The organism is Chitinophagaceae bacterium (genome assembly GCA_016713085.1).
Lineage (GTDB): Bacteria > Bacteroidota > Bacteroidia > Chitinophagales > Chitinophagaceae > Lacibacter.
Map to the genome: position 1 here is coordinate 230,686 of JADJPV010000001.1, position 57,671 is coordinate 288,356.

Annotated in this window: 44 protein-coding genes, 1 tRNA gene and 9 pseudogenes (1 of these 54 running past the window's edge); 32 read left to right on the forward strand and 22 right to left on the reverse strand. The window is 39.5% G+C overall.

The genetic code is table 11. The features are described from left to right. Positions 1-39: 39 nt before the first annotated feature. The 8 genes and pseudogenes from IPK31_01070 to IPK31_01105 all read right to left on the reverse strand — a co-directional run bounded on the left by IPK31_01070 (position 40) and on the right by IPK31_01105 (position 7,005). A tRNA-Met gene (locus IPK31_01070) sits at positions 40-113 on the reverse strand. Positions 114-229: 116 nt separating this feature from the next. After that, on the reverse strand, positions 230-1,351 hold the full coding sequence (locus IPK31_01075; protein MBK8086677.1) for a fasciclin domain-containing protein: 1,122 nt from the start codon (positions 1,349-1,351) through the stop codon (positions 230-232). A gap of 156 nt (positions 1,352-1,507) precedes the next feature. Further along, positions 1,508-3,573 (reverse strand): annotated as a pseudogene (locus IPK31_01080) (tungsten formylmethanofuran dehydrogenase). Between the two features lie 89 nt (positions 3,574-3,662). After that, positions 3,663-4,273 (reverse strand): annotated as a pseudogene (locus IPK31_01085) (fumarylacetoacetate hydrolase family protein). A gap of 119 nt (positions 4,274-4,392) precedes the next feature. Further along, positions 4,393-4,968, reverse strand: a complete 576-nt coding sequence (locus tag IPK31_01090; protein ID MBK8086678.1) for an aminoacyl-tRNA hydrolase — start codon at positions 4,966-4,968, stop codon at positions 4,393-4,395. Between the two features lie 88 nt (positions 4,969-5,056). Further along, on the reverse strand, positions 5,057-5,680 hold the full coding sequence (locus IPK31_01095; protein MBK8086679.1) for a 50S ribosomal protein L25: 624 nt from the start codon (positions 5,678-5,680) through the stop codon (positions 5,057-5,059). 24 nt (positions 5,681-5,704) lie between these two features. Then, the gene (locus tag IPK31_01100) at positions 5,705-6,667 is read right to left on the reverse strand and encodes a ribose-phosphate pyrophosphokinase (protein ID MBK8086680.1); all 963 of its coding nucleotides are present in this window, start codon (positions 6,665-6,667) and stop codon (positions 5,705-5,707) included. A gap of 125 nt (positions 6,668-6,792) precedes the next feature. Then, entirely contained in the window at positions 6,793-7,005 is a 213-nt protein-coding gene (locus IPK31_01105) for a hypothetical protein (GenBank protein MBK8086681.1), read from the reverse strand. Positions 7,006-7,059: 54 nt separating this feature from the next. Here IPK31_01105 and radC point away from each other — a divergent pair, with 54 nt between their 5' ends. Both radC and IPK31_01115 read left to right on the forward strand, forming a co-directional pair. Then, positions 7,060-7,749, forward strand: coding sequence for a DNA repair protein RadC (gene radC, locus IPK31_01110; GenBank protein ID MBK8086682.1), 690 nt, complete (start codon positions 7,060-7,062; stop codon positions 7,747-7,749). Between the two features lie 33 nt (positions 7,750-7,782). Beyond that, on the forward strand, positions 7,783-8,193 hold the full coding sequence (locus IPK31_01115; protein MBK8086683.1) for a Dabb family protein: 411 nt from the start codon (positions 7,783-7,785) through the stop codon (positions 8,191-8,193). Positions 8,194-8,261: 68 nt separating this feature from the next. On the opposite strand, the gene IPK31_01120 is transcribed toward IPK31_01115, so the two are convergent. Beyond that, a complete protein-coding gene (locus tag IPK31_01120) occupies positions 8,262-8,687 on the reverse strand; it encodes a single-stranded DNA-binding protein (GenBank protein MBK8086684.1) in 426 nt (141 codons plus the stop codon). A 158-nt stretch (positions 8,688-8,845) separates the two neighbouring features. Here IPK31_01120 and mnmA point away from each other — a divergent pair, with 158 nt between their 5' ends. From mnmA to IPK31_01140, 4 genes are read left to right on the forward strand one after another with little or no spacing between them, the layout of a single operon-like run. Further along, positions 8,846-9,961 carry a tRNA 2-thiouridine(34) synthase MnmA gene (mnmA, locus tag IPK31_01125; protein ID MBK8086685.1) on the forward strand — a complete coding sequence of 372 codons (1,116 nt, stop codon included), beginning with the start codon at positions 8,846-8,848 and terminating at the stop codon, positions 9,959-9,961. A gap of 20 nt (positions 9,962-9,981) precedes the next feature. Continuing rightward, positions 9,982-10,569 (forward strand): hypothetical protein, encoded by a 588-nt coding sequence (locus IPK31_01130; GenBank protein ID MBK8086686.1) that lies wholly within the window; start codon positions 9,982-9,984, stop codon positions 10,567-10,569. Positions 10,570-10,597: 28 nt separating this feature from the next. Further along, on the forward strand, positions 10,598-12,442 hold the full coding sequence (locus IPK31_01135; GenBank protein MBK8086687.1) for a S8 family serine peptidase: 1,845 nt from the start codon (positions 10,598-10,600) through the stop codon (positions 12,440-12,442). Next, positions 12,439-12,576: a hypothetical protein gene (locus IPK31_01140; GenBank protein MBK8086688.1), complete on the forward strand. Its 138-nt coding sequence runs from the start codon at positions 12,439-12,441 to the stop codon at positions 12,574-12,576. The genes IPK31_01135 and IPK31_01140 overlap by 4 nt, the downstream gene beginning before the upstream one ends. Before the next feature lie 128 nt (positions 12,577-12,704). On the opposite strand, the gene IPK31_01145 is transcribed toward IPK31_01140, so the two are convergent. The 3 genes and pseudogenes from IPK31_01145 to IPK31_01155 form a co-directional block, all read right to left on the reverse strand. Further along, positions 12,705-13,889, reverse strand: coding sequence for an Fmu (Sun) domain-containing protein (locus tag IPK31_01145; protein ID MBK8086689.1), 1,185 nt, complete (start codon positions 13,887-13,889; stop codon positions 12,705-12,707). A 98-nt stretch (positions 13,890-13,987) separates the two neighbouring features. Continuing rightward, positions 13,988-15,214: a 2-oxoglutarate dehydrogenase complex dihydrolipoyllysine-residue succinyltransferase gene (gene odhB, locus IPK31_01150; protein ID MBK8086690.1), complete on the reverse strand. Its 1,227-nt coding sequence runs from the start codon at positions 15,212-15,214 to the stop codon at positions 13,988-13,990. Positions 15,215-15,266: 52 nt separating this feature from the next. Continuing rightward, a pseudogene (locus IPK31_01155) lies at positions 15,267-18,036 on the reverse strand (2-oxoglutarate dehydrogenase E1 component). 437 nt (positions 18,037-18,473) lie between these two features. Here IPK31_01155 and IPK31_01160 point away from each other — a divergent pair. The 10 genes and pseudogenes from IPK31_01160 to IPK31_01205 all read left to right on the forward strand — a co-directional run bounded on the left by IPK31_01160 (position 18,474) and on the right by IPK31_01205 (position 26,271). Next, on the forward strand, positions 18,474-18,728 hold the full coding sequence (locus tag IPK31_01160) for a 30S ribosomal protein S20 (GenBank protein MBK8086691.1): 255 nt from the start codon (positions 18,474-18,476) through the stop codon (positions 18,726-18,728). 117 nt (positions 18,729-18,845) lie between these two features. Next, a pseudogene (locus tag IPK31_01165) lies at positions 18,846-20,575 on the forward strand (M14 family metallopeptidase). 24 nt (positions 20,576-20,599) lie between these two features. Beyond that, positions 20,600-20,818, forward strand: a complete 219-nt coding sequence (locus IPK31_01170; GenBank protein ID MBK8086692.1) for a hypothetical protein — start codon at positions 20,600-20,602, stop codon at positions 20,816-20,818. A gap of 4 nt (positions 20,819-20,822) precedes the next feature. After that, a complete protein-coding gene (locus IPK31_01175; GenBank protein MBK8086693.1) occupies positions 20,823-21,551 on the forward strand; it encodes an energy transducer TonB in 729 nt (242 codons plus the stop codon). A 257-nt stretch (positions 21,552-21,808) separates the two neighbouring features. Continuing rightward, positions 21,809-22,185, forward strand: a pseudogene (locus IPK31_01180) (VOC family protein). A gap of 56 nt (positions 22,186-22,241) precedes the next feature. After that, positions 22,242-22,592 (forward strand): DUF2200 domain-containing protein, encoded by a 351-nt coding sequence (locus IPK31_01185; GenBank protein ID MBK8086694.1) that lies wholly within the window; start codon positions 22,242-22,244, stop codon positions 22,590-22,592. A gap of 115 nt (positions 22,593-22,707) precedes the next feature. Beyond that, positions 22,708-23,184, forward strand: coding sequence for a hypothetical protein (locus tag IPK31_01190; protein ID MBK8086695.1), 477 nt, complete (start codon positions 22,708-22,710; stop codon positions 23,182-23,184). A gap of 4 nt (positions 23,185-23,188) precedes the next feature. Next, on the forward strand, positions 23,189-23,695 hold the full coding sequence (locus tag IPK31_01195; protein MBK8086696.1) for a hypothetical protein: 507 nt from the start codon (positions 23,189-23,191) through the stop codon (positions 23,693-23,695). Between the two features lie 206 nt (positions 23,696-23,901). Continuing rightward, positions 23,902-25,439 (forward strand): annotated as a pseudogene (locus IPK31_01200) (RNA-directed DNA polymerase). A 103-nt stretch (positions 25,440-25,542) separates the two neighbouring features. Further along, positions 25,543-26,271 carry a ThuA domain-containing protein gene (locus IPK31_01205; protein MBK8086697.1) on the forward strand — a complete coding sequence of 243 codons (729 nt, stop codon included), beginning with the start codon at positions 25,543-25,545 and terminating at the stop codon, positions 26,269-26,271. 13 nt (positions 26,272-26,284) lie between these two features. On the opposite strand, the gene IPK31_01210 is transcribed toward IPK31_01205, so the two are convergent. Together IPK31_01210 and IPK31_01215 are read right to left on the reverse strand one after the other, a co-directional pair. Next, the gene (locus IPK31_01210) at positions 26,285-27,739 is read right to left on the reverse strand and encodes a hypothetical protein (GenBank protein ID MBK8086698.1); all 1,455 of its coding nucleotides are present in this window, start codon (positions 27,737-27,739) and stop codon (positions 26,285-26,287) included. Next, the gene (locus tag IPK31_01215; GenBank protein ID MBK8086699.1) at positions 27,730-28,749 is read right to left on the reverse strand and encodes an aspartyl protease family protein; all 1,020 of its coding nucleotides are present in this window, start codon (positions 28,747-28,749) and stop codon (positions 27,730-27,732) included. Before IPK31_01215 ends, IPK31_01210 begins: the two co-directional genes overlap by 10 nt. Positions 28,750-28,949: 200 nt before the next feature. Here IPK31_01215 and IPK31_01220 point away from each other — a divergent pair, with 200 nt between their 5' ends. After that, a complete protein-coding gene (locus IPK31_01220) occupies positions 28,950-29,270 on the forward strand; it encodes an MmcQ/YjbR family DNA-binding protein (GenBank protein ID MBK8086700.1) in 321 nt (106 codons plus the stop codon). An 85-nt stretch (positions 29,271-29,355) separates the two neighbouring features. On the opposite strand, the gene IPK31_01225 is transcribed toward IPK31_01220, so the two are convergent. Further along, positions 29,356-33,957: an alpha-2-macroglobulin family protein gene (locus IPK31_01225; protein MBK8086701.1), complete on the reverse strand. Its 4,602-nt coding sequence runs from the start codon at positions 33,955-33,957 to the stop codon at positions 29,356-29,358. A 71-nt stretch (positions 33,958-34,028) separates the two neighbouring features. Next, the gene (locus IPK31_01230; protein MBK8086702.1) at positions 34,029-34,742 is read right to left on the reverse strand and encodes a hypothetical protein; all 714 of its coding nucleotides are present in this window, start codon (positions 34,740-34,742) and stop codon (positions 34,029-34,031) included. 314 nt (positions 34,743-35,056) lie between these two features. Here IPK31_01230 and IPK31_01235 point away from each other — a divergent pair, with 314 nt between their 5' ends. Both IPK31_01235 and pbpC read left to right on the forward strand, forming a co-directional pair. After that, positions 35,057-35,644, forward strand: coding sequence for a transposase (locus IPK31_01235; protein ID MBK8086703.1), 588 nt, complete (start codon positions 35,057-35,059; stop codon positions 35,642-35,644). Positions 35,645-35,701: 57 nt separating this feature from the next. Next, a pseudogene (pbpC, locus tag IPK31_01240) lies at positions 35,702-38,022 on the forward strand (penicillin-binding protein 1C). A 375-nt stretch (positions 38,023-38,397) separates the two neighbouring features. On the opposite strand, the gene IPK31_01245 reads toward pbpC, so the two are convergent. Further along, positions 38,398-39,132 carry a DUF2807 domain-containing protein gene (locus IPK31_01245; GenBank protein MBK8086704.1) on the reverse strand — a complete coding sequence of 245 codons (735 nt, stop codon included), beginning with the start codon at positions 39,130-39,132 and terminating at the stop codon, positions 38,398-38,400. A 275-nt stretch (positions 39,133-39,407) separates the two neighbouring features. Here IPK31_01245 and guaA point away from each other — a divergent pair, with 275 nt between their 5' ends. The 5 genes and pseudogenes from guaA (at position 39,408) to IPK31_01270 (ending at position 45,670) form a co-directional block, all read left to right on the forward strand. Beyond that, entirely contained in the window at positions 39,408-40,943 is a 1,536-nt protein-coding gene (gene guaA / locus IPK31_01250) for a glutamine-hydrolyzing GMP synthase (protein MBK8086705.1), read from the forward strand. Between the two features lie 115 nt (positions 40,944-41,058). Next, a complete protein-coding gene (locus IPK31_01255) occupies positions 41,059-42,225 on the forward strand; it encodes a hypothetical protein (GenBank protein ID MBK8086706.1) in 1,167 nt (388 codons plus the stop codon). A gap of 40 nt (positions 42,226-42,265) precedes the next feature. Further along, positions 42,266-42,417 (forward strand): annotated as a pseudogene (locus tag IPK31_01260) (DUF2256 domain-containing protein). A 35-nt stretch (positions 42,418-42,452) separates the two neighbouring features. Further along, a complete protein-coding gene (locus tag IPK31_01265; GenBank protein MBK8086707.1) occupies positions 42,453-45,053 on the forward strand; it encodes a ligase-associated DNA damage response DEXH box helicase in 2,601 nt (866 codons plus the stop codon). Positions 45,054-45,169: 116 nt separating this feature from the next. Next, on the forward strand, positions 45,170-45,670 hold the full coding sequence (locus IPK31_01270; GenBank protein ID MBK8086708.1) for a heme-binding domain-containing protein: 501 nt from the start codon (positions 45,170-45,172) through the stop codon (positions 45,668-45,670). Between the two features lie 45 nt (positions 45,671-45,715). Here IPK31_01270 and IPK31_01275 read toward each other — a convergent pair whose 3' ends face one another. Continuing rightward, on the reverse strand, positions 45,716-46,213 hold the full coding sequence (locus IPK31_01275) for a hypothetical protein (protein ID MBK8086709.1): 498 nt from the start codon (positions 46,211-46,213) through the stop codon (positions 45,716-45,718). An 85-nt stretch (positions 46,214-46,298) separates the two neighbouring features. Here IPK31_01275 and pdeM point away from each other — a divergent pair, with 85 nt between their 5' ends. Together pdeM and IPK31_01285 are read left to right on the forward strand one after the other, a co-directional pair. Next, positions 46,299-46,961 (forward strand): ligase-associated DNA damage response endonuclease PdeM, encoded by a 663-nt coding sequence (gene pdeM / locus IPK31_01280; protein ID MBK8086710.1) that lies wholly within the window; start codon positions 46,299-46,301, stop codon positions 46,959-46,961. A gap of 78 nt (positions 46,962-47,039) precedes the next feature. Then, positions 47,040-47,885 (forward strand): histone deacetylase, encoded by an 846-nt coding sequence (locus tag IPK31_01285; GenBank protein MBK8086711.1) that lies wholly within the window; start codon positions 47,040-47,042, stop codon positions 47,883-47,885. Here the strand turns inward: IPK31_01285 and IPK31_01290 are convergent, their stop codons facing one another. Further along, positions 47,886-50,357 carry a carbohydrate binding family 9 domain-containing protein gene (locus IPK31_01290; protein ID MBK8086712.1) on the reverse strand — a complete coding sequence of 824 codons (2,472 nt, stop codon included), beginning with the start codon at positions 50,355-50,357 and terminating at the stop codon, positions 47,886-47,888. A 94-nt stretch (positions 50,358-50,451) separates the two neighbouring features. Continuing rightward, the gene (locus IPK31_01295; protein MBK8086713.1) at positions 50,452-51,201 is read right to left on the reverse strand and encodes a LexA family transcriptional regulator; all 750 of its coding nucleotides are present in this window, start codon (positions 51,199-51,201) and stop codon (positions 50,452-50,454) included. Between the two features lie 300 nt (positions 51,202-51,501). Here IPK31_01295 and IPK31_01300 point away from each other — a divergent pair, with 300 nt between their 5' ends. After that, positions 51,502-51,870, forward strand: a complete 369-nt coding sequence (locus IPK31_01300; protein MBK8086714.1) for a hypothetical protein — start codon at positions 51,502-51,504, stop codon at positions 51,868-51,870. A gap of 32 nt (positions 51,871-51,902) precedes the next feature. After that, complete coding sequence (locus IPK31_01305; GenBank protein MBK8086715.1) at positions 51,903-53,165, forward strand: serine hydrolase; 1,263 nt, start codon at positions 51,903-51,905, stop codon at positions 53,163-53,165. Between the two features lie 76 nt (positions 53,166-53,241). Here IPK31_01305 and IPK31_01310 read toward each other — a convergent pair whose 3' ends face one another. Further along, entirely contained in the window at positions 53,242-53,691 is a 450-nt protein-coding gene (locus tag IPK31_01310; protein ID MBK8086716.1) for a CBS domain-containing protein, read from the reverse strand. Between the two features lie 138 nt (positions 53,692-53,829). Here IPK31_01310 and surE point away from each other — a divergent pair. Then, positions 53,830-54,647: pseudogene (gene surE / locus IPK31_01315) on the forward strand (5'/3'-nucleotidase SurE). Beyond that, complete coding sequence (locus tag IPK31_01320; protein ID MBK8086717.1) at positions 54,647-54,940, forward strand: hypothetical protein; 294 nt, start codon at positions 54,647-54,649, stop codon at positions 54,938-54,940. The pseudogene surE and the gene IPK31_01320 overlap by 1 nt, the downstream one beginning before the upstream one ends. Before the next feature lie 102 nt (positions 54,941-55,042). Here the strand turns inward: IPK31_01320 and IPK31_01325 are convergent, their stop codons facing one another. Next, on the reverse strand, positions 55,043-55,432 hold the full coding sequence (locus IPK31_01325) for a hypothetical protein (protein MBK8086718.1): 390 nt from the start codon (positions 55,430-55,432) through the stop codon (positions 55,043-55,045). Between the two features lie 480 nt (positions 55,433-55,912). On the opposite strand from IPK31_01325, the gene lpxB reads away from it, so the two are divergent. Then, positions 55,913-57,022 (forward strand): lipid-A-disaccharide synthase, encoded by a 1,110-nt coding sequence (gene lpxB, locus IPK31_01330; protein ID MBK8086719.1) that lies wholly within the window; start codon positions 55,913-55,915, stop codon positions 57,020-57,022. A 235-nt stretch (positions 57,023-57,257) separates the two neighbouring features. After that, positions 57,258-57,671 carry the 5' portion of a hypothetical protein gene (locus IPK31_01335; GenBank protein ID MBK8086720.1) on the forward strand. 1,059 nt of this gene lie beyond the right edge of the window, so only the first 414 of its 1,473 coding nucleotides appear in the window; it begins with the start codon at positions 57,258-57,260; the stop codon falls past the right edge of the window.

The window sequence follows — 57,671 nt, forward strand, 5'->3', positions numbered from 1 at the left end:
AAGAGACTTCATCGAAAATATCGAAAAAGTCTCTTCCTGTACCGGAGAGCAGACTTGAACTGCCGACCTTCGGGTTATGAATCCGATGCTCTAACCAGCTGAGCTACCCCGGCTTTTTAGGGGGGCAAAGATAAGGATTCAAACCGTTTCATGAGCTCTTTATACACAAAAAAACATCCCTCTGCATGGAGGGATGTTTTTGAGATTATTATTTGTAAAAAATGAGTTCTTACTGTTTCAATACCTGGTCAATTACATGCATTACACCGTTGCAGGTAAAAATATTGGCGGGGGATATTTTTGCGAAAAATAAATTCCGGTTTCCCTTTACCCATCCTTTGTTTAAACCCATAATACCGGTAATGTTGTTCTTCGGCGCAGGGGCCATGGTTGCAATTGCTTTGTAATGACCCAGATCCCAGGCAAAATAGCGGCTTTCACTGATATGATACTGAAGGATGTTTGCCAGTGCTGCAAGTTGCGCCGAATCAGTAATAGCTTCAATACCGGCTGCATTGTTAAAAGGTGCGGGCAATTTTGAAAAAGCTGTATTAGTGGGCGCAAAAAGTGTAAAATTTCCGGGTCCAGTGAATGCTCCAAAAAGCCCTGTTTGTATAAGTGCTGCATTCAGTGATGAGTATTCCGGGTAAGTCATTAATACCTGCGCTATGGTTTCAGCAGGCGGAAGCAGCACATCGTCTACTACATGAATAACTGCATTAGAAGCTTTCAGATTTGAACAAAGCACCAGTGATTTGCCATTCAGCAACAGCAAACCAAAACTGTTTGATGTATAAACCAGGTTATCATTCTGGCCTTCTTCAGGTTTGAGCGTAATCGCAGAACTTCTGCCTAACACAAACTGCTGACGCAATTTCTCTGCACCCAGTAAATGATAGAGAATCATATTCCGTAATGCATAGATCGAATCAGGATCAGTTATCCCGGCAATATTTACGGCATTATTAAATGGAGCAGGCAATTTTGAAAAAGCAAAATCAGTTGGTGCAAAAACCGTTGCATCTAAAGTTGAAGCCGATAAGGTTGATGTAAGGTCAGCTTTTGCAACTGCGGCAAGAAATGTTTTAAAAATGGATGGATGCTGTAACACCTGTAATACATTTTTATTTGTACGTGCGGCTACAGATTCTTCCATTATACTGCCGTATTCTTTTTCAAAATTTGCGACAGCTGCCAGTTTTTCAGTTACAAGCTGCTGCGCCTCAGCTAACATAGTTTCTTCTGTTGGTTGCTGCAGTTGAGAATCTTTGCTTTGTTCTTTTTTACAGGAAGTGATTAAGAAGATGCTTACAAAAAGTGTAAGCATTCCTTTTGTGAAATACTTTTTCATAGAATACATTTTAGTGAATAGTGCAAGTGGAATTTCACTGTAAACTATAGAAAATAACAGGCCAAAGTATCAGGAAAAAGATAATCAGGTGGAAAAACATTACTGGCTGTTAAATCCACTTAATAAGTAATCGTACTAATAGCAGTAAGTTCCCTCTTATGAGTTGAGCAATAACCCTATTTTGCTTTTAAGTTTTGCAGCATTCGGCAGCATGACAGCTTCTAACGCCATATTCATTGGTACAGCCGGTAAATTAAGTGCGCCCAATACTTCAACAGGAGCATCGAGCCATTGAAAGCAATTGTAAGTAATTCGGTATGCTAATGCTTCAGCAAAGGAATTGTTCTGTTGCTCTTCAGTTAATACCAGGCAGCGTCCATGTTTTTTCACGGTATTAAAATAAATTCTTCGTCTAAAGGAAATAATGTGCGCAGGTCTATAATTTCTACGGCTCCATCAAAAGATGATGCTGCAGCTTTCGCCCAGTATACACCCATGCCATAAGTAACAATACAACAACTCTCCCCATCGTCAACAACATCTTCATCAGCTTTTAAAGCAATGGTTGCTTTACCTAATGGCAATAGATAATCTCTTGATGGCTCAATTGTTTTTGCATCTTCTGTTCCCGGCACTTTGCTCCAGTATAAACCTTTATGCTCAAGCATTACAACAGGATTGGGATCAAGAAAAGCTGCTTTAATCAAACCCTTCATGTCAGCAGCATTGGAAGGATAAACAATTTTAATTCCTTTTATACTCAGTAAGATTGATTCAATACTTCCACTATGATAAGGACCGCCGCCACCATAAGCACCAACCGGAACACGGATTAAAGTCTGCACAGGAAATTTTCCACAGCTTAAATAAGATGATTTGGAAATTTCTGTTACCAGTTGGTTCAGTCCCGGATAAATATAATCTGCAAACTGAATTTCAACAATTGGTTTTGCCCCCACAGCACTCATTCCAACTGTTGAACCAATGATATATGCTTCCTGTATGGCTGTATTGAATACACGGTGATCACCAAACTGATCACCCAATGTTGCAGCTTCACGAAAAACACCTCCTAACCGTTTACCAACATCCTGCCCGTATAACAATGCTTCCGGGTAATCTTCCATGATTTCACGGATGGCAAACAATGCAGCATCAACCATAACTATTTTTTCCTTTCCTGCAGGTGAACGTTCACCGGTTTCTTCTGTAACAGGAGTTGGTACAAAAACATATTGCTCAACTGTTGAAGGATCAGGCTCTGCTGCAACAGTGGCTTTATTAAATTCTTCTGTGATAAAATATTTTGCAGCAGCATTGATTTCATCCAGTTCCACTTCATTGATTCCTGCGTCTATGCACTGCCGGCACAGTTTTGGAAACGGATCATCAGCCAAAGATTTCTTCAACTCGCTTTCACTTCTGTAAAAATCTTTGCGTACACCGCTGGTATGATGATTTAATAATGGAACATAAGCCTGGATGAGATAAGGTGTTTGGTGTTCTCTTACATAATCCACCACATGCTGCATGGTTTCAAATGATTCTGTAAAATCACTTCCATCACAACGGATTCTTTGCATGCCGGGAAAGCCTCCTGCATATTCATAAGCATCCATTACTCTTGTTTCTTCTGCAGTTGCACTGATACCCCAGCCATTATCCTGTATTAAATAAATAACGGGCAACTTCTTTAACACAGCAAATTGAAAAGCCTCGCTCACTTCGCCTTCTGTAATACTTGCATCACCCAGTGAACAGATAACAACAGGATTTTTTCCATCTGCTGTTTGTTGAAATAATTCCGACTTGATTTGTTTTAAATACTGAAGTCCCTGCGCAATACCTGTTGTTGGTATCACCTGCATACCTGTAGCACTGCTCTGATGAATAATGTTTGGATAATTATCCCCTCTATAATTGGGATGCGAATAATATTCTCTTCCACCGGTAAAAGGATCATCTGCTTTTGCAAGTAATTGCAGCATTAATTCGTAAGGTTGAAAGCCAAGACCAAGCAATAAACTTTCATCCCTGTAATAAGGACTCACCCAGTCAGCAGTGTTTAACTGAAATGCAGTAGCCAGCTGAATTGCTTCATGACCACGGGAAGTGGAATGCACATATTTGCAAATGGAACGGTTGCTTTCATAAATATCTGCCATGTGTTGAGCATAACACATGAGCCGGTAAGCTCTTTGTAAGATTTCCTGATTCAGCATTTGCAAGCAATTAGGATGCAAAATAATAGGAACTGAAATAAAAAAGCCATTCTTATTTAAGAATGGCTCAATTGTATTACTAAATAAACTTATTTCACCTCTACTTCCAGCAGGCTGTAATCTTCAATAAATGCTTCTAACTGATCGCCTACTACACATTCACCTACACCAGCAGGTGTACCGGTAAAAATCAGGTCGCCGATATTCAGTGAAAAGAATTGTGACACATATGCTACAATCTGATCAAAGCTGAACATCATCTGGCTTGAATTTCCCTGCTGTACCAGTTCCTTGTTTTTATACATACAGAAATTAATGTCATGCAGGTTCATGCCCGGTTTAATATCTGTAAACTTCCCGACAGCAGCAGAGTTATCCCATGCTTTTGAAATTTCCCAGGGCAATCCTTTTCTTTCAGCTTTTGCTGAATGTCCCTCGCAGTAAAATCAATTCCTACTGTTATGCCGTTATAATATTTGCTGGCATGTTTTTCCTGGATGTACTTCCCGTTCTTGGAAACACGTAACACCAGTTCCACTTCGTAGTGAAGTTCATTCGTAAATTCAGGATAATAAAAGGGCATGTGCGGTTGCAGAAATGCACTTTTCGGTTTTAGAAAAATAACCGGTTCATCAGGTATGTCGTTGCCGAGTTCCTTGGCATGGTCAACATAGTTACGTCCTACGCAAAAGATTTTCATTTGGTTGATGTGATTTGGTTCAGAAATCAGGTTTGTTATTGGTCTTTAAAAGGACAGTGGATTTATACTGAAACGTATCAAGAGGCAGGATAGCGAAGTTAATGTGAGAAAGTTGAAATTTAAAGTGTTATTTCAATTTTGTTTGCATGGTTCATAGTCCGGTCAATTCCCGATAAAACGAAGCTTTCAATCACTTCTACACAGGCTTCAATTTTCTTTTTTACTAAGGGGGTTTCCTCAGCAGTCCACCGGCCAAGTACGTATTCCACCTGCATGCCTTTCGGATAAGTATTGCCAATTCCAAAACGTAAACGGGGGTATTCACTGGTTTGCAGGATTTCCTGGATGCTTTTTAATCCATTATGCCCGGCATCACTACCGCTGGAACGTAACCGAAGTTTTGACAAAGGAATCGCCAGTTCATCCACAACAACCAGTATATGCTCTACAGTTATTTTTTCTTTGACCATCCAGTATTTCACTGCCTTGCCGCTGAGGTTCATAAAAGTTGATGGAAGAATGCAGATCAGCGTCTTTCCTTTCAGTTTAAACTCCGATACTGCTGCCAAACGATCCATTCTGAAAGAAGCTTTATGCTTTTCGGCTAAGGTTCCTACTACATCAAAGCCGATATTATGCCTTGTGTGAGCATATTCATTTCCCATATTTCCCAGTCCAACGATTAAAAACTTCATATCTGATTCGCCTTAAAAATGAAAGTTAGTAAAAACTAAAATCCCCCTGCCGAAACAGGGGGATAATATATAAAGTAGTTGCAAATAATTACTTCTTGGCTGCTTCTGCCTTTGGAGCTGGAGCTCCTGCTGCGGCTTTTGGTGCAGTTGATTCTTCCTGTTTCAACTGACGGGTTAATACAACCGAAGCAATAGGAATACGTGGTGAGTTCATCACTTCCATATGTTCTTCCTTTACATCTTCCACACGAATGTTCCCATTCAGTTCAAGTGGGGAAAGATCTACTTCAATTGATTCCTTCAGGTATTTAGGAAGGGCTTTAATTTTCAGTGATTTGATTTTGGTAATCAGTTTACCGCCATCTTTTACACCTTTAGCAGTTCCTGTAAATCTTAATGGAATAGTAGCAATGACTTTTTTATCATCTACCAGTTCCAGCAAATCCACATGTGCCAGGGCATCAGATACTTTGTCGAATTGCAAATCCTTTAAAATTGTTCTGTAGCTTTTTCCATCTACGATCACTTCTGCAATCTGGAAATCAGGTGTGTAAACCAAAGTTTTAAATGCTTTGGCGGGAGCGTAGAAGTTAACTTCTGCTGAGCCTCCGTAAATTACACCAGGCACCATTTCCTGAGAGCGAAGTTGACGGGCGGCTTTCTTCCCGTTTTCGGTCCTCAAGTGACCCTCAATTGTAATTGTTGTTTTCATTCTTATTTAAATTTAAAAATTTACTTACTTGTTTTTGCTATCCCTTCTTTGCGCATGGATAAACAAACTGGTGATACTCTTGTTTTCAAAAGCATTTCTTAATGCTACTCCAAACAACTCTGCCACACTCAGTACTTTAATTTTTCCGCTTTGCTGTTTGATTGGAATCGTATCACAAACAACCAGTTCTTCCAGCACACTGTTTTCTATGTTCTCGTATGCTTTGCCACTCAGCACTGGGTGAGTTATCAGTGCTCTTACACTTCTTGCACCTTTTTCTTTTAAAAGAGCTGCCGACTTTACCAAGGTTCCGCCGGTGTCGCATATATCATCAATCAACACAATATCCCTGCCTGTTACATCCCCTATTACCACCATACTGGCAATTTCATTTGCCCGCTTACGGTGCTTATCACAAATCACCATTTCAACCTCGAAATAACTGGCAATTTCCCTGATCCTGTTGGCACTTCCTACGTCGGGGGCCGCAAAGGTAAGGTTTTCAAGCTTTAAACTCTCTATGTAAGGGATAAAAATGGACGAAGATTCAAGGTGATCAACCGGTATATCAAAGTACCCCTGAATCTGGGCAGCATGTAAATCCATGGTAATGACCCTGCTCGCCCCAGCTGCTTCGAGCATATTGGCAATCAATTTCGACCCAATTGCCACCCTCGGCTTATCCTTTCTGTCCTGACGGGCATATCCAAAATAAGGAATGACCGGGATAACCTTATAAGCCGATGCTCTTTTTGCTGCATCAATCATCAGCAGCAGTTCCAGGATATTTTCGGCCGGAGAAAAGGTACTCTGCACCAGGAAAACAATATCGCCCCTGATACTTTCCTGGAACATGGGCTGAATTTCGCCATCACTGAAACGCTGTGTAATACATTTTCCTAAAGGGATGCCAAATTTTTTGGCAATTTTTTCAGCAAGGTAAATGGAAGCCGTACCTGAAAAAATCTTGGCAGATGGATTGACCATTATAACTGTTTAAAAAGAGGTGAAAATTTGCGGCGAAGATAAGCGTTCTGTGTTTCCGCTATTGAGCAAACAATTCACTGCTTTTCAACAATTGAAAAGAGAAAAAAATAAACAGGAGATTTTTTTTACTGCTGAATATTCGCCAGAGTTACAATGCTCTGTGTTTTGGACTGCTCCTTCTTTGCATCTGAAACCGATTCTGACTTATCCTTAGGTTTCACAATGTGAACACTAAGCGACATCAGGAAAATAATAGAGAAAAGAAGGTTGCCAAGAATAAGTAATGATAGTGCTGATGAACGGAGGAAGCCTCCCATTGTTTGATAGTTTTGGTTCATTGGGTTGTGGTTTTGGGATATTGGTAAAGTGAAAATAAGGCATTATTTTGAAACATGCAAGAAAATAGAAAAAGTATAAAGGACTGGGCTGAAGACGACAGACCAAGAGAAAAGCTCCTGAGTAAAGGAACGGAAGCCCTCAGCAATTCTGAGTTGATTGCAATTTTAATTGGATCAGGTACCAAAACAAAATCGGCAGTTGATGTAGCCAAAGAGGTTTTGAACCGTGCCAAAGACAACCTGAATGAACTGGGAAAACTCAGTATAAAAGAACTGATGAAAACCGATGGAATTGGTGAGGCACGAGCTATAACCATAGCAGCTGCTTTAGAATTAGGCAGGCGAAGACAGGCAACGGAATCACAAAAACAGGTGGTCAAAAACAGTGCAGATATTGCCCATTACCTACAGGCCCAGTTAAAAGATAAACAGCATGAAGTATTTGCAGTAGCTTTTTTGAACAGGGCGAATAAAATAAATCATATTGAAATTGTAAGTGAAGGCGGCATTACAGGAACTGTGGCTGACCCACGAATCATTCTGAAAAAAGCACTGGAGCATAATGCTGTAAACATTGTGTTGTGCCATAATCATCCCTCGGGAAGTTTACAACCAAGCAGGGCTGATGAAGTTTTAACCAAAAAAATAAAAGAAGCAGCCATGCTTTTGGATATGACCGTTGTTGATCATATTATTGTAAGTGAAGATGGTTATTACAGTTTTGCTGATGAGGGAATATTGTAAAGCATTATTTTGAAAACAGGTAAACTATATTATATGCAATCAAACCGCAGAAGTTTTCTTTCCAAACTAAGCATAGCGCTTTTTTCTATAACAGGATTATCCTCTTTTAAAAACAATCAAACCAACAGGCAATTGAAAAATATTTTTATCCATCATGTTTATTTCTGGCTGAAAAATCCAGAGAGCATTGAAGACAGCAATAAATTAGCAGAAGGCCTTTTAAAACTTTCGGAAGTGAAAACCATTCAGAGGTTTCATATAGGTAAACCTGCTGATACAAACAGGGATGTAATTGAAAGAGGTTATGCCTTATCCTGGTTTGTTGAATTTAAAAACCCTGCAGAGCAGGCAAGTTACCAGACCGACCCTATCCATTTAAAATTTATTGCAGACTACTCACACTTATGGAGCAAAGTGATTGTGTATGATTCTGTAGACAAATAATAACATCATCTTCCTGAAACAAAAAAGCCCCCCGGTAAACCGGGAGGCTCTGAATCAATTGATCATTATTAAAACGGAAGATCATCTGCAACATCACTCGCAACAGGTGGCTCATTCATTGATTGAGGCGCTGATGAAGATGTCCCTGAGCTATATCCGCCTCCGCCACCTTCAGAAGGCCGGCTTCCTAATAACTGTACTGTTTGTACTCTTAATGAAAGTGAAGCCCCGCTTTTACCATCCTGTGTCTGGTAAGTTCGAACTTCAGGAGCACCTTCTACATAAACCTGTGTTCCTTTTTTAAGATAAGGAGCAAGACCGGTTCTGTCGCTCCAGTAAGCACAATCAACCCAAATTGTTTTTTCACGTTGTGCGCCGCTGCTGTCTTTAAACTTTTCAGTATGTGCAACTGTAAAATTCATCACATTCTTTCCATTCACTGTGTTCATCACACAATCCTTTCCGAGGTTTCCAATGACTTGTAACTTGATCATAATTTCGTGTTTAGTGCTGAATAAAATATTTAAGCTGCCAAAATACAGGTTTTTGGTTGAATATTTCTAATCCTTTATCAAGGTATTTTTAACCCGCCGATTTGTCTTAAATTTGCAGCTTGCCTTTTTGTAAAAGGCCAGTAACAAATCAATGAATCATGAGCCGTAAAGGAAAAGTTTTAGTAGCAATGAGTGGCGGTATCGACAGTACCGTTACGGCTCTCATGTTACATCATGAGGGATATGAAGTGGTGGGCATTACCATGAAAACATGGGACTATGCCAGCAGTGGAACAGGCGCCCAGGGAAAGAAAGAAACAGGCTGTTGCAACCTTGATAGTTTTAATGATGCCCGTGCAGCGGCTGTACAGCATGGGTTTCCCCATTATATTCTTGACATAAGGGATGAGTTTGGCGATTTTGTAGTAGAGAATTTTGTAGAAGAATATCTGAATGGCCGCACACCCAACCCCTGTGTACTTTGCAATACGCATATTAAATGGCGTGCCCTGTTAAAAAGAGCCGATGCCATGAACTGTGATTTTATTGCCACCGGGCATTATGCAAAAGTTCATCAGCATGAAAATGGCCGGTACTTCATCAGTAAAGGTGTAGATGAAACAAAAGATCAGAGTTATGTTTTGTGGGGGTTACAGCAGGATTTGCTGAAGCGTACATTACTGCCATTAGGCGGCTACCGCAAAACAGAAATCAGGCAGATGGCATTTGATTATGGCTATCCTGAACTGGCGAAAAAAGCAGAGAGTTATGAAATCTGTTTTGTACCCGATAATGATTACCGTGGTTTCTTAAAACGCAAAGTGGAAGGACTGGAAGAAAGAGTGAATGGCGGAAACTTTGTTGATAAATCAGGAAAGATTCTTGGCCAGCATAAAGGCTATCCTTTCTATACCATTGGACAAAGAAAGGGGCTCGACATTACTTTCGGCAAACCGGTTTTTGTAACAGAAATTGTTCCCGAAACCAATACCGTTGTTCTCGGCGACGAAGAAGACCTCAACAAAATGGAAATGAAAGTGGGCAAGATCAACCTGCTGAAGTATGACCTGCTTACACCTGGTATGGAAGCCGTTACCAAGATCAGGTATAAAGACAAAGGCACATTATCCAACCTGTTTCCGAACCAGGATGGAACCGTGAGCATCCGGTTTTATGAAGATGCCAAAGGTATTGCCCCCGGCCAGAGTGCTGTGTTTTATGAAGGTGATGATGTGATTGGCGGTGGAATTATCATGCGTCAGCCCATTATCTGATACAATGAATAAAACATATTGTGGAAGCTCAAACAACTGATAATCTTGGCCGTGCAGCCTGGCGGGTAAGAACTTATATCAATGATTCATCAGCTTCTGGCCCTTGGGTTACGAGCGGCGTTTACATTGTTACCCCGCTTGATAAACGGGTTGAAGTAAATGAAAACAACCTGCGGGTTATTAAAATTCAGCTGCCTGCAAAAGAAGGCTTCAGTTGGAAAGGGAATACCTACTTACCCAACCGGCCTTACAATCCAGATTACCCCATCAGCATTGATGGCAATATGAGTTTATGGGATTTTACTTACGAAACAATTGACGGAACTGAACGTATTGGAACAGTTGATATGGACAGTGTAACAACCATCAAACATATTGATGAATCAGAAAACTATCCCATTATAAAAGATACTTCCTTTGCTTCCCGTGAATTTTCACTGGAAAAATATGCACGAAATCTTGGCCTTGTTTACAGGGAATTTGAGTTATGGGAAAATCAGCCCCGCCCTAAAACGGTTAAAACGGGATTTCCTCCCAGGGATACCATTGTGTATGATCCTGTACGTATAGGCTTTGCCGTAAAGATGTGGATAGTCGACAAAAATTAAATCTTATTTTGCTGCATCAATCAATACCATGCAAAAAATATTTCTTTTGTTTTGTTTGATGTTTTCTTTCCTGGTGCATGGCAGAGCTCAGTCAACCAAACATGTTGTTTTTTTTAAGGAAAAGAACGAAACTCCGTTTACATTAAATAATCCATCCGCTTATTTATCTGCTCGTGCTGTTGAAAGAAGAACCAGATACAGTATTAACATCGACAGTACTGATCTTCCAGTTATTTCAAGATATATTGACAGTGTTCTTAAAGCAGGAACAGTTACTTTACTTGGCAGATCAAGATGGCTGAATGCAGTAATCATTCAAACAAGTGATGCAGCAGCTATTGCAAAAATCAATTCTTTCCCGTTTGTAAAATCATTTACATCTGTTGCGTTACTAAAAAACAATACGATTACCCCGGATAAATTTGCTGCATTACCTGCACCTCCTGCTGCTGTTACACCTAACCGTGTAGAAAAAATTTATGCTGATACATTTAATTATGGCTCATCACTAAACCAGGTAAAAATTCATAAGGGAGAATTTCTGCATAATATAGGCGCAAGAGGACAGGGAATGATCATGGCTTTTTTGGATGCCGGTTTCTTTGGTTACCAAACCAACCAGTTTTTTGACAGTGCCCGTGCAAGAAACCAATTCCTCGGCACCTGGGATTTTGTACAGAACAATGCAAGCGTTAATGAAGATGACTCACACGGCATGCAATGTTTTTCCACTGTAGCATCTTATCGTCCGGGAGTATTTATCGGCAGTTCACCTGAAGCCAAATATTTTTTGCTACGTACAGAAGATGCACCTACAGAACAGATCATTGAAGAATACAACTGGGCCCTTGCGGCAGAATATGCAGACAGTGCAGGTGTTGATGTAATTTCCTGTTCGCTTGGTTACACTACGTTCGATAATGCAACATTCAATCACAGCTATGCTGATATGAATGGTAACACAACCGTTATAACACGTATGGCTGACATGGCTGCAAAAAAAGGAATGCTGGTAGTGAACAGCGCAGGAAATGAAGGTGATGATCCCTGGAAATATATTGGTGCTCCTGCAGATGGAGACAGTGTGTTAAGTGTAGGTGCTGTGAACAGCAGTGGATTGATTGCCGGATTCTCTAGCTTTGGACCAACAAGTGACGGACAAATAAAACCGGATGTGGTTTCTGTGGGTGCAGGCACAACCGTATCATCCATTGGTGGAACAGCTTCAACAAACAGCGGCACATCTTTTTCGGGCCCCAATATGGCCGGACTTGCCACCTGCCTCTGGCAACTATTTCCTGAATTTAATAACTGGAAGATCATCACTACACTCCGCAAAAGCAGTGATCGGTTTGAAACTCCTGCTGTACAATACGGGTATGGTTTACCCAATATGAAAAAAGCAGTTGGTTTTTTATTGGGGGATCTTTCAACGATGAATGCATCGGTTACAAATTGTACAACAAACATCAGCTGGAGCAGCAAGGATATTAAAACCATGCGTTATGATATTGAACGGAAACTTCCCGGTGAAACAGCTTATACAAAGATCAAAACCGTTGCAGCTAAAGGAACAGTTTTCAGCAATCAAACTTATCAGCTGTCAGATGTGATCACCAGCAGTGCTGCAGGGAATGTGAGTTACCGCATTAAACAGGTGATTGATACAAGCACCGCAACATTCGATGAATATGCCATTGACTCTGCAACCATTTCTCTTACATCAGTTTGCTCAACAAACAATCCAGATCAGAACTTAATTCAGTTGTTTCCCAATCCTGTTCAAACAACATTGTCATTGAAATTTGCTGAGCTGAACAGTATGTCCAATCTTACAATACAGGTATATAACCGGCAGGGCAGCTCGTATTGAAACAGGATTACAGCAAACCAAGCGGCACAATTACTCACACAATTCCCGTTGCCCGTTTAGCCAAAGGAGATTATATTCTTGTAATAAGAAAGGATGGAAAGAAATATGCCGCTAAAGAATTTCTGAAACTGTAGGCCTCACCCTCGTTCCCTCTCCAAAAGAGAGGGAGGCCAAACAGCAACTCTCTATTTATAATAAGTAATTAAGCATTTCAACTGCATCACTATTGTTTTGCAAATTCATTCAACTATTATTTTACAGCTTAAGAGTCCTTCTTTTTCAACAAAGCAGCAAACATCGTATCTGCTTTTACATCATACCCCTTTAATACACTCATTTCAACAAGTTCCATTTGTAAATTCTCCTGCACAAAAGAAATAATTTCTTCGTTTTCTTTTTTAAATACTGAACAGGTGATATATAAAAGGTATCCGTTTGCCCGGATGTAAGGAGCAATATTCGTTACAATCTTTTTTTGAAGTGATGCGTATTCTTCAATTTTCTTTGAATTAAAAAAATGCAATTGTTCCGGAGTTCTTCCCCATGTACCTGAGCCGCTGCAGGGAACATCAGCAATCATTAAATCATAAGCTGAGTGATGTGATACAAATGATGAATCACTCAAATCAGCAACAAAGCTGTTATACTTTTTGATTCCAGCTTCAGTAAAACGGTTTTGCAGATTTGTAAGAATGGAATTGCGGATATCTGATACAGTTAATTCAATACCTGGCATCAGGTCATAAGCCATCATCGATTTTCCGCCACTTGCTGCACAGCAATCCCATATCCTGAGCGGAGTCGAAGGATTGGGAAAAGAGTTTCGAGCGAAGTCGAGAAATTCGCCAACTCGCTGCGAACTGTAATCCTGTACCACCGCTTCTTTATCGAGCAGAATAACTTCTTCAATCTTTGTTGCATTGGGTAATGCAATACAGCTTTCACCAATTAATTCAAAAGAAAGAGCTGCAGCTTTTAATTTGCTGATTACTTTTTCCTTTTGTCCCGGCCTGATTCGTAAAAAAAGAGCTGGCTGCATGAAATGACTTTCAGCAAAAGTGTTTACATCAATCCCATCGCTCAGCTCTGCAGCAAAAGGAAACAGCTGAGTATGATCGAAAGGATAATTGATCAATGACAATTTCTCTTCAACACTGAGGTTTACTTTCTCATTCCATTCAGGCTTCAGGTTTGCAAGTACATTATTTGATTCTGTTGAGCAGAGAAAAACAGCAATCAGAATTTTTTCTTCCACAGCAACTGATGCAAATGCTTTTCCCAAGCGAAAAAAACTATAGCAAAGATGGGCGATCTGTTTACGGTCTTTACTTCCGAATTTCTTATTGGCACCAAAATGTTTTTTGAGATAAGTAGCCAAAGGTTCGCCGCCGGTATAAGCCAACAGGATTTCTTTAGATGAATTAATATATGAATGATACCTGCTCATGTCTGCAAAGGAAAGGAATAAATAATGTACTGTGCTTTAAATTAAAAGAGCATTCCTTTCGGAACGCTCTTTTAAAAATATTTGCAATAAGAAATAAATTAAAGTTCCAGCAGAGTTTTTACCGGATCTTTTCCAAAGAGTAACAGTTCAGGGTTTTCCAGCAGTTCTTTTACTCTCACTAAAAAGCTCACACTCTCTCTTCCATCAATTATTCTGTGATCATAACTTAATGCTAAATACATCATGGGGCGAACAACTACCTGCCCGTTTACAGCCATTGGCCGTTCCTGAATTTTATGCATACCCAGGATAGCACTCTGCGGCAGATTAATAATCGGTGTGCTCATCAAAGAACCAAAGACTCCACCATTGGTAATGGTGAACGTACCACCAGTTAATTCTTCCATTGTTAATTTATTATCTCTTGCTTTTCCTGCAAGCTCAACTACTTTCTTTTCTACATCAGCCATACTCAGGCTTTCCACATTACGGATAACAGGAACTGTTAAACCACGTGGTGTTGATACAGCAATGGAAATATCAGCATAATCATGATAGATCAGTTCTTCTGCATCAATGTATGCATTTACGGAAGGCCATTCACTTAAAGCAATGGCACATGCTTTTGTAAAGAAACTCATGAAACCAAGATTAACGCCATGCAGTTCTTTAAACTTGTCCTTATACTTTGTACGTATTTCCATGATTCGGCCCATATCCACTTCATTGAAAGTAGTTAACATGGCCGTTGTATTCTTGCTCTCCACCAATCTTCTGCTGATGGTTTTACGCAGGTTACTCATTTTTTCCCTGCGCACATTGCGGCTGTTGATTTCAGCTCCTTTGAATTGAATTTTTCCGGGATTAGATATTGCCTGTAACACATCATCTTTCATAATTTTTCCGCCACTTCCTGATGGCGTGATGGATTGCGGATCAACTTTTTTGTCAGCAATAATTGCTGCAGCAACAGGTGATGCTTTGATATCATTTGGAACAGCAGTAACAGGAGCAGCTGATGTTTCCGGTTTGGAAGCAGATGCAGCCGTTTCTTTCTTTTCTTCAACTGCAGGAGCACCTTCCGGCTTTGCAGCAGTTTCATCAATCTGGCAAACAACATCACCGATGTTAATGGTATCACCTTCTGCTGCGCCTTGTTTTAAAATGCCTGCTTTTTCTGCGTTGATTTCAAAGGTTGCTTTTTCACTTTCCAGTTCTGCAATCACTTCATCTCTTTCAACCCATGCACCATCGGCCTTTGTCCATTTTAATAAGGTTACTTCACTGATGGACTCTCCTACTACGGGAACTTTTATATCAATCATAATAATCCTGTTTCTATTTCTGAATAAGATTTGCTGAATTTATAAATGCAATTTAAATACTGAATGCTGTATCAATAATTTCGCCCTGCTCCTGCTGATGCACTTTATTATACCCTGTTGCAGTTGATGCGGAAGCCTGCCTGCTGATAACACCAAAGTTGAAATTCTTCAGGTTCATTTGCAGAAACCATGCAGCACCCATATTCTGCGGTTCTTCCTGTACCCAGAACCAGGTTGCTTTGTTGTATTTGTGATACAGGTTTTCCAGTTGCTGATAAGGCAATGGATAAATCTGCTCCAACCGGACAATGGCAATATCTGTTCTGTTTTCTTTTTGCTTTCGTTCAGCCAGATCAAAATACATTTTACCACTGCAGAAGAATACTTTCTTTACCTGTGCTGTATCTGGATTCGTTGGATCATCGAGCACTTCCTTAAATCCACCGGTTAAGAATTCTTCTTTCAATGAATAAGTTCCTGCATGGCGGAGATTTGCTTTTGGTGCAAAGTTGATCAATGGTTTACGGAAAGGCCATGCAATTTGACGGCGCAATGCATGAAAGAAATTTGATGAAGTTGTAATGTTGGTGATCACTAAATTTAATTCAGCACACATTTGTAAGAAGCGTTCCATTCTTGCACTGCTGTGTTCAGGACCCTGACCTTCATACCCATGCGGCAACAACATTGTTACACCATTCATACGGTTCCACTTCTGTTCACCGGCTGCAATAAACTGATCAATCATTGTTTGTGCCCCGTTACAAAAATCGCCAAACTGTGCTTCCCATAACACCAATGCATTGGGATTGGCCATCGCATAACCATATTCAAAACCAAGCACACCATATTCACTCAGTAATGAATTATAAATTCTGAAATGACCTGTTGCACCTTCAATATGATTTAAGCGGTTGTATGCTTTATCGTTTTCTTCATCACGCAATATTGCATGACGGTGAGAGAATGTACCACGGCGAACATCCTGCCCGCTCATACGTACATCTTTTCCATCAAGCAAAAGACTTGCATAGGCCATCAGTTCACCCGTTGCCCAGTCAATCTTTTTTTCGTCGTTGTATAATTTTATTTTATCGGAAATGATTTTCTCTACTTTCTTCAATGGCTTAAAATCAGCAGGCCATTTCATGATTGACTGAAATACTTTATCAAAATCGCTTTCACTGATGGCGGTTCGGGGCGACTGAATAAAATCATCAGCTGTTGCCCTGCGTAAACTTTTCCATGCCAGCTCAGGTGCCTGGTAATGATAAGGAAGAGGGTTTTGTTTTACTTCATCAAGGCGTTCCTGCAAATCGCTCCAGAATTTTTTCTCCATTTCCTTTGCAAGCTCTTTTGCATCGGGTTCGCCATTCTCCAGCAAATAATTGGTATATACTTCTCTCGGGTTAGGATGCTTTTCAATCAGTGCATACAAATGTGGCTGTGTAAACTTGGGATCATCACCTTCATTATGTCCGTGCTTACGGTAACAAACCATATCAATAAATACATCGCTGTTAAATTCCTGGCGGTACCGTGTTGCAATCTCCACACATTTTACAACTGCTTCTGCATCGTCACCATTCACATGCATAACAGGTGCCTGTACCATTGCAGCAAGTGAAGTACAGTAATCAGCACTTCTTGCATCATTAAAATCAGTAGTAAAACCAATCTGGTTATTAATTACAAAATGAATCGTTCCACCGGTATAATATCCTTTGAGATAACTCATCTGCAATACTTCATACACAACACCCTGTCCTGCTACCGATGCATCACCATGAATTAATATGGGAAGAATTTTATCATAATTACTGTGATACATGATATCGGCCTTGGCCCTGCTGAAACCAACCACTACCGGATCAACGGCTTCAAGATGTGAAGGATTGGGCATTAATTTCAGATGTACCGTTTTACCTTCTAATGTTTCTACTTCACTTCCATAACCCATGTGATATTTTACATCACCGCTTCCCATTGTTTGATCAAGCTTGGCAGTTCCTTCAAACTCACTGAAGATCTGAGCATAGGTTTTACCCATGATATTAGCCAGTATATTCAACCTTCCACGATGTGCCATACCAATAACCACTTCATGCACATCATTATCTGCAGCGGTATTAATGATTGCATCCAGTGCCGCAATGGTTGTTTCACCACCTTCTAATGAAAAACGTTTTTGCCCAACATATTTTGTGTGAAGGAATTTTTCAAATATAACACCCTGGTTTAATTTCTCCAGGATGCGTTTTCTTTTTCAGCGACAATGGGGTTTGAAATTCTTTCTCCATTGCATTGGTGAGAAAATCAACTTTCTTCTGGTCACTGATGTATTTGAATTCAATACCAACATGAGAAGCATAACAGTTCTCTAAATAGGTTTGAATATTTCTTAATGTAGTTGTACCGAGTCCGATCAACTGACCGGCATGAAATTCTTTATCGAGATCAGCTTCTGAAAATCCGTAAAAAGCCAGTTCAATATTGGCACCACGGTCTTTTCGTTTTCGGATAGGATTTGTTTTGGCCAGCAGATGACCTTTGTTGCGGTAACCAAGAATCATGCGGTAGGCCATGATCTCTCTCATCCAGTCTATACCTGAAGGCGGATTGCTGAGCGAAGTCGAAGCATTACTTGCAGCACTGAGCGTAGTCGAAGTGCCATTTTGCTTAACAGAAGAAACAGCAAAGTCAAATCCCTCAAAGAATTTTTTCATTTCAGGATCAACACTGTTTGGGTCCTTCACAAAATCATTGTACAGACTCTCGATGTATTGAGGATGAGAACCTGTGATGTATTGAAAATCTTTCATTTATTGTTGGTTGGCGGTCGTTAAGAAAGAGTGGCAAATATCGGTTGTTTTACTCAAAGGAAAAGCAGCTTCATCCATCATTTCAATGAATTATCAACGATTCATTAAAAGATTTCCAAAATAAAAAAGACCTCTCTTCAACCATCATCCTAAGTGGCAACGAAACCCATCATGAAACAAACCAAGAACGTATACGCTGGTGCCGGTAAAGCTGATGGCAAAAACAGGCTTATTTCCTGCCAATTGACCGGCTCTGACAGCGGTTGATGATTATCTTTACAGCTAACCGCTCATTGAAACCTGGGAAGAATGCCCCTCAAAACACCCTTTTTTCTGAAATATGGCCCTGAGATGTGTACAAATGCTCAAAAAAAACTCAAATCCGATAGAAAATTTCTCAACTTTTCCCCTACCTTTGCCGTCCGAAAAATTAAGATATGGCAAATCATAAGGCTACCAAAAAAGATGTTCGTCAGAGTGCAACCCGCAGAGACCACAACCGTTATTACGGCAAAACAACCCGTAATGCAATCCGTGATCTTCAGGCGATTAAAGAAGGAAAAGAAGCAGGCGAACAATTACCGGCTGTTGCATCTATGATTGATAAACTCGCTAAGCGTGGTATCATTCACAAGAACAAAGCTGCAAACTTGAAGAGCAAGCTTACAAAGAAAGTGAACGCAATAGCTTAATCACAGAAGCTATTTGAAAATAGTTAAAAGCCGCCTCCATGAGGCGGCTTTTTTTATTTTGCCGGTATCTGCTTTGCAGCCATTTCCTTTATTTTAGCGATTCCAAAACATTTTTACATGATAAGAGCTATCGCTGCAATCCTTTGCTTTTTTTCACTCATCCAATCTTCAACTGCGCAGGTTCCGGTAACACGTTACGAAACATCAAAAGGAAAAGAGTCCGTTACTTATTGGGAAGCAATCCAGGCATACAAACAGTTAGATAAATTCTCTCCTCTTGTAACCATGCTTACCATGGGGCCAACCGATGCCAATGAACCATTGCATCTTGTATTGGTGAGCAGTGATAAAACCTTCAACCCGCAGCAATGGCAGCAAAAGAATAAAATTGTTCTGCTCATCAACAATGGCATTCATCCCGGCGAACCGGATGGCATTGATGCAAGCATTGGACTGGTGAAAGATATTGTAACAGGAAAAAAGCAACTGCCTGCCAATGTTGTGCTTGCTATTATTCCGGTCTATAATATTGGCGGGAGTTTAAACCGCTCTGTTAATTACCGTATTGATCAGAACGGGCCAACAGAAAAAGGTTTCCGTGGCAACTCACAAAATTTTGATCTCAACCGTGACTTTATTAAGAGTGATTCAAAAGAAGCAAAAAGCTTTACTGAAATTTTTCAGTATGTAAAGCCTGATATTTTAATCGACAATCATGTAAGCAATGGTGCCGATTACCAGCATGTAATGACCCTGCTTACCACCCAGCATAATAAACTGGGTGGAGTGATGGGTGAATACATTAATAAAACAATGGAACCTGCTGTGTATGCCGGTATGAAACAAAAAGGCATTGACCTGATTCCTTATGTAAATAATTTTGGCGACAGTCCTGAAACCGGATGGAGTGCTTACTGGGACGGACCACGTTACAGCAGCGGTTATGCATCGGCATGGAATGTATTTGCATTTGTTCCTGAAACGCATATGCTGAAACCTTATGCACAGCGTGTTGATGCAACATACAAACTGATGGAAACATTTATTGAGTTTGCAACAGCCAATCAAAAAGCAATTAAGCAGGTAAGAGAACAGCAGCAAAAAGATCAGTTAACACAGCAAAAGTTCCCCTTTGGATTTACGGTTGACAAAACAAAGGTTTCTGAAATTACTTTCAAAGGTTATGAAGCAGGTAGAAAACCCAGCAATGTATCCGGACTCCCCGTTTGTATTACGACCGTAATAAACCATTTGTAAAGCAGGTGAAGTTTTACAACTCCTTTCAGCCAAAAGCTTTCATTGAAAAGCCAACTGCTTATATTATTCCGCAGGGGTGGCAGAAAGTAATTGAACTGCTGAAAGCCAATAAGATTTCCATGAGGCAATTTAAAACAGATACAGCCATTGAAGTGGAAGTGTACCGTATTGAAGATTTTAAAAGCAGTGCAAGGGCTTATGAAGGTCACCACATAAACACAGAAGTAAAAACAAGTAAGAGTGTACAGAAAATAAAATTCAGAAAAGGCGATTGGATGATACCCATGAACCAGGCAGGCAATCACTTTTTAATGGAAGTACTGGAGCCGACAGGTGATGACAGTTATTTTGCCTGGAACTTTTTCGATGCCATTCTTGGACAGAAAGAAGGATACAGCAGTTATGTGTTTGAAGAAACAGCAGAAGAATATTTAAAACAAAACCCGGCTGTAAAAGAAAAACTGGAACAGCGCAGGGCAACTGATACAGCTTTTGCCAAAAGCGGCGCAGCACAATTGAATTTTGTATTTCAGAACTCCACTTATTATGAACCGGTGCATATGATGTACCCGGTATATAGGGTTTTATAATATTTTTGACAGTATAATAATCATATGAAAAAAATCATTGGATCCGTTCTGCTTCTTCTCTCTTTTTCTTTTGCAATTGCTCAATCAGATACACTTCAGTTTTATATTGACGGATCTGGAAATAAGAGTGATGAAAAAACGGCTACTTATTACAGGGTGGCCATAAGACAGAATACTTATTGGCAGGTATTTGATTTATTCCTCTTAACAGATAAAATACAAATGAGGATACTATTCAGATGACAGTTTGAAAATAAAAGAGGGCCCCTTTGAATACTTTTCAAAGACAGGAAAAACCTCCGGCAGAGGTTCGTATAGTAATGGAGAATATAACGGACTCTGGAGATGGTGGTATGAAGATGGCCGACTCAGAGATTCTGTGATGTACAAAGAAGGAGCACCGGTTGGTAAATCAACCAGCTGGTATGAAGATGGCAAAGTGATGATCAAAAGAAATTTTGATGAGGATGGAAAAGGCAATGGCCTTTACAGACAATATTATTTTTCAGGAAAATTAAGGGACAGTGGCTACTATGAAAATAATAAGCGGACTGGCATATGGACATTTTTTCGTGATGACCATTCTAAAGCCAGTGAAATAAGATATGAAAAGGATTCAATCATGGGTGCTATCAATTATGATACAAAAGGAAGGATACAGAAAGATGCAATTGCTGAAATAGAGGCACAATTCAAAGGCGGGGAAGCTGCATGGAACAACTATTTAAGCAGGCGGCTTTCTGAACTGTATAACTTAAAAAATGCAGCCAGTTATGAAGGTTATTGCAATATCCAGTTTATTATTGATACAGATGGAAAAGCAGTGAGCATTGAAGCCATTGATCATAATAATGAATTACTTGCCGGTACTGTAATTTCAATAATACAGAGTTCAAAAAAATGGAACCCTGCTATCCAATTTAACCTCCCTGTTAAAGCATGGAGAAGACAACGGTTTGTGTTTAAGCTTCAATAATGCATTCCTGCCAGCATTCGTATGCCGGGGCTGGCACATAAGTATACAGCGTCTTTTTTGTTTAGTGAGCTATGTGTGCTCAAAACTTTCGTCTATTTTTGAAATAGCGGCAAGCGTAACGAACGGCAACTAAAACGACAAATATTCAAACAGCATGAAAAAAGACATCCATCATAGTTTTAATTATTGCAGCATCCTTTCTTTCAGGTTTCGCATTTCAAACAATCATTACCAACCAAACTAAAAAAACAACAAAAATGAAAAAGGTAACAGGCATTGGCGGCATTTTTTTTAAATGCAAGGACCCAAAAAAAATGACAGCATGGTACCAGGAAAATCTTGGTTTGACCACTAATCCTTACGGCGCAACCTTTGAATGGTATGAAGGCGCAGACAGCACAAAGAAAGCACAAACACAATGGACTCCGTTTCCCGAAACAACAAAATACTTTGAACCATCAACAAAGGACTTTATGATTAATTACAGGGTTGAAAACCTGGAAGCTCTTGTTGAAGAATTAAAAAGAACGGAGTAACCATTGTGGACACTATTGAAACTTACGACTATGGAAAATTCATCCACATCCTTGATGCAGAAGGAAACAAAATTCAACTCTGGGAACCGATTGATTGAGTATAACAAACCAGTTTACGAACAAATGAAATAAATAATTCAACCAATATTGAGCGATGGAAAAGCACAGAATATTTACAACTTCATTTGCCGGTGTTTATCCGCATTATATTGCTAAAGCAGAAAAGAAAGGTCGTACAAAAGAAGAGGTGGACATCATCATTTGCTGGTTGACCGGCTACACCCAGCAGCAATTGCAAAAGCAAATTGATACCAAAGTTGATTTTGAAACCTTTTTTGACCAGGCGCCTCAACTGAATAAAAATGTGTCAAAGATTACCGGTTTAATTTGCGGTTACCGTGTGGAAGACATTGAAGATAAGCTGATGCAAAAGATCAGGTATATGGATAAACTGATTGACGAATTAGCGAAAGGAAAAACAATGGAGAAGATTTTGAGAAGTTAGAAGGAATCAAGAACCAGGGCTGTAGAGTTAGCCGCAATTAAAATTCACACAATCCGAAAATTCAAAAAATCAATTAAGCTTATTAATGTTTGACAAATCACTATACCTGGACGAGATGATTAGACTGATTGACAAAGCAATCAGCCGTTTTAAATCAGAGAAGCCTGACTTCAAAATTTACACAACAAGTATTTGGACAGACCCAAATGCATGTGTTAGTTCAATTAATTTTGACAGCAAAGAAAACTCACTAAATAACATCAAGAAGTTAAACGACTGGAGTAAAGATTATTATGCCCAATTTTTAGCCGAAGGCGATTTAGAGCAAGCTGAATTGTTTAAACCAAAGGTTGAGATAAGATCTTGTAATCCAGCTAACTTTGAATTGAGAGATTTTGAAGAAATGACTCATCGAAGTTTTCCCGAAAATTGGGAAAGTGAAACAAACGGAAATTGTTGGAGAGAACTCGAACCAGCATTAGTTGAAATCGGCAACTATGCGGTTTCAAAAATTAAGAATTTGAATATTGATGATAATTTTGAATTATCGATAAATAGCAACAAAGATTGGTATGATAAAACATGGCAGTGATTAAATGAAAATTGTATTTCTCTGCGCAGTATCAATATTTCTTATTTCTTGTACTGACAATAGTGTTTTAAAGAATATCGATCCTGAAAATTCATCCACATCTCCCCTTGCAATCCCTGAGGCTACTACCCTATCTGAAGATATTCCAAAAGCAAGTGAATGGGTGGTAAAATATTTTGCGCAGGATAGTATTATATTAGACTATAGTATAAAAAGCATAAAGCATCTGGATAATTTTATTGAGAAAAATTCAGAAAATGGAAAAGCAAAAGACAGTTCAAAACTATCAAGCGATTTAGGCTATAAGCTTTTTGCAATCGGTTCGTATGTTGGACAAGTGATAATTAAAGGTAGTTCTGGTAGCAAATGGGTGACAGATGATAGCGATCCAAATGGCGAGGTAAACATTGAAATACAAATGAAGGATGGTACAAAAATGTGGCCTGTCCAAGAAGTACTAAAAGATATCAAAATGGCAATGAAGACAACCTTTACAGTTATGTATACTTAGTGTCACAAGGTCTTTTAAAATAATTTGCCAAACCACAGGCAACAGGGTGTTAAACCAATACCACTCCTTTTAATTCCAACCCACTCAGGTTCGTGAAGACACGAACCGGGGCTTTAGAAGAAACAAAATTGTTGGGAGTTGCGTATATTTAAATGTTAGCGGCAAGCTTAACGAACAACCTGTACATACCAAAAACATTGACTTTAATGCCACGAATATTAGAACTTACTCATTCCGAAGCTCGACAGTATTTTCTCAAAGAAGAAAGTTATTATAATTTTGACCTACCTCACTATTTCGTTTTTGAAACCCTACTTCAAACTGTTGCTGCACAAATAACTGGACATAACTTTGCAACGTTCTTCTCAACATATACTAATCAAGCTGGGCAAGTAAAACAGAATTTGCCGACTGAATTTGAAAACGTAAACTATGAATTTCTCAACAACAAAGATGGCAAATTTGCTTGGAGGCCATTTCAATTAATTCACCCCGCATTATACGTTTCCCTTGTTAATACGATTACAGAGCAAGTTAATTGGAACTTGATAGTTGCAAGATTTATCAATTTTCAAGCTAACCTTAATATTAGGTGTTACAGTATTCCTTTTCAGTCAGGTTCTAACCAATCTGACAGAGCAACTTCAATCAGTGAATGGTGGCAGGCAATTGAGCAACAATCAATAGAATTAGCACTGAAATATGAGTATGTACTTCATACTGACATTTCGGACTGCTATGGCTCAATCTATACTCACTCAGTTCCTTGGGCTATTCACACCAAAACAGTAGCTAAAGCAAGAAGAAGAGACTTAACACTTGTTGGTAATGCTATTGACAAACACTTACAGGATATGTCCTATGGACAAACAAATGGAATACCGCAAGGAAGTGCTTTAATGGATTTTATATCTGAAATGGTTCTGGGATATGCAGACTTGAAACTGTCAACAAGAATTCTACAAGAAAATATTCAAGATTATGAAATTATCAGATATCGTGATGATTACAGAATATTTTCAAACAACCCACAAACAGCAGAACATATTACAAAGCTGCTAACCGAAATATTAATTGAATTAGGAATGCGATTAAATGCACAAAAAACAATAATATCAAACAATGTTGTAAAAAACTCAATCAAACCGGACAAACTTTATTGGATGTCGGCAAAGAAAGGGTCAAAAAGTATTCAAGAGCATTTGCTTCTAATTCATAAACTTTCAGAAGAATATCCGAATTCGGGAAGCCTTTCAAAGGCACTTAACAGATTTTATAAAAGGATAAAACCCATAACTGAGACAAAACAAAATATAACAGTTTTGACAAGCATTTTGGTTGATATTATGTACAAGAATCCCAGAACATATCAAATAGCTTCTGCCATTCTTAGTAAACTACTATCACTTCTTGCTGACGCCAATAGAAAAGATGAAATTTTAAATCTTATATACCGCAGGTTTGAAAAATACCAAATACAGGTCATATCAAAATATGGCTACAACGTTTAACTATAAAACTTGACAGGCAAAGGAATTATGATGAGAGCCTTTGCAGGAAAGTTAATGATGCAACAATTCAAATTTGGAATTCCGACTGGCTTGAAAACAACCTAAAAACATTAATAGAAACCACTCCAATTATTGACGAGGGAGTAATTGCAGACATTGACGTTGTAATTGACAGTAGTGAAGTTGATATGTTTAAAAGCGACTATGATGATGCGGGAACAACGCCAGCATAGAAAGCAAGCCACCAAAAATCTTACCGTTTGCTATCCCGCCAACCAAAACTGCAAATAACCACCCTGTATCCACCGAATCAAAAAAAGAAGTAAGTTTACTCCCATGAATAAAAATCATTTCATCCTGCTCGCAATTTTTGCATTGCCTTTCTTTTTATTTAATTCAACTGCTGATATGAAAAAGAAAAAGATCCTTGTGTTTTCTAAAACAGCCGGTTACAGGCATGCATCCATCAAAGAGGGAAAGGAAGCCCTGCTGAAACTGGGTAAGGAAAATAATTTTGATGTGGACACCACAGAAGACTCCACGTACTTCAACAGCAAAACTCTCAGCAGCTATGATGCTGTTGTGTTTTTAAATACTACCGGTGATGTGCTCAACAAAGAACAGCAGGAAGCATTTGAACAGTATATCCGCTCTGGAAAAGGTTTTGCAGGTGTTCATGCAGCAACCGATACTGAATACGGCTGGCCCTGGTTCTGCAAATTAGTGGGCGCTAATTTTGCCAGTCATCCCGCACAGCAGAAAGCAACCCTGCATGTAACGGATGCCACTCATATTTCAACCAAACACCTGCCGCAAACATGGGAACGCTTTGATGAATGGTATAATTTCAAAAACAGGAACAGCGATGTAAAAGTGCTGCTCAGCATTGATGAAAAAACCTATGAAGGCGGAACAGAACCGGATCATCATTCCATGTCATGGTACCATGAGTATGATGGTGGCAGAAGTTTTTATACGGCTTTAGGTCATACAGAAGAATCGTATGTTGAAGAGAATTTTATGAAACATGTACTTGGCGGAATACGCTATGCAATGGGAAAATAAATTCACCCTTCTTTTATTCTTTCATCCAGATCACTGAATTCTCTTCATGAAATTCATTCGGCTCTCTTAATTTGTTGGCGGGGTCAACGATCCATTTTCCATCCACTACAAATTTGTATACATGTTTGCCGGGAGCAAGATGCTGTTGAATCATCCACTCATCACCCACCCGTTTCATAGGAAAACTATTGGGCGACCAGTTATTAAAATCACCGGCCAAGTAAACAGACTTTGCATTGTCATATCCTTTTAAACGGAATGTTTGATTGGGTGCTATTACCAGTACCTGGTTGGGCCATTCTTTCCCTGTTGCAGGATCAGCGATTTTCTTTCCATCCACTTCATAGATGTATTCATAATTTCCATGCCCCAGGACATACGGCAGTTCCCAACCGCTGCTTGTTTTCTTCATGGGCAGCTCAAAATTTCTCCACTGGTTGAAGGAGCCCATCAGGATTACTTTCTTTGCAGCAGTATATCCTTTCAGTGAAAACAGGTAAGGGTCACCAACTGTTTTTACTGAATTATATTCATTCATTTCATTGGGAAAACGTTCCTGGTTGGCAGGATCAGCAAACCATCGTCCGTCTGCAATAAAACGGTAAGTATGTGTACCCGGCGCTAAGTAAACCGGCTTTTCCCATCCGTAAGTTGTACGTTCTAATGCAATTTCACCCGGGTTCCAGTTGTTGAAACTGCCTGCCACCATCATCTTTTTTGCCTGTGTATTGCCAGCCAGTGCAAACACGATATTTGTTTTGTAATACACTGAATTATCATTCCCCTCTCCATCATTTTCAACAATCCGGTTATCGGTATCTATTGTCCATTTGCCATCCACAATAAATTTGTAATAATGTTTACCAGCTCCGAGTTTTACAACAGCAACCCATCCACTGTCGACCTGCCGCATAGCAAATGCATCGGGATTCCAGTTGTTGAATGTACCTGCCAGCATTACCCTCTCTTGCTTTTTATTGTTCCGTAAAAAGAACGTAACGAGTGAATCTTTTACAGCAAACGGGTATTTCCTGATGAAGCGGTTATAACCATACATGGGTTCTTTATTGGCAGTGCCGTTTAAGCCAAGATAAGTTTTCAGTGAAAACATGATCTTATCAACCGGGTCATTAATTTTTTCTACGGGCTGCATGGATTTACTCAGCACCAGCAGTTCACCATTATTCAATTGAACCTGCCACCCAAGTTTCAGTAATGAATCTGGACGGTTGGTTTTGAGAAATGTTTTGAGATCCAGTTCCTGCAAATCATACTTTACAATAAAACTGTCGAGCGAAACCTGCGGCAGGCTTTTGCTGAGCGTTATGTACATATGCCCATTCTTCACCACGAATGCTTTTACAGGCGGTTGTGCCTGTATGTTGACCGTAACAAACAGCAACAGCAAAGCCGGCAGCAACTGCTGTACAAGCTTCCTGAAGAGAATGATGTTACGTGTTACTTCCATATATACATTTTACGCTTTACAAAGTTAAACCCAATTTTGTGCATGGAGAGAAAATCAAATCCCAGCATTCCGTCTAAACAGCGCTCATAAGAAAAACACATTTTTGCGAGGTTGGTTACCAGTACGGGCATGGTTGAAATATCCCGTTCGCCGATTTTAAGATTACTCATATCGCCATACAAAGCATCCACTTTTGAATTGCCTGCACCATTGAGCGTAATACGTTTGGTAATGACGACATTGCCGAGTACATTTTCTGATAACCGGCTGTCGATTACATTTGATTCTGCACCAGTATCAACCAGGAAGGTGAGTTTTTTGTTTCCCACTTTTCCAAAGGTTAGAATTTTATTGTCAACCAGTGTAATGGGAAAAACAGAATAAGCTGCTGTGTCGTTCAGCATCCTGTTCTGGTAATTCTTTCCGTCTTTTTTTGTAATGTGATGAAGATGAATCTCACTGTTTTCATAATCAATGATCATTTCAAACTGCTTAAACAGCTGTACACCCATCAAACCAAAAATTTTGATCCCTTTGCTGTTTTCAATATGACCGAGATTGATACGGTCGGCGGTTACTTTATAATAGTTCACAGCTCCAAATGAAAACTTCTTTACTTCTGTGCGACCGTTATCAGTTACTGAACCGGTAATGCCGCCACTATTTTCACCATGGCTTGGTTCTGTATATGGATAATCCCTAAAGTAGGTCATGTTGAGAATTAAACCCGGAGCACCGGTATCGAGAATAAAACTGCCTTCAATATTATCTGCCTTGGCTTTGATGAGAATTAGATTACCTGCACGGCTGAAAGGAATAATAAAATCAACGGTATCTGTTACAACAACAGGGTCATTTCCAAAACCTGATGACTGGTAAACCGCATCGCTGCTGTAAGACAGCACTGCCTTTGAAGTATCTTTTCCAGCAGGAGATTGAGCCATACCATCAACAGCAGCCAATATACAGGCCACTGCAACCAACAGCTTAACCGGAAATGATGATGACATAAGGTTTAATTCCAATTCAAAAAATAAATCAACAGCAGTTAGATTACGAACCAGTGAACAACCTGCACAACCACTAACCACAATTTAACTGTTAGACGGGCAGCATATCTCAGAAGTTACTAAAACAGTTGGCTTCTGTATGAATGGCAAGAGTTCCATTTTCAGTTATAAAATATTGATATCAATTAGTATCTTAATTCATGATTTCAACTGAAACATTTCGCCAACTGTCTCTCACCTTTCCTGAAGCAACAGAAGAACCACACTTCGAAAAAACTTCGTTCAGGATAAAGAAAAAAATCTTTGCCACATTAGATTTGAAGAACAACATTGCCTGTGTTAAACTTTCAGCAACTGACCAGGATGTTTTCTGTTTGATTGACAAAGAGATCATTTATCCCGTTCCCAACAAATGGGGACAGCAGGGATGGACACTCATTAATCTTGCTAAAATAAAAAAGCCGTTGCTCACAGATGTGTTAACAACGGCTTATCATGAAGTGGCGAAGAAAGGCAAGTGATCATAAAAAGGTATGCCGTACTTTGGAAGTATGGCATACCTGCTGCAAACCTTATAAGTGTTTCTGTATCCGTCAGACGGGAATGTTACTGCTTCACTTCCACCACTCCTGCTCCATGGTAAGAATGATATTCTCCATTATACATTGCATCGGCACTTACCGGACCCATACGGTATAAACCGGGTGATACCGCCCTTACTGCATAATAGTAACTCTGCTTATTAGTTCCGAGATCAACAAACAAATGAATGCGATCGTCACGAACATCCAGCGCAGTGGGGCTTGAACCATCTTTGATCCAGTCCATTCCAGGAATTTCTTTGGTGCGTGGATTTTCAATTTCAAATCCTGCAGGCAGGATATCAGTGATGACAATATTCTCCACTGCTGTTGCAAAACTTTTTTCAATCGTCACTTTTACAATCACCAAATCATTTTGCTGAAAACTGTTGCCACTGATTGGCTGACCTGTACGGCTGTAGAACTGGCGGCGCACTTTAATATAGCTGTCTTCTTCTTTGTATGCACCTGTTGCACTTACACCTTCAGCCACCCAGTAATAATATAACCGTCCGCTTCCTTTTGTCGCTATTTCAACATTGTTTCCGCCCAGCTCCTTCGCTGTAAGTTTAAGATCAGTCCCGTTTAATTTCCCAACTGTTTTGCCGTTCACTTTTACATCGGCAGTAACATTGCTCTTTGCTGCAGAACGTGCCAGTTTACCCAACGCAAGAAAACCGAATGACCGTTCCTGTGTACTCAACCACTGACGCTGTTTTAAATATGCAGAAACATGTTTGGCCATCACCGGAACCTGTGCATTGCCCGGATCAACATCAATCAATACGTTCAGGGCAATCGCTTCATCTCTTACATCACTGTAAAAACTTCCTCCTGTTTGTGCCACACTTACTTCACCGCTGAATGTTGAAGGCAGCATGGAAGCAAAGGATTTTTTATCACCGCTCAATGCATAGGCTGCTGCCAGCAGGTAACGGCTGTCGAGTGCAAGCATATTTTGATTGGCTTTGTAATAATTCATGACACTTACCTGCGAACGGTTAGCCAGTGCAAGTACATACAAACTGTAAGTCACTTCTTTTGGTGCGATCTTTTTATTGAATGTGCGGTTATAATAATAATCAATGGTTTCTTTTGTTTTTAAACGGTTGATCAAATAACCCAGCATGGTTTCAACCAGACTGTTGTCAACATCATAACCTGCTTTGCGTGCTTCAATTAAGAAATGCGCTGCATACACAGTCGTCCACCAGCTCGCTGTTCCTTCACCATCCCATAATGTAACAGAACCGTTATACAACTGGCGCATTTTAATTTTGCGGATAGCTTCGTTTATATTATAAACAGATGTTGAAGTAGATGATTTATTTTTCTTCATCGCATCAGCCAGATCACTGAAATACATTTGAGGAAATGCAGCTGATACCGTTTGCTCTGTACATCCATAAGGATACTGCACTAAATAATTCAGCTGTTCACCCAATTCTAATGCCGGTGATTTACTTACTACAAGTTGATAATCTGTACTGCCCTGCATAAAACGGTTAACAGGAATAGAAATAGTTTGTGCTGATCCACCTGCTATACTTCCACTGCCGCTTTCTTTTTGCAGTGTTGATGGAGGACGCACAGTGATCTGTGTTTCATCAAAGAATTTTTCACCCATTGTATTTACTTCCACACGGATGGTTCCTGAATCAATGCGTTGCTGTGCCACTACTTTAAACACTGCCCTGTTCTCTGCATTGGCTGATAAGTTTGTCTGCTGATCTGCGTCGCCAACAACCGTTAAAGGACCGCTTACTTTTAAATGCACTTTTGCAAGTGCGGCATTCTTGGTTGTATTACTGAGTGTAACGGGCACCAGCACGGTATCACCCGGACTTAAAAATCTTGGCAATCCTGTACTGATTACAATGGGATCGGCAACAGTCATATTATTTTCTGCTGCACCAAACCTGTCGTCCTTATACGATACAGCCATTAATCTTATTTCACCACTGAATTGCGGCACATCAAATTCAAAATTTACTTCCCCATTTCCATTTGCCTGCTTTACACCACTCCAGTAACTCACAATCTTAATCCGTTTGTTGGGTATTGGATTGTTACGTTTATCCATTTCACCACCATCACCACCGGTGCTGCTGAGTCTTGCACGCAGTTCAGGAAATAATAACGGATACAGATCGAATGCATCTACACCCAATGCTTTACGTTGATAGAAGTACCCGTAAGGATCAGGTGTTTTCATATTGCTTACCTGCAGCACTCCATTATCAACAGCAGCCAGCGTTACATAACTGTTGGGTGCAGCTTTAATCTTTACTTTCTGATGTGTACGGCTTCTTGTTGATTTGGCAGATGTGATCTGCACATCAATCTTCCTGTTCTTTGCATCAACTTTCACTGACTGGAAACCATGAGCAACCGTTAATGGAATATCACTTACTGTATGCGGCTTGATGAGTGTTGCTGTTACATATACATTCGGCAGATGCAAATCACTCAATGGAAGATCCATTGATGCAGAACGTTTGTCAACATTGATATACTGGTAAGAAATTACTTTATCTGTTTCTAATGTCACCAGCATTCTTCCGCTGAAAGGAGTTTTGAATAAGATTTTTGCAGACTCGCCGGTGAAATACTCTTTCTTATCGAGTTCAATATCGATCTGTCCTTCGGTGTTTACTTCAAATGAACTGTTATCACCTCCCCATGAACCATAGCTGTAAAAGCTGCGGCTCACATAGGTTGAAGCACCAGGGGTATAGATGCGGATTTCATAGTTGCCCGGTTTGCGTGGAACAAAATTATATTTAAACCCTTCTCCGCTTACTGTTACCATATCATTGCGCATAACAATATCTTCCTGCTGTGAATCATAACGGAAATAAGAACCGCTTTTGCTCAGTACTGTTCTGTATTCATGTTTAATCACCTGCACGTTTGCCTGTGCAGTTACAACCTTTTCTTCTTTGTTGAGTGCTATTACAGGAAATTGAATGGTTTGATTAAGCGGATAATAATAGTATCCATCATAACCTAACCCGTAAAAAACATTTTGTGTAAACACATCCGCTGTTGTGAGTTTGCTTACAGGTCTTCCTGTTTCATCAAATACAGTTGTATAAATATGCGCAGTGAGCAAACCCATATTTTTATAGATATCAGGAACGCCCACTCCTTCTGTTGCATTACCATCAGCATCTGTTTTCCCTTCCCGAAGTACTTTATCAAAAAAGGTTTGCTGATTGGCTAAACCAAATGCGAACTTATCATATTTAGCAGGAGAGAAATACGTTTGTTTGAATTGGATTTCACATTCATAATTCCTGTTGGCAGCGGGCGGACCGAAAAAATTTACTGCATTAATTTTCAGTGAAGTTGAATCACCGCTTACTAAAGAAGGTTTACCCAATTGTGCAGTTACTTTAATTCTGTCGGGCACAAATTCTTCCACGCTGAATGTTTTTGTACTCAGCAGCACATCATTGCCTGAATACAATTCCAGCTGATAACTTCCGGTAATGGCACTTTGCGGCAAATCAACTGACACTTCTGCTGAGCCCTGTTCGTTCAGCATCTTCCTGAAACTTTTCAACTCTTTACCATTGGGCATCACGAACTTGAACTTCACCGGAATTTCACCGGGACTTCTCCATTCGCCGTTCCTTAATAAAACATTGGCATTTATTTTTTCACCCGGTCTGTAAATATCACGCTCCGCATAAATAAATGCATCCATGCCGCTTGCATTATATGATTTACCTCCCACTTCAAAGCGGCTTGTGTTTACTCTTGTTGAGTGGAAAGGCAGGTAATTAAAATCATCAGCACTTTTTGCAATCACCATGGCAGGCTTAAATCCGCTGAATTCTTTTCTTGCATATTCCACTTCAGCAACACCTTCACCGTTGGTTGTACCAATTCCCAGCACCTGGTTGTTGGCACCATACACAGTTACATTCACACCATTTAATGATTCAGCTGTTTTAATGGAGTTGGCAAACACAAACATTTTATCTTTTCCTTCTTTTGCAATCAATCCAATATCGCTTGATGAAACAAAGCGGCTGTCTTTGATCCAGTAATCTTCTGTTGAACGGATGACCAGGTGATAAATTCCTTTGAAATCGTTTACCTTATCATCGATATTGAAATTGAACAACCTGCTTCCACCAAGCTTTGGTAAAGAACGGGTATCAATTTCTTTTTCATAAATCACATCACCCAATGTTGCATCAGCACCTTCTTCATTATAATAACCATCATATTCACTTCCGCTGCTTTCCTGCGGGTAATATCCATAACGGTGTGCAGCCAGCAAATTACTTTCATAAATTTTTGATACAACAATTTTCACCTTCGGCATATTGGTGATCTTCACTTCAATATTCTTTAATTCATTGGAAGAAAGATAAACCGCTTTACTGTTGGCAAAACTAATAGCCGTTTCCAGTTCGCCAAACGCAATATTACTGCTGTAATTTTCTTTCAGCGTTCCGCCGAGTTTTCCACGAAGACCTTTTGATAAAAGCAGATCGTAGGATTTCTGTACATCAAATGCATCACCTGTAATCAGGAAACCATCATCCACAACTTCTGCTGCATATTTTGTTATGGGGTTGACCTTTATAAAAGAAGCTAAACTTTCTTCCACCACCTGTTGTGAAGTAAATACTTTAATTGTAGCAGATAATCCATCATGTCTTGACTCTACATTAGAGATGGTTAAATTATAAGGAGAAGGAATCGTAAATTTTTCTTCGATTGGTTCTTTGGTTCCGTTTTTCCACCATCGGGTATCAGTCCTTTTGCAAGTGTAACAACAGTAGTATAATCTTTATCCTCCGTCTTTACCTGCAGCAGCCTGATAGAAACTTTTTTATCGTTGTTGATCGTTTGAACAGTAAAATCTTTTTTCTCACCATCAACCTTTACTTCCAGCTTTTCTTTTAATACCGCCGGGCTTACTGTATAATTAAAATACAGATCAACCTGCGGAACGGCTTTGTTTTTTGCATCGTCCTGCGATACCCAGGTGATATTTGAATTTTCAAGTTGCAGATCAGGAGTATGAAATTCCAGCTGATCATCAACCGTTACTTTACTGTACTTACTGAAAGCAAGTACTTCACTGCTTATGGAAGCGGTGTAAGAAGTTGCAGCCGTTAATGGCGCAGAAGGTGAAAAGATCAACTCATCTCCATGTTCCCAGCGAAACTTCCCGCTAATCTTTGGTTCAAACTCAATATAGGGAATAGAATCCCATCGGTTGAGTAAGGAGTCGGGCATTAATTGTTTAGAGAATCGGAAAACGAGATTTCCCAGTGGCGGCACTTCGCCTTTCGCATTGGTTTCACTGAGTTTTACGGCGTTTTTGTTACAGGAGATCAATAGGCTGACTGCTGCTGTAAAGATCAGCAGTTGTAGATGGCTACGCATAAACTTGAAAGGTTAAAAGAGATTTGAAGGAAGTGAGAATTTGAATATGAATTTAATGCATAGTGAACCATATAAACAAGAGGTATTTATTAAATATTTTATAAATCAGGTATGCCATACCTCAAACTGGTTGTTACACTTTAGTTTTACGGACACAGGTATGGCATACCTACGATACATTTGAAAAGGCTTGAGGTAGCAAGTTGAGGTATGCCATACCTCAAACAGATTATTACTCTTTGGGAACACTTGCAAAAGGTGTGGCATACTTATGGGAGCATTCCCTACAACGCCTAACTTTATAAAAAAAAGCGATGGAATTTCAAGCTAACCAAATTTATCACATCTATAATAGAGGAAATAACAAACAACCGATTTTTTTCAAACCTGAAAACTATCTCTACTTCCTTGAAAAAGTAAGAAAATTCATTCTGCCGTATTGTGAGATTCTGAGTTATTGCCTCATGCCAAACCACTTTCACTTTCAGATATATTCTGATGATCGAACAACTCAGACCAAACGTATTGGCTCTACCGAAAGAAATGTTTTATCAGAAGGAATCAGGAACCTTCTTCAAACCTATACAAAAGCAATTAATATCCAGAATACTACTACTGGCTCTTTATTTCAACAGAATACCAAAGCAAAGTGCTTAAGCGATGGAAGCCTGTATTATTCCGACACCTGTTTTCATTATATCCATCAAAACCCTTTGAAAGCAGGACTGGTCAACAAAATGGAAGATTGGATATTCTCTTCATTCAAAGATTTCTGTGGTTTTAGAACCGGAACGCTCTGCAATAAAGATTTAGCATTTCAATTACTTGGTATAGATAAGGAAACCTTTTATGCAAATTCGTACACGGTAATTGCTGACGATAAAATTCAAATGATATTTTAAACTCCTGATAGGTATGCCATACCTTGGAGGTATGGCATACCTGATCTTACATCCCGAATGAAAGAAAAAAAACTTACATACTCCAGGCTTAAACTCTTGAAATCAACAGGAATTACTGTTGCAGCCTGCTTTCTGCTTTTGTTTATTCTGCACCTGCTCTTCCCTTTGCCTGATAAGATTGAATACTCCACCTTAATTACCGACAATAAAGGAGAAGTGATTCATGCCTTTTTAACCAAAGATGAAAAGTGGAGGATGAAAACCGAACTGGAAGAAATTTCTCCCCTGCTGCGAAAAACCATTGTACAGAAAGAAGACAAATATTTTTACTATCACTTCGGTATTAACCCTCTTGCTGTAACCAGGGCATTCTTTATGAACCTGTTTAAACTGAAACGCACATCCGGGGCCAGCACCATAACCATGCAGGTGGCAAGAGCATTGGAACCCAAGCGGAGAAGTCTTACCAACAAATTCATTGAAATGTTCAGGGCTTTGCAGCTGGAATTGAAATACAGTAAGGCTGAAATCCTGCAACTCTATCTCAATCTTGTTCCTTATGGTGGTAATATAGAAGGAGTGAAATCTGCTTCCATTCTCTACTTCGGCAAAAATCCCAATCACCTTTCACTGGCTGAGATTACTGCACTCTCGATCATTCCTAACCGGCCCTCCACTTTAGTAATGGGAAAGAATAATGATGAGATTGTTCGTCAGCGGAACAAATGGCTGAAACGTTTTGCAAAAGAAAAGATCTTCACTGCAAAAGAAATTGAAGATGCTTTGGCAGAACCATTAACGGCAAGGCGGCTGGTTGTACCCAAACAGATGCCGCATCTTTCTTACAAACTCAAGCAAAGCGGCGATGTGAATATTCAAACAACGATTGAGTTCAATACCCAGCAGAAGATGGAAAAACTGGTTGAGGATTATGTGCGTACACAACGGCTCAGTAATATCCGCAATGCCAGTGTGATCATCATCGACAATGAAACCCACCGTGTGATTACCTATGTAGGAAGTGGTGATTTTAAAGACACAACCGATGGCGGGCAGGTAAACGGTGCAGCAGCTGTTCGTCAGCCGGTAAGTACATTGAAACCTAGGCATTAGGGTTTATGCTTCGCTGAAGGTTTGCTCACTCCAAAAAAGATGAGTAATGATGTACCGGTAAATTATGCCGGTTATGCACCTGAGAATTATGATAAAAATTTCAACGGACCTGTTACGGTTGAATATGCACTGGAGCATTCCCTCAACATTCCGGCAGTGAAAGCATTGAATATGCTGGGAAAGGAAAAGCTGATTGACGCACTCAGCAGGATTGGCTTTAAACAGATACAGGCAAAACAAAAAAGCCTGGGTTTGAGTTTGATCCTTGGTGGCTGCGGCACAACACTTGAACAATTAACAGGTATGTACAGTTCTTTTGCGAATGATGGTGTTTATTATCAACCTTCCTATATAGTACAGGATTCATCAACACAACGAAAAAGAATTCTTTCTGCTGATGCGGCTTATATGATCACCGATATTCTCAGCCGAATTAACCGACCTGACTTTCCCATATCCTGGGATGCAACGGCCCGCCTTCCCCGCATTGCATGGAAAACAGGAACTTCTTATGGCAGGCGTGATGCATGGAGCATTGGTTACAATAAAAAATATACAGTTGCTGTGTGGGTTGGAAATTTTTCAGGAGTTGGATCAGCACATTTAAGTGGAGCCGAAACAGCAACACCACTACTCTTCCGCATTTTTAATACACTGGATTATGATGCCGACAGGGCATGGTTCACTCCTCCAAAAGATTTAGAACAACGGATGGTTTGCAGTGAAACAGGTTTGCCACCTGCTTCGCATTGCAGCAATCTTGTGCTTGATTATTTTATTACCGGAATTTCTTCCACACAAACCTGTAATAATTTATCTGAAATATCAGTAAGTGCCGACGAAAAAATAAGTTTTTGCAAAAGTTGTGAACCTGCTGCCGGTTTCAAACGAAAATCGTACAAACTCATAGCACCCGAACTGCAAAACTGGATGCAGGTAAGTAATATTTCTTTTGAAATGATTCCTCCGCATAATCCAAACTGTGAAAAGATTTTTAAAGAAGGAGCTCCATCTATCACTTCACCGGTTAACGGCACAGAATATCTCATCAGCAAAAAAATCCTGAGCCTTTGCAATTAGTGTGTGAAACAGGGAACGATGTAAGCAGGGTGTTCTGGTATATCAACAACCAATTTTATAAAGCAACCGATGCAGGAAGTAAACAGTTCTTTATACCTGCCGAAGGTGTGGTGAAAATTTCCTGTACCGATGATAAAGGAAGAAACAGGGATATTAAAATAACGGTGAAATATGCCGACCTGTAATACCATCTTGATTTACTAAGTAGTCCAAGGGACTACGTTGAAATCTTAGATGGTATTATGCCGCAGAAAAGCATTTTGGACTATCTTTTAATTAAAAGCGGTATAAAAAGCGAAACAGGAAGCCGAAGCTTCCTGTTCATTAACCAAAATCATCATGAAAAAGCGAACGTTTCCAAAAAGGTAGAAAAATAATTTTACAAGGGGTTGTTGTTCTCTCGTTTTAAAAGGATACCAGCTTCTTTCTTTTGGAATAGATGGATTTAAAAACGGGTCACCGCCGCAAAGGTAGAACAATGTGTTCTGCTTTTTTGTTCAAAATCGCCCCTTTTCTAACCCCAAAAGCTGACTTCTGTATTTGCAAACGTTTGACTTATTTTACTGTTCCTTGATCAGGTTTCCCGAACCAGCCATTTTTGACTTGATATCAGTTGGATTACCATAGTAGTGAATATCTCCTCCACCTGCTACCCGTACATCCAGTTTCAAGCTGGCATAGATCCATACATTTCCCGAGCCAGCGATATTTATTTCAGCATTTTCGGCTTTCAGATCTCTCATTTCCACATCACCGCTTCCTGATACATGAATTTCAACATCACGGGTAATTCCGCCCGACTGAACTTTTCCGCTGCCTGCAATACGTACTTCAACTTTTGGGGCATCAACTTCAGCCATTTTGATATCACCGCTTCCGGAAATACTCAATTTAATTCTCCCGGTTGAAGTGATCTTGGTTTCAGCAAGCATATTACCGCTTCCGGAAAGACTGTTATCTTCAAACATCGGTGCTTTCACATATACACGCATATCCTGCGACGGACGGATATTTACTCCACTTTTTGTTCTGATTTTCAATACGCCGTTTTCAACACGTGTAGTAATATATTTCATCAGGTTTTCATCTGCTTCAATCCTGATTTCATTTTCAGTACCCTGCGAAAAATAAACATCAAAGGAACCGGCAGCACTTACACTTTTAAAATTTCCTTCGTTACGGTTGCCCGTTATAATATTTCCGTTTCCCTTTACGCTTCTATTCCAACGGCAGGATGTTACAATAAATGACAGTGTGAATAACAGGAGGGCTCCAGAAAATAATTGTTTGCTCATCTGATAAGTTTTTACAGTTTAATAAAAAAAGAATGCCTGGCCATCAGTCTCAGACTGGTGTTTTATGTCGGAGGTTACGAAAACCAAGCATAGGATAATAAAAAAGTGGTTAAAGTTGGAGCAGGGCAAAAATAGCAGAAAAACAAGTTGCCTTAACGAATAAATTCAACTGTTTTAAAAAGAATATAAACTAACACCCGGAAGATTCTTTCTGCGTATAACCGGTGAACAACTCTCCTTTTCCAATGCCTGCTTTTTGCTACCTTCGCCGCACCATGACAGATAAGATTCTCATTCTCGATTTCGGTTCTCAATACACCCAGTTAATAGCCCGTGCAGTACGTGAATGCAACGTGTACTGCGAGATTATTCCCTTTCACAAACCTGTTGTAAAAGATGAGCACCTGAAGGGTATTATCCTTTCCGGCAGTCCCTTTTCAGTAAATGAAGCCAATGCACCAATGGTTGATGTGGAATTGCTCACCAAACTGTTGCCTGTACTGGGCATTTGCTATGGCGCACAGTTAACCGCCAAACAATTTGGCGGCCGTGTAGAAAAAAGTGAGAAAAGGGAATATGGCCGGGCAGTTTTAAGCCGGAAAACTGAAGACATATTATTAAGAGGTGTGAGTGAAACCTCACAGGTATGGATGAGTCATGCCGATACCATCCTGGAACTGCCGCAGGGCTTTGAAATTACTGCTGTAACTGAATCTATTCCTGTGGCAGCATTTCGTGCAAACGGAAACTTAAGCCACCCTTTATACGGATTACAATTCCACCCTGAAGTATATCATTCAATTGAAGGAAAGAAAATTCTCAAAAACTTTTTAACCGATGTATGCGGCTGCAAAGGCGACTGGACCCCGGCTTCTTTTGTAAATGAAACAGTAGCTGCATTAAAAAAACAGATCGGTAACAGAAAAGTAATCATGGGTTTGAGTGGTGGTGTTGATTCAACCGTTGCCGCTACCCTGATTCACAGAGCTATCGGCAAAAACCTTTTTGGAATTTTTGTTGATAACGGCGTGTTACGTAAAGATGAATTTCAGCAGGTGCTCGACACCTATAATAAAATAGGATTGAATGTAACGGGTATTGATGCCCGTGAGCATTTTTATACTAAGCTTGCCGGCAAATCTGTTCCCGAAGAAAAAAGAAAGATCATCGGTGGAACTTTTATTGAAGTGTTTGACAGAGAAGCTCATAAAATTGAAGGTGTAGATATGCTGGGACAGGGAACCATTTACCCCGATGTAATTGAAAGTGTTTCAGTACATGGCCCGTCAATGACCATCAAATCGCATCATAATGTTGGTGGCTTACCTGACACTATGAAACTGGAACTGGTTGAACCTCTCCGTTATTTATTCAAAGATGAAGTGAGAAAAGTTGGTGCCGAATTAGAAATACCTGCCGAAATGCTGAACCGTCATCCATTCCCGGGACCGGGCTTAGCCATTCGTATTTTACGTGAAGTAACAGAAGAAAAAGTGGACCTGTTACAAAGAGCTGATGCGATTTTCATCAATGGATTAAAAGAACATGGGCTTTATGATAAAGTGTGGCAGGCAGGAGCAATTCTGTTACCGGTACAGAGTGTAGGTGTTATGGGCGATGAACGCACTTATGAATTCACTCTTGCTTTAAGGGCTGTTACTTCTGTAGATGGGATGACTGCAGACTGGGCTCATTTACCATATGAATTTCTGGCATACATTTCGAATGAAATCATCAACAAAGTCAGGGGTATCAATCGTGTGGTATATGATATCAGCAGCAAACCACCTGCAACCATCGAATGGGAATAACCATCTGATAAGAGAATCATGAAATATCCATAAAAATTATCGAGCTAATTTATACAACAGCGATGATAATTTTTGTGGATACACTATGTGGCCAAAGAGCCAATAAAATGAACACATGAAAAAACTACTATTTGCCTTTGTCCTTTCATTGAGTGTATTGCTCTCGTTTGCACAAACACCCGATACTGTTAAGGTTTACAGAATTGGCATATTCGCCAGTTTATACCTGGATTCTTCGTTTACAGGAAGCAGTTACAAGTTTACCAACCAGATGCCCAAGCACATTTTACCGGGTCTGGATTTTGTACAGGGTGCTTTAATGGCTGTTGATTCACTGCATACAGATAAGAAAGTGGAAGTAACGGTTTATGATCTGCGTTCAGCAGAACAAAGCCTGTTTAACCTCACTTCACAGAACAAATTTGATTCATTAGATCTGATCATTGCCGCTGTATCCGGAAACGAATACAGGCAAATGGCAGATATTGCTTTGCAGAAAAACATTCCCTTTGTTTCAGCAACCTATCCCAATGATGGTGGTGTAACCAATAATCCATTTACAATTATTGTCAACTCAACTCTGCCTGTGCATTGTGAAGCGATCTATAATTTTGTAATGAGGAACAATCCTACTGCCAACATTTTGTATGTAAGAAAAAAAGGAATACAGGAAGACAGGCTGGCCGGATATTTCAATGGATTTAATAAGAGTACAAATGGTGGTCAACTGTTGAAATGGAAGAATGTTTTACTCACAGATTCTTTTACAGTTGCTGACCTGCGTACAAGTCTTGACAGTGAAAAAGTAAACTTGATTATTTGCGGCTCACTGGATGAAAGTTTTGGCTTACGCCTGGCAACAACTGCAAATGGTTTACGGAAAACCTATCCCTTTCAAATTGCAGGCATGCCCACATGGGAAGGAATTAAAGATTTAAGCAAACCGGAATTTAATGAAGTGATCATTTACCACAGTTCTACTTTTTTCAATACAGGTACTGTTAAATGGGGTTATTTCACGAAAACATTTACAGAGTCCACCAACGGGCGCCCCTCTGATCTTGCTTATAAAGGGTATGAACTCAGCTGGCATTTTATTAATCTGTTGCTGAAGTATGATGACAACCTGATGCAGAACCTGAACGACAGGTCTTTCCGCATTTTTACGGAATATGATTTCAAACCCATCCGCAACAGTACAAGCGGCAAGCCTGATTATTTTGAGAACAAACGCATTTACATTCTCAAACGAAGCAGCGGGCTAATTTCACGGATGAACTGATATCTTTCAAACCATTTCACAATATCATTGTTTTACTCTTGTGACACACAAGAAGCAATATCTCCCCCAAAAAATTTGTGCCGCCTGTAACAGGCCATTCAGCTGGCGCAGAAATGGGGAAAAGTTTGGGAAGAAGTAAAATATTGCAGCGATCGTTGCCGCAGTTCCAAAAACAAAAAAAGAATAGCTTAATTTCAGGCAGGCAGTTTTAAACGCAACTCATTTCAGTGAATCTCCATTCTACAAAAGGTTACCGAGTAATAAAACACTGGCTTGAAGCAAAAGGCCTGTCTCCTTTTTTATTCCAGGAAGAATCATGGCAACATATCATTCACCATGAAAGTGGTTTGGTAAATGCACCAACAGGTTGCGGTAAAACATTTTCTGTTTTCCTTGGAGCACTGATTCAGTTCATTAATGAAAATTCTGATTCTTATCAATCAAAAAAAACAAGCGGGTTACAGTTGTTATGGATCACTCCGTTAAGAGCGTTGGCAAAAGATATTGGCCGGGCCATGGAAGAAGTAATTACTGAATTGAACATGAACTGGAAAGTCGGGATTCGAAATGGAGACACAACAACCGGTGAACGGGCAAAACAGAAAAGACAAATGCCGGAAGTATTGATCATTACTCCGGAGAGTCTGCATTTACTGCTGGCACAAAAAGGATATGCCGAATTATTTCAGCATATAAAAATCATTGCAGTTGATGAATGGCATGAACTGCTGGGAAGCAAACGTGGTGTACAGGTGGAGCTGGCCGTTTCGAGAATAGTGGGTAGTCGTATGTCTTTGCTCAACAAGAAACTATCCATTTGGGGTATCTCTGCAACCATTGGGAATTTAGAAGAAGCGAAAGAAGTTTTAATAGCCCCTTTAAACTATTCAAAGAAAAAAACAGATGGGTTGAATGGCGAGGTTGGTGGGTTGATGGCCTCACCCTTTGGGGGTTCAGGTTCGGAAGGAACGAAGTTCGGGGAGGGGGCCGGAGTAATTGTAAAAGCCAACATGAAAAAGCAGATTGAAATAGAATCTGTACTGCCCGATGAAATGGAAAAATATCCCTGGGCAGGTCATCTTGGTTTAAAGCTCATTGAAAAAGTGATTCCCATTATAGAACAAAGCAGAACCACGCTCATCTTTATCAATACAAGAGGTATGAGTGAGCGATGGTACCAGGAACTGCTGAATCATGCACCGCAGCTGGCTGGAGCAATTGCATTACATCATGGAAGCATTGAACAAGAATTGCGTTTTTGGGTAGAGGAAGCATTGCATTCAGCCAAACTCAAAGCTGTGGTTTGTACTGCATCATTGGATCTTGGTGTTGATTTTCGTCCCGTCGAGACCGTTATACAGGTTGGTTCGCCAAAAGGTGTTGCACGGTTTTTACAACGTGCAGGAAGAAGTGGCCACAGTCACAATGAAATAAGTAAAATTTATTTTCTCCCAACCCATTCATTGGAATTGGTGGAAGCAGCTGCACTGAAAAGTGCAATTGATGAAGAACTCATCGAAAGTAAAGAACCCATGCTGCTTTGCTTTGATGTACTGATTCAGTATTTGAATACATTGGCCATTTCTGATGGATTTAAACCAGCTGATTTGTTCAATGAAATCAAAACAACTTACTGCTACCGTGATTTACTGCAGGAAGAATGGGAAGAAGTTTTACAGTTTTTGGTTGAAGGTGGCAAAGCATTGCATCAATACGATGATTACCGGAAAATTGAAATCATTGATGGTGTTTACAGGATCACCAACAGAAGACTTGCCATGCGCCATCGTATGAACATTGGCACTATTGTAAGTGATGTAATGCTGAAAGTAAAAATGGTGAGTGGTGGTTTCATTGGAGTAATTGAAGAATATTTTATCAGTCGGCTTGAACCCGGAGATTCATTTACACTGGCAGGAAGGAATTTAGAACTGGTTCAGATTAAAGACATGACAGCATTTGTACGTAAATCAACTTCTAAAAAAACAATTGTTCCCAGCTGGAACGGAGGAAGAATGAGCCTTACTGCAAATCTTGGAAAGAAGTTAAGGGAAACATTTAATGAAGTTGTGGAGGCAGGCCAATCAAAAAGGCCAGACTACAGTCCTGAACTTCAGCATCTCTCCTCTTTGTTTGAATTACAGCAACAGCTTTCACATATCCCAAAAGATGATGAACTGCTGATAGAACAGCATGAAAGTAAAGATGGATATCATTTACTGGTTTATCCGTTTGAGGGACGGCTTGTACATGAAGCAATGAGTGCAATTCTAGCATACCGAATCGGCAAAATTGCTCCGCTTACATTTTCCATTGCCATGAATGATTATGGTTTTGAATTGCTGTCTGATCAACCCATTCCGGTTGATGATACCAATGTGGCGGATTTATTTACATCAGATAATTTAACAGCCGATATTCAGCGAAGTGTAAACTCAACTGAAATGGCAAGGAGAAAATTCAGGGATATTGCTGTCATCGGTGGCCTGATCGTTCAATCTGCACCGGGAGAAAAAACAAAAGCAAGACACTTACAGGCATCAGCCAGTTTATTATTTAATGTGTTCAGTGAATATGATTCAAAAAATGTACTGCTGCGCCAGGCATACCGGGAAGTATTTGATCAGCAGATGGAAGAAGTGCGTTTACGCAGTGCCTTTGCCAGGATTCAGCAAAGTCAGATTATCCTGACGTTTCCTGAACGCTTTACTCCACTCAGCTTCCCCATTATTGCCGATGGATTAAACAGAAATAATCTTTCAAGTGAAAAACTGGAAGATCGTATTTTACGCATGCAGGCGCAGCTGAATAAAGTTGCAGGTTTCTAATGCGTTTTTGTTCATTCGGCTAGCTCTATATCTCTTCAGCATAAAATATTTACCTGCCCGTTGTAAGATCAGTTTTCCATTCCATTTTTCTATCTATATTTATAAAAATAAAGCTCATGTTGAAAAAAATATTTTATGTACTGCTTGCTGCGCTGGTGATCATACAGTTTATACGCCCAAAACAAAACGTATCAGCCGGGCCATATCCAAACGATATCGCAACAAAATTTGCTACAAGTGATGATGTTGTTTCCGTATTGAAAACAGCCTGTTATGACTGCCACAGTAACAACACAGTTTATCCCTGGTATTCAAATGTTCAGCCGGTTACATGGTGGTTACAGGATCATGTAAATGAAGGGAAAAAAGAACTGAACTTTTCTGAGTTTGCAACTTATGCAGCAAAAAGACAACGCAAGAAATTTGAAGAAATAAAGGAACAGGTTGAAGAAGGTGAAATGCCATTGAAGAGCTATACAATCATTCATAAAAATGCAATACTTTCTGCTGAGCAGAAAACAGCCATTTATAAATGGTGTGAAGAAAGCCTGGCACAACTACCACCTAAAGAGCCAAGTGCACAATCGGATAAAGACAAAGCAGAAAGCAAAAAATAATAAAGAAGCCCCTGAACAGGGGCTTTCTTATTTCGATAAATTCTATCAGTTTGTAAAATGCTTTCGTTGTGTTGCATACAGAATTACAAATAATACGGCAACAAACAAACCGAAGACACCACTCACAAAGCCAACAAGTATGGTAGTAACAAGTGGAAATGCAAACTCAGCAATACTGTAAATAACAAATCCCTGCTTTTTCAGTTTACGCATTTGCATAGCACCATAGATGCAAAGCACAGCACAAATAACCGACACAATTAACAGAACCGATCTGTATTCATACTGTTTCAGTGTAGATTCGGCGGACCATTTAAAGAAACTGCTCATTCCTTTCAAAGCAGGCTGTTTCTCCATATCCTTCATTGATTCAAGTTGCTTCACACTGTAAGCAATCAAAAAGTAATTAAATACTGATCCAGCTATTTGCAGTCCGCTGCCAACATAAGTAAGAATACACAATACTTTTATTCCCTGTGGAAAATTGTCGTTTGCATAGGCATGCGGCTGGAGATAATCTTTTTGATTGTCCGGAGTATTCATACCAAATTTTTATCAAAAATAAAGACAATCATTTCAATTAATCAAAATTAGAACTCACTATCTGCACTTACATTTGCAGACAGTTATGCGGCAACCAATAAAATTCAACCTGCAGGACCAGACACTCTGGCTTTCCACAGAAAGCTGTTTGTACTGGGAGGAAGACCAATCTTTGATTGTGTCTGATATTCATTTCGGAAAAAGTGGTCATTTCAGAAAAGAAGGAATCGGGATTCCCCAGGGAGCATTTAAAGAAGATCTGCAAAGGCTGGTTGCACAGATCCAGTTTTTCAAACCAAAGCAGTTGATTGTAGTGGGTGATTTTTTTCACAGTAAAATGAACAGCGAGATATTACTGTTTGAAAAATGGAGAAGAGATTTATCGGCACTACCCATTCATCTTGTAAGAGGAAATCATGACATATTAAGCGATGCATGGTATTCAGAAAATGAAATTGAAGTGCATGAGCAGGAATTAAAACTGAATCAATTCAACTTTGTACATGAAATGACTAACGGCCAGACACTACCGGCGACTGGCTATTACTTTTCCGGCCATATCCATCCTGGAATCAGTATTCATGGACTTGGCAAACAATCTTTACGGTTTCCCTGTTTTTATTTTTCTGAAACCCATGCAATCCTTCCTGCATTTGGAAGATTTACCGGTTTACATTCCATAAAACCAAAAAAGAAAGACAAGGTATTTGCCATCGTAAATAAAAATATCATTGCAATAAATCAATAAGCCATCAGCAACAAAGTTCTTCATATTGCTTTTGCTCCCATCTATGCACATCCGTTACCTGAAGGGCATCGGTTTCCTATGCTGAAATATGAGTTGATCCCTGAGCAATTGCTGCATGAAGGAACTATTTCAACAAACAATTTAATTGCGCCGGCAAAATGTACTGATGAAATAGTACTGCTAACACATACTGAAGAATATCTAACCAAACTGCATCAACAAACACTTTCTGTAAAAGAACAGCGGCATATTGGCTTTCCGCAATCACCTCAACTTACTGAACGGGAGTTGATTATTACACAGGGCACCATTGATTGCTGCATATCTGCATTTGAGAATGGAGTTGCATTGAATGTTGCAGGTGGCACACATCATGCATTTGCAGACAGAGGCGAAGGATTTTGTTTACTGAATGATTTTGCAACTGCGGCCAATTATTTACTGCATCAAAATCTTGCCAAACAAATTCTCATCATTGACCTGGATGTTCACCAGGGAAATGGAACAGCAAAATTATTTGAACACAACAGGAAGGTTTTCACTTTCAGTATGCATGGTGAACATAACTATCCTTTTCATAAGGAAACAAGTGACCTTGATATTGGATTGAAGGATGGAACAGATGACAGCACCTACTTCCATTTGCTGGAACATCATTTAAATACATTGCTTGAAAAAGTAAAACCAGATTTTGCCTTTTATCTTTCAGGAGTTGATATTTTAGAAACAGACAAGTTTGGAAAACTGAAAGTAACCATGCAGGGATGTAAACAAAGAGATGAAATTGTATTCAAAAAACTGAAGCAGCATCAAATCCCCTGTACTGTTGCAATGGGCGGCGGCTATTCACCTGATGTAAGAACAATTGTTGAAGCCCACTGCAATACATTTCGTTTGGCAAAAGACATGTACAACTTAAACTGATCAGGCTCCTGCTTTGCTTTCTTTCTTCCTCTTTAGTTTCAGGTAATCAATAAAGAAGATCATGCGTGCAGTAATTTCGTTTCCATGTGGTGATGCAAGCATGCGGGTTGCATTTGCAGCATAATGTTTATAGCGGTTACCGTCAATCGGAAAATCATTTGCAAGCCAGTTCTTCCAGCCAATGATGAAACGACTGCCATAGTTGAAATCCCATGTATAGAACACATCCATATTCCATACATTAAAATTCTGATCCTGGCCGGGAACAAATGCACGGTCGGTTCTCCAGCCATCTGCACCAACATTATAAAAACTGTGGTATTCAATCCGGCTCCAGTAATGCCTTGCACGCAACGTAAGATTCATCCTGCTGGTGAAATTGTAAATACCGCTGATGAGTGTGGTTATATCTTTATTTCTTCTCCGTCCAACAATCGGCTCACCATTGGCTTCACGTTTAAATGCATAACCAAATTGCCCACGGTCATCTTTTAAACTCATGTCAACATCTAAACTGAAACGGTCGCTGAAACGGTAACGCAATCCCGGGTTAATAACTATGTAAGGGTCATCTTTAATATCTACTGATTCAGCAAAGCCAAGAACATAGCGTCCGAATAATTTCTTTCGGCTGTCAGAACTTCCGCTGATACGCAGGAATGCCCATGGAACCTGCCTTAAAAATTTACCGGGAGTACGTAATTCAAAATAATCTTTTTGCCATAAGGGTTGGTACTCAGCTGCTATACTTACATCCCAAAAGTTTTTGAAAAACCAGAAGGCACTGGCACTATAACGGATATTGGCAAACACAAAAGGTTTGTACAACATTTCATGCCTTATTCCAAAGCCAAAATTATAAGCATTGAATTTTTTTGTTGGTGTGGCATGCACATAATTGATCTTGAATTGAGTCATGACTTCATTTGGAGCGACTAAAAATCCTAGATCATTCGGATCATATTTATCACTTTCGATACTGCTGCTGAGGCTGTATTGAATTTTACCGCTTACTTTCCCAAGTGTTACAAGACTTTTAAAGCCATTATAAGGATTGGCGCCCATGATCTGGCTGTAATCAAACTTTCCCTGTAAACCGTATTTGTTGCTTTTCCCAAACAATGCAATATCCGATCCTGTAACGTTCGCATCTCTTGCTGCCCCACTGCGTGTAGTATTTGCATTGGTGAGAGTAATAGATGAGCGGCCTTTCAACGCCTGGTCAATTACAATGAGATTATAATTCGTTAATGGTTCTGTTTGAATACGCTGTTGCTGCTTATTGTTGATGTTCTCAACTTCAGCAAACATCTGTGCTCCAATTGCATTGAAAATACCAATGCCCAATTTCTGCTTTGTTCGTCCTGAAAACTTGGTAGCATTCAGTAACTGCACCACACCAGGGTTGGAAATAATTTTTGTACTGTCAGTTGAACCTATGCTCCTTGCATTATAATAACCTGATGGAGTTGCTCCCACTCTTCGTGAATAAAACAATCCTCCTTTATTAAATATCTCCGTGCCTTCTGTAAAGAATGGACGGTTCTCCTGGAACTGTACTTCAAAAGGCGACAGGTTATTAATCACATTATCAGATATCACCTGCCCGAAATCAGGAATCAATGTCATATCCAATGTAAAACTTTCATTCACTCCATATTTTACATCCATACCACCATTCCGCAAAAACTCATTGAGTCTTCCTTTTGAAGTTGGCGTAGTTCTGTAACCTGCAGTTATGTAAGGAAGAAAAGACAAACGCAAAGGTGGTGTCAGATTTTCTAATCCGCTTAAACGGCCAAACTGATTTACAAATCCATTTTGATTGGGGTTGATATTATTCCAGTAAGAACTTTCATTACTTCGCCGTACATAACGCTGAAAGTTGATGCCCCAATCCTGTTTATCTTTTTTTGCAAAGCGAAGTGAAGAGTATGGAATTTTCATTTCAATTACCCATCCATCTTCTTTCATAGTTACTTTACTTTCCCATACAGCATCCCAGCTGTAATCACTTGGCGGGCCAAACTGCGAAGAACGATTCGGGCTTAATCTACCATCACTCTGCACATTTCGGCTGGTAACCAAAAACTGAAAGCCATTCTGATCATCATTATACGTATCAAAGAAAACTGAGAAATAATCAATGTCCTGCCTGCTTTCTCCATCTCGTGCAGTTAACTGAGTACGTACAAGTTTTGGGTCATCATATAAATAAGCACCAATGTAAATAGATGAATTATCATACACCACAAACACTTTGGTAGCATAAGCAGATGCTTCGCCATAGTTGGGACTGTTGACCACAAAGTTTTCAGCAACCGGCGCATTTTGCCAAATGGCTTCATTGAGCACACCATCAATTTTTGGAGTTGTAAAAATCTTATTCGCCTGGATGGTTCGTTCAGGTTCATTTCCGGCATAAGACAGTACAGCGGCAAGCAGAAAAAGCAAAGAAAATAGTCCTTTCATAAAGGGCGCAAGCTATATAAAAAAACCGCCCATACGGTTGAATTTGTATGAGCGGTTTAATGAATTATTCCTTTTTCAATAGGGAAATACTATCTTAATTCATTTTCTTCTTAAGGTTATTTACCTGGTCCTGCAGGTTGGTTACCAGTGATGCAAGATTGCTCACATCCCAGCGTTGGCCCTGTCCTACTTTGCTGATGACCATTTGTGCACTCCAGAACTCCAATACATCTTCTGTATTTACCTGGTATGGTTGATAAACCGGGTTATCGCTGAGCAGAGTCAATTTATTTTTGCTGCGGTTGCTTTTTAATACACGTTTATACACTACTCCTTCCGATTTACTCAACACGATATAGGCATTGTTATTCTTTACATCATCAAGGTTTTCAACCTTTGCACCAACAATTACACTGCCGCTGGGTGTTGGCATCATACTGTCACCAATAATTTCAAATGCACGGTAAGTGCCGCTGGTGAGCATGGGTAAAGTAAATGTATTCAGCTCATCGAGGAATTCAGGATCGGCATATCCATTCAAATAACCGGCTGCTGCTTTTACAGGTACAAAATGAATGACATTGGTTTCAGCGAGCATTTTTAATTGCCTGCGTTTAGCAAGGTAACTGCCTTTTGTTTCACTCAGGTCTTTACGAAGCAGGTCATCAATACTCACTTTAAACAGATCGCTTACTGTTTCCAATACTTCGTAATTGGGTTCTGCCCGTTCTTCCTCATAGGCGCCCACCAGTGAGCGTTTGATTCCGATTTTCTGAGCAAATTCGTCCTGTGTAAAACCACGCAGCTTGCGCAAATACTTCATGTTTTGATTGGCCATTGCCATATGATACTAATTTTATTGGAGCTAAGATACTAATTATTTTAGTTTTACAAAATTTTGAGAACATTTATTTTGCTTTACTTTATTCCCTGCTGTTTCTATTATATTTTTCTAATGACCGTAATCATTGCAAAAGAGGAACACTTGAGTATAACTTCATATGCATTTTAACTAGTAACAATACAATGCTTTCCAATGGAACTCCTTTAAAATGCCGGTTGAAACCGGTATTACAAATAGCTGATTCCGGTTTTGCTATAACATGAGTACCGATCAGTCTTTCCATTAATTAAACTTACAATTATGAAAAAAATTACTCCTGAGTGGTTACACAGGTTAGGTTTGCTGTTCCTTTTGCAACTGCTCTTTTCTTCATCTGTTTTTTCACAGGGATTTTCTCCTGCAGTACAAAACAGATTACAGTATATTATCGACAGTTTTCAGAATAATCCTGCCAACCCTTTTGTTGGAGGAATAGCTGTTGCAATAAATGTTGACGGACTTGCTTTGTGGCAGGGATCTACCGGTTATGCAGCCCGCAATATTGATGCACAAAACAACCTGTTACCTGGCGGCACTCTTTTTACAAAAAATATGCTGTCAAGAATTTACAGTGTTACAAAACTTTCACCGCAGCACTTGTACTTGAACTTGCAAGAGAAGGATCTTTAAATCTGGATGCACCGGTCAGCAATTATATTCCATTGCAACTGATTAACCCCGGACTCAACAGTTCAGTTACAATTCGCCAGTTACTGGCACATGAAAGTGGTTACAGCGATTATACAGATGAATACATGTTACAGGTATCAGTCGCATTTCAGCCTGCACGGGTTTGGAATGCTTTTGAAACCATCAGTTTTTGTCACCAGATTAATGTTCCCGGTGCAGAACGCCAATACAGCAGTACCAATTACATTATGCTTGGTGCAATTATCGAAACTGTAACCGGCAAGCCAATGGAACAGCATTACAGGGAACGTTTTTTTGATAAGCTGGGGTTTACCTCTATGTATCTTGGTGGAAGAGAATCTCAAAATGGTCATGGTGAACTTGCAGCACCGCATGATAATTTGAGTATGTTTAATCCTGTTTTCCAAATGACGGGCCAACCAACATTTCCTGATGCTTATACGAATATTACAAGATTTCCTTTAGATGCAATTGTATCACTTGCTTTCAGCGGTGGTGGTATTGTTTCCAATGCGGCTGAGCTGGCTGAATGGCGAAATGCATTGTTTGGTGGAAGAGCAACAAGTGCTTCTACCCTGCAAGCAATGGTAAACTCTATTCCGGCAACCTCTGATGAAGATGGCGATTATCTTGGATATGGTATCTGGACAAATAAAAAAATAAGTACAACAGATTACTTTGTTGGCCATAATGGAAGTGCAATTGGTTACAGATCATTAATGATGTATCAGCCCGACCGTAAAATGACCATTGCCTTAGTAACCAATTACGCAGGCTGCAATCCATATTTAATTGAAAAAGCATTGTATGAAGCGCTGCCCAATTTTATCTGCGGAAATGATAACCGCAAAGAGTGGAAAATACTGCTTTGTTACAAAGGAAAAGATATTTGCGTTGCAAGAGAAGCTGCTCCGGTTCATATAAACAAAGGAGCCTATCTTGGTTCCTGCAGTATGGAATTACCTGCTGTACAAACCAGTGGCACTAACAGCAGTATAGATCAGACAAATGAAGAAACAGCATTTACTGCTTATCCGAATCCATTCAGCAACCAGGTTACAATTCAGCTGAAAGCATCAAAAAGCGGAGTAGTGAGTTTGAACCTGTATGATCTCAATGGTAAATTGGTAAAACACCTGTTTACAGGAAACATGCAGGAAGGAACGATGAAACAGGTAATACTTCAATCAAATGGATTACCAGCTGGCACATATATCTGCCGTTTACAAACCAATGCAGGCATCAGTAACCGAAGATTGATATTGAATAAATAGCAGACATACAATTAAAAAAACAACAAACCCCGAAGCAGTTAAAGTTTCGGGGTTTGTTTATGCGGTTTATTGTGAACTAAAAAATCTTATCCTGCATTTCAGTTGTTTCTTTCACCACCTGCTCATCAAGAGCAATTCCTTTGTGGGCAATTGCTTCCCGCAAAACATCATTGATGGTAATTACTCCCTGAAACTGTGTATTATCAAATACCAGAAGATATCTTGTTTTATGACTGTTTAGAAGTTTCATACAGGATTCTACTGATTCTTCTGATCCGATTACCGGCAAGTTACTGCCCATTACCTCTTTCACCGTTGCCGAGTCACTATGCAGTCCTTTTAAAATTACATTCCGGCTGTAATCCCGTTCAGAAAATATTCCAGCGAATTCATTCATTTTTTTTACAACAAGATAACTGAGGTTTACCGAACTCATCAGTTGAAGGGCTTCTATCACCTTTGCATCGGCATCAATTACATTAAATATGTGAGGCTTGTTTTTTAAAATGTCGGCGGCAGTTCTCATAACAATCGTTTTTGTTTAACTAAATATACGTTTTGAATTGCTTATTAAAAAGAGATTGTTTTCAGTTCAATTTTGTGAACTCCTGAATATATCAGACTTTTACCTGCATATAAAGGCTGACTCTATAAAGTAAACCAAATGGCGAAACCAAAAAAGAATACTTCCCCTGCAAAAGTAAAAGCAGTGAAGGAACGACCTATTATCCTTATAACAAACGACGATGGTGTAACTGCTCCCGGTATCCGCAACCTGGCAGAAGCAGTAAAAGATCTTGGAAAAGTGGTAATTGTTGCCCCTGATAAGCCTCAAAGCGGCATGGGCCATGCCATCACTATCGGCTTTCCACTGCGCATGCAGCAACTGCATATCATGGATGGTATTGAAACATGGCAAACCAGCGGCACACCGGTTGACTGTGTAAAACTGGCTGTCGACAAGGTACTGCACCGCAAACCCGATATCTGCCTGAGTGGAATTAACCATGGTGCCAATCACAGCATTAATGTTATTTACAGTGGAACCATGAGTGCGGCTATTGAAGCAAGTATTGAAAGCATCCCATCTATTGGCTTTTCATTGCTTAACTACAGTATGGAAGCCGATTTCAGTGCCAGCAGAGTTTATGCAAAAAAAATTGTGGAACAGGTGCTGGCATCAAAAAAATTAGACAAACACCTTTGCCTCAATGTAAATATTCCCAATGTAGACGCCAGCTTAATTAAAGGAGTAAAGTCTGCCGCCAGGCTTATGCCAAATATGTGGAAGATTTTGATGAACGCAAAGACCCCAGCGGCAAGAATTATTACTGGCTCACTGGTGAGTTTAAAAACTTTGACAAAGGAAAAGACACGGATGTTTGGGCATTGGAACACAATTTTGTGAGTGTAGTTCCCGTTCAATTCGATCTGACAAATTATGCGTTAAAAAAATTACTTGAAACAAAACTGAAATTCTGATGCTGAAACTTGATAAACTGCCTTTTGGAATTGTATTGGGTGCTTTAGCTCCTATTCTTGGCCTTGTTGTATACTATTTCCTGAAGTCTCCTTCCATCAGCTTTGGCGAATTTGTAGAATATTTTTTCAGAACCAAAGCAATGCTTACTGCAGTAGGCAGCCTCAGCCTGATTGCCAACATTATTTTATTTACTCTTTTCATCAATGCACGCAGAGATAAAACCGCCATTGGTATTTTCATTATGACATTGATGTACGGATTAATGATCCTGTATGCAAAGTTTTTTATGTAAACTGGTCTGCTTTTAAAACTCACTGTTTAAATATAAAGAATGTAAAAGGGTTGCCTTTGCCGGCAACCCTTAACCCTTTTCTTATTGTTGATGTCTGTAAAATCAGCTCTTTACAATTGCTGATTCAGAAACAACTTTTGAGCTGTTCTTTACATTGAAAACTTCTGTTTTAGAACCTTTCACATCACGGATTTCAAAACGAACATCAATTCCTTCGAGTTCTTTGTTGAATTGAAACTTACGTGTAATGTTTGTTCCGTAAACAATTTCTTCATGTAACACTGTACCGTATTCATCTTTTACGATGATGATGAAACGCTGGTTGGCAGTATTATTGAGGTTCAGTTGAAATACGGGTTGGTTGTTCAACTGTCCTGCAATCTTCAATTCTGCGCCTCCAGTTGTTGTATCACCTGCTGAAGCGGTGAATCCTGTTGTTACTGCTAAAAGGGTAAATAAACCGATAGCTGCATTTTTAATTGTCTTTTTCATGTGCTTAATTTTTATTGTTTTGTATCTGAAACATAGGATATCCATAAATGATCAATTCAACGGGTGAATAAATTTTAATTCATGGGCCTTTTATTTCCCTATGTCTCAAAAAGTTTAAAAATCTTTTTTACTGTTTCTCTTTTTCAATGTGCAAGTATCGCCTGAAGCAAGCAAGGTGGGTCAAATGACTTCCGGAGTTGTTTGAACTGCAAAAAGCAGTTATTGTTTCAATGACAACACAAATGTAAACCCATTTTTTGCAGCATTCAAACCAAGATTCGATACTTTTTATGGCCTTAACTTTAAAAGTGAATCACTAAAACCCCTACTGACAAAGGCTTTCAGGAAAATATTTGAATGATGCCCAACAGGCTGTTTCAGGGGAGGTTAAATCAATGTTAACGCATTAAAAAGCGATATTTATGTGCAGGATATAGATGATTATCTTTGTTCCTCACAAATGATCATCCACTCTTTTTCATGAATTATTATATAATAGCAGGTGAAGCAAGCGGCGATTTGCACGGAAGCAATTTAATTAAGGAACTGCACCATAAAGACTCAATGGCAAATATCCGTTGCTGGGGTGGCGATAAAATGCAGGCTGCCGGTGCAACATTGGTAAAGCATTACCGAGACCTTGCATTTATGGGTTTTGTGGAAGTACTGAAAAATATCAGCATTATTTTTAAAAGCCTCTCGTTCTGCAAAGAAGATATTCTGCTGCATAAACCGGATGTATTAATATTAATTGATTATCCGGGCTTCAACTTACGTATTGCCAAATGGGCCAAAGAAAATAATATAAAGGTTGTTTATTACATTTCACCACAGGTATGGGCATGGAAAGAAAACAGGGTAAAGATGATGAAACAATGTATTGATCTGATGCTGGTGATTTTACCTTTCGAAAAAGAATACTATAAAAATAAATGGAACTGGGATGTTGAATATGTGGGGCATCCACTTGTTGAAGAAGTTGAAAATTTTCAATTGAAAAATCAGCGTGACCGTTTTTCTGACAAACCGGTTATTGCCCTTTTGCCCGGCAGCCGCAAACAGGAGATCTTAAAAAAACTTCCTGTTATGCTGGAAGTAAGTAAAGAATTTCCTGCATACCAGTTTATTATTGCCAGAGCCCCCGGCCTTGATGATTCATTTTATACAGAGATGATTAAAGAATACAGCAATGTATCATCAGTAAGCAATGAAACATATTCTTTGTTACAGCAATCAGCAGCAGCGCTTGTAACATCGGGTACTGCAACATTAGAAACAGCATTATTTAATGTGCCGCAGGTTGTATGCTATAAAGGCAATGAAATAAGTTACCAGATCGCCAAACGGCTGATTAACATCAAATACATTTCACTTGTTAATCTTATTATGGATAAAGAAGTGGTAAAAGAATTGATTCAGCATGAAATGAATGCAGAGTGTGTTATCTCCGAACTAAGTAAAATACTTCCCGGTAAAGAAAAAAGTAAATTAATCCTTACTGATTACAGGCTGCTTAAAGAAAAGCTGGATAAAGGTGGGTTTGCGTCGGCAAAAGCAGCAGATGCAATTCTTCAGTTTATGAATCGTTGAATAAGGACATTTAGCGGCTAATTGGCCCGAATTCAGTTGTAAATCAACAGAAAACCATGGATTATAATAATATTTAATGATTTACTTCTCAGATTAAAATTTTATTATTTACTTTGTCTGCAATCTATATTTAATCCTCCTTTCCTCCGAAAGCCTCCGTAAGCTCCAATTCTCCGTAGAAATTCCCTGAAACCGAATTACATACTCTTAAATCTGTTGCTCTATGCGCCTTTTTATGCCTACGTACCCTGCATCTCAAAAACATTTTTTTTGCGGTCAAAAACAATTAGTCAAAAGAATTCTTACTCTGGTATTTCTGTTTGTTTTCACAAATAACATATCGGCACAAAATGCGATTGTAACAGAAAATCTGTTAACAGGTAATCCTTCTTCAGAATGGGAAATACCAGGAAAAGGTGCAGGTGATTTAACTATCCAGGGCTTTGCAACTGATATCAGTGTTAATAGGAGTCAAACAATTAATTTCAAAATAAATACAGCTGCGGCTTCTTATACAGCTAAGATTTACCGTTTAGGTTATTACCAGGGAAATGGTGCCAGGTTTATTACCAATGCAACGATTACAGCACCGCTACCCCAAGCCCAACCTGCATGCGTTACAGACCCAGTTACCGGCTTAGTAGATTGC

What these genes read in the sequence shown, in the direction of transcription:
- guaA (MBK8086705.1), top strand. Translation starts at nt 39,408, where the DNA reads ATGACAGATAAGATTCTCATTCTCGATTTCGGTTCTCAATACACCCAG.
- IPK31_01145 (MBK8086689.1), bottom strand. Translation starts at nt 13,889, where the DNA reads ATGAGCAGGTATCATTCATATATTAATTCATCTAAAGAAATCCTGTTG.
- IPK31_01075 (MBK8086677.1), bottom strand. Translation starts at nt 1,351, where the DNA reads ATGAAAAAGTATTTCACAAAAGGAATGCTTACACTTTTTGTAAGCATC.
- IPK31_01095 (MBK8086679.1), bottom strand. Translation starts at nt 5,680, where the DNA reads ATGAAAACAACAATTACAATTGAGGGTCACTTGAGGACCGAAAACGGG.
- mnmA (MBK8086685.1), top strand. Translation starts at nt 8,846, where the DNA reads ATGAGCCGTAAAGGAAAAGTTTTAGTAGCAATGAGTGGCGGTATCGAC.
- IPK31_01295 (MBK8086713.1), bottom strand. Translation starts at nt 51,201, where the DNA reads ATGGCAATGGCCAATCAAAACATGAAGTATTTGCGCAAGCTGCGTGGT.
- IPK31_01135 (MBK8086687.1), top strand. Translation starts at nt 10,598, where the DNA reads ATGCAAAAAATATTTCTTTTGTTTTGTTTGATGTTTTCTTTCCTGGTG.
- IPK31_01090 (MBK8086678.1), bottom strand. Translation starts at nt 4,968, where the DNA reads ATGAAGTTTTTAATCGTTGGACTGGGAAATATGGGAAATGAATATGCT.
- IPK31_01235 (MBK8086703.1), top strand. Translation starts at nt 35,057, where the DNA reads ATGGAATTTCAAGCTAACCAAATTTATCACATCTATAATAGAGGAAAT.
- IPK31_01190 (MBK8086695.1), top strand. Translation starts at nt 22,708, where the DNA reads ATGATTAGACTGATTGACAAAGCAATCAGCCGTTTTAAATCAGAGAAG.
- pdeM (MBK8086710.1), top strand. Translation starts at nt 46,299, where the DNA reads ATGCGGCAACCAATAAAATTCAACCTGCAGGACCAGACACTCTGGCTT.
- IPK31_01210 (MBK8086698.1), bottom strand. Translation starts at nt 27,739, where the DNA reads ATGGAAGTAACACGTAACATCATTCTCTTCAGGAAGCTTGTACAGCAG.
- IPK31_01230 (MBK8086702.1), bottom strand. Translation starts at nt 34,742, where the DNA reads ATGCGTAGCCATCTACAACTGCTGATCTTTACAGCAGCAGTCAGCCTA.
- IPK31_01105 (MBK8086681.1), bottom strand. Translation starts at nt 7,005, where the DNA reads ATGAACCAAAACTATCAAACAATGGGAGGCTTCCTCCGTTCATCAGCA.
- odhB (MBK8086690.1), bottom strand. Translation starts at nt 15,214, where the DNA reads ATGATTGATATAAAAGTTCCCGTAGTAGGAGAGTCCATCAGTGAAGTA.
- IPK31_01325 (MBK8086718.1), bottom strand. Translation starts at nt 55,432, where the DNA reads ATGAAAAAGACAATTAAAAATGCAGCTATCGGTTTATTTACCCTTTTA.
- IPK31_01245 (MBK8086704.1), bottom strand. Translation starts at nt 39,132, where the DNA reads ATGAGCAAACAATTATTTTCTGGAGCCCTCCTGTTATTCACACTGTCA.
- IPK31_01220 (MBK8086700.1), top strand. Translation starts at nt 28,950, where the DNA reads ATGATTTCAACTGAAACATTTCGCCAACTGTCTCTCACCTTTCCTGAA.
- IPK31_01100 (MBK8086680.1), bottom strand. Translation starts at nt 6,667, where the DNA reads ATGGTCAATCCATCTGCCAAGATTTTTTCAGGTACGGCTTCCATTTAC.
- lpxB (MBK8086719.1), top strand. Translation starts at nt 55,913, where the DNA reads ATGAATTATTATATAATAGCAGGTGAAGCAAGCGGCGATTTGCACGGA.
- IPK31_01290 (MBK8086712.1), bottom strand. Translation starts at nt 50,357, where the DNA reads ATGAAAGGACTATTTTCTTTGCTTTTTCTGCTTGCCGCTGTACTGTCT.
- IPK31_01285 (MBK8086711.1), top strand. Translation starts at nt 47,040, where the DNA reads ATGCTGAAATATGAGTTGATCCCTGAGCAATTGCTGCATGAAGGAACT.
- IPK31_01270 (MBK8086708.1), top strand. Translation starts at nt 45,170, where the DNA reads ATGTTGAAAAAAATATTTTATGTACTGCTTGCTGCGCTGGTGATCATA.
- IPK31_01310 (MBK8086716.1), bottom strand. Translation starts at nt 53,691, where the DNA reads ATGAGAACTGCCGCCGACATTTTAAAAAACAAGCCTCACATATTTAAT.
- IPK31_01205 (MBK8086697.1), top strand. Translation starts at nt 25,543, where the DNA reads ATGAATAAAAATCATTTCATCCTGCTCGCAATTTTTGCATTGCCTTTC.
- IPK31_01300 (MBK8086714.1), top strand. Translation starts at nt 51,502, where the DNA reads ATGAAAAAAATTACTCCTGAGTGGTTACACAGGTTAGGTTTGCTGTTC.
- IPK31_01160 (MBK8086691.1), top strand. Translation starts at nt 18,474, where the DNA reads ATGGCAAATCATAAGGCTACCAAAAAAGATGTTCGTCAGAGTGCAACC.
- IPK31_01170 (MBK8086692.1), top strand. Translation starts at nt 20,600, where the DNA reads ATGAAAAAAATCATTGGATCCGTTCTGCTTCTTCTCTCTTTTTCTTTT.
- radC (MBK8086682.1), top strand. Translation starts at nt 7,060, where the DNA reads ATGCAAGAAAATAGAAAAAGTATAAAGGACTGGGCTGAAGACGACAGA.
- IPK31_01215 (MBK8086699.1), bottom strand. Translation starts at nt 28,749, where the DNA reads ATGTCATCATCATTTCCGGTTAAGCTGTTGGTTGCAGTGGCCTGTATA.
- IPK31_01320 (MBK8086717.1), top strand. Translation starts at nt 54,647, where the DNA reads ATGCTGAAACTTGATAAACTGCCTTTTGGAATTGTATTGGGTGCTTTA.
- IPK31_01255 (MBK8086706.1), top strand. Translation starts at nt 41,059, where the DNA reads ATGAAAAAACTACTATTTGCCTTTGTCCTTTCATTGAGTGTATTGCTC.
- IPK31_01115 (MBK8086683.1), top strand. Translation starts at nt 7,783, where the DNA reads ATGCAATCAAACCGCAGAAGTTTTCTTTCCAAACTAAGCATAGCGCTT.
- IPK31_01120 (MBK8086684.1), bottom strand. Translation starts at nt 8,687, where the DNA reads ATGATCAAGTTACAAGTCATTGGAAACCTCGGAAAGGATTGTGTGATG.
- IPK31_01185 (MBK8086694.1), top strand. Translation starts at nt 22,242, where the DNA reads ATGGAAAAGCACAGAATATTTACAACTTCATTTGCCGGTGTTTATCCG.
- IPK31_01275 (MBK8086709.1), bottom strand. Translation starts at nt 46,213, where the DNA reads ATGAATACTCCGGACAATCAAAAAGATTATCTCCAGCCGCATGCCTAT.
- IPK31_01195 (MBK8086696.1), top strand. Translation starts at nt 23,189, where the DNA reads ATGAAAATTGTATTTCTCTGCGCAGTATCAATATTTCTTATTTCTTGT.